We start from the raw sequence: 57,671 nt of genomic DNA, 5'->3' as shown, positions 1-57,671 counted from the left end.
TACTTTCAATAGGAACTTACTACCCAATAGATTTTAACTAGCTACGCCAGTACTATTTCCATTATCCTTAGATTAACAAATTTAGATGTTGTGGTGCATCTAAGGTATTGTTAGCTTTGAACTTTTGGTTGTTGAAAAGCGTAAATATCTTGAATAACTTGTACCCAACCGTTAGCCACAGATTCGAGAATGCGATCGCCTTTTTCTTTAGTTGCGGTTGTAGCGTCACCAATGACTCCACTTTTACTGATATCCCGCGTCACCCAAGCCACAGGTAACTTGCCCTCCCAACTCAGTAAACTACTTTCTTTTTGTTCTGGTGGATACTCTGCAACAGCTTTTTCTAACTGCACTTGTTCTGGCAACAGCGACAACATAATGCTAGTTTCGGCATCTCCGGCGTGCATTCCTAGCGCTGCTTCTTTCGGTGTCAATAATTCTTTAGTAATATTAGGCACGCGCCAAGTGAACAGCGGAAATACTAAAAAGTCATCATACTGAACGTGCAAATCCCGCGCCGCCATTTGCATGACTTGGGGTTGTCCGCCGTGGGAGTTCATTAACACCAATTTTCTAAAGCCAGCACGGTAGATACTTTCTCCCACCTCCATAATGATTGCCGTCAGAGTTGCTGTGCTGAGGGTAATCGTACCGGGAAAGTGCCAGTGTTCATTAGATTTGCCATAATAGAGGGTTGGTAAAGCATAAGCCGGAATGCTGGTATCAAGCTTTTCCAATGCTTTGCCCAGCACCCCCACACCAATAGCAGCATCTACAATTAATGGCAGATGGGGGCCATGTTGTTCAATTGCCCCTACTGGTTGGATGATGACCACATTTTCCTTATTTGGCATTGCCTGAATGTCAGTCCAACTAAGGTAGGGGAAAAACCGTTGTGGGGGAATAAAGCTGTGCATATTAGTGAAATATTTATATTTTAGGGCATGGGGGATTGGGGATTGGGGATTGGGGATTGGGCATTCAAAAAACTTTTTTAGTCCCTATTCCCCAGTCCCTGAATATGAAGACTCTCCAAACATCCGGATATTACCAGATTTAGCAAAGCATAATAACGAAATAACAAGCTGTGACAGGGATGTAACTCAATGGTTGAAGAAAACGGATCGATTCGTACACTATCAGTTGATATTGGCGGTAGTGGCGTTAAGGCGATGGTTTTGGATATTACGGGAAATCCGATAACCGAAAGAGCGCGTTTAGATACACCCCAACCTGCGACACCAGAGGTTGTAATTAATGCAATTGTTGTGTTGGCGGCGGCTCAAGGTGAATTTCATCGCGTTTCGGTAGGTTTTCCTGGTGTGGTGCGGTGTGGAGTCACTGAAACAGCAGTAAACTTGCATCCAGATTGGATTGGCTTTGATTTGGAAACAGCATTATTAAAGCGCTTAAACAAGCCTGTACGGGTGATTAATGATGCAGACATGCAAGGGCTTGGGGCGATCGCAGGTAAAGGTGTAGAATTGGTGATTACTTTGGGTACGGGCTTTGGTTCGGCTTTATTTGTGGATGGTAAGCTGGTGCCGAATATGGAAATGGGACATCATCCATTTCGCAAAGGAGAGACTTTTGAGCAACAACTAGGACGCGCAGAGTTAGAAAAAATTGGCGACAAAAGATGGAACAAGCGTTTAGAAAAGGCGATCGCATCTTTGCAACATCTGTTTAATTATGATTACCTATATATTGGTGGTGGTGAAGCTGTAAGAGTGAATCTTCAGTTACCTTTAAATGTAAAACTTATCCCCAATATCACTGGTTTATTAGGCGGTATTGCTTTGTGGCGAGATGAGAAAAGGTAAAAAGTTTGGCCACATTCACAACTGAGTATCCTAAGTACAGTGTTTGATTAATCCCTGTCAAATTCTCTTTGGAAAGGCTCTCCATAGCTTTGCGTTGAATTTTTAACCCTCAATTGACGATAAATTAACGCAAAGCTGTAATCACAAGTAAAGTTGTTAAAAACAGATAATACTGCGGCAAGCAGCATGTATCCATCAAGATAATATTGATTGATAAAAAGTTTATAATCCCCTCCAAGGGGGGACAAATTGTTGGGAATCAAGAGTTTATCATTGTTGCCAAATACTACATTAATGAACGTCCAAAAAATTAACTCTAGAAATCCAGTAGTATTTTGGCTTGCAGGATAAACATGATAAAGGCAGCATCAGCATACCAAGCGTGAGCCAAAGATGACTAGACAAATTTCTTTGATAGCATTCCCATGCGATCCTATAGTATGTTATTGTCTAAACCGTTGATTTAGATGAGATATCTTACAAGTTCATAGCTTGATAAATGATAAAAAAAGCACAAAGGCTAATGATATTAGTCTGATTAGACGGAATAGGAGGTAAGAAAATATGACATATAGCAGAATTGAGAATTTAGGAGTCAGAATTAGGAAGTAAAACAAGGTTTCTACGTGCTTTTGAGACAAATCGTGGTGTAGTTCACTATCCTTTAAATCTGCTGTATGTGAAAAAATTACTACAGGAATTTTTAATTGAACAGTGTGCAGCATCCCGGACAGCAATACTGTTGTTTGTTAAAAGAAATATTGGTTTAACTAAAATGAACGACAATGACTGAAATTGGCCTGATGATGACGGGGGTTTTAACAGCAAGACAAGCATCTGGGCCTAATTTGCCAGAACAGCAATTATTTCAGATGGAAAATGACATCAACCAGTCAACGCAGAGTCAGTTAGAGATAACTGCTCAAGTCACACCACCTGAATTCATGCAGACAGATGCAACTTCGCACGCTTCTGTCAGAGCAGGAGCGCTAGAGAAAGAACATGCACTTCAAAAAATCAACAAAAAGAATCAGTTCCTAGCTTCTCCTGATTTAGCACAGCCTAAAAAGTATTCTCAATCCATAGGGAAAAACCGTGCAAAGTCTGAGGGAAAATTTGACAAATATAGTACTCAAGCTTTACCAACTCTCTATTTCGGTAGCTCTGGTGTTGCTGTCAGAGCTTTACAACGGCTTTTAGTATCTAACGGATATACCGTTAGAGTCGATGGAATCTTTGGGGCGCTGACGGAAACTGCTGTCAAAGCATTTCAAAACCAGCGGAACTTAGCAGTGGATGGAGTCGTTGGTCAACGAACCTGGCGGGCGTTAACAATTTAGTCATTTGTCGTTGGTCATTTGTCCTTAGGTCATAGAAAATAACAAGTGATAAATGACCCAGGTAATAGAGAATTGCTATCACTAATGTCCTGAGTCAATAAAAAATGACTAATGACAAGTGACAAGTGACTAACGGTACTTATGCTGCTCCAATAACTGTTGCGCTCTTGGCTTGTAAATTAAATAGAATAAAGCTTCTATATAGCGCAACAAATCTTCTCGATTTTCCTTGGAAGTAAAGTTCCAAAAGCCATAAATCCGTGCTAATGATAACAGCTTGGTGGTGTGAATTTTCCAAGTATATGTACTGTAAACTCGGTCAATGGCTCGCTGAGAAATTTCATCCCAATACTGAGAATTTTGGTCGCATTTAGTGACAAAATCAACAATTTTTGCTGCTGTCTCTTCTAAATTTGTTGGGTTAATGTAAAAGCCATTAACCTTATTCTGAATAATTTCTAGCGGCCCACCAAACTGTGTAGCAAAAGTTGGTAATCCTGAAACCATCGCTTCTAAAATTGTTAAACCAAAAGCTTCAAATAAAGCTGGTTGCACAAAAATTCCGTGGTGATCGGCAATTACTCGGTAAATTTCACCAGAATCAGTTTTAGATAGCCGCACACCCAACCAGCGAATCTTTCCGTGGAGATTGTATTCGTCAATTATGTGGTAAAGTTTGACAATTTCATCTCGTTCTTCGTTGTCTTCGGATTCTTCTACACGCAACTTACCCGCTACCAAAATTAAGTTGCAATGCTCTTGTAATTCTTTGCTTTGACCAAAGCATTCGGCTAAACCTGTGAGGTTTTTGATGCGGTCAAGACGCGCCATTGAAAACAGAGGACGCTTGTTAGGATCGTCGAGTTTGCCAAAGATTTGGCTGGGGTCTTCTAAGGTAAAGAGTGTTTCTGCAAGGCGCTGGCGATCGCTTTCTACTCGGTCTTGAGTCCGCGTGTAGGGAAAATAGTAATTTTCGTTGACTCCAGGCGGTACGACATTAAATTTAGGACTGAATAACTCAATCCCATTAGTCACATGGTACAACTCCGGCATGGTGAAGCATTTATAAGATTCATACTGTCCCACACTATCGGGTGTTCCCACAATTTCTTGGTAGGTGCTGCTAATCACAAAATTGGCAGCATTCATCGCAATTAAGTCAGCTGTAAATTGCAACGAAAAATGATATTTATCTTCTAAATCTTGCCAGTAAAGGTTACTAAACAAGTATTTAGATTTTTCCAAAGCATGGGCAACATTACATTGCGTGACTTTCATCCGCCGTGCCAACAAAAATGCCACTAAATTCCCATCGGTATAGTTACCAACTATTAAGTCAGGTCTACCATGAAATTCTGCCCGCAGTTCTCTTTCCGAGTCAACGGCGAAAGTTTCGAGATAAGGCCAAAACTCAAACCGGGAAATCCAGTTTTGAGTCATGTTAGGATTAAAATCCCGCAGAGGTACTCGCAAAATCCAGGCATTTTCTGTGCCGTGAACTTTTTCTAGTCGCTGATTACAAAGGGTACCATCACTATTAGGAATCAAGCGGGTGAGAATAATCACTTTTGGCTGGACGTTCAATCCTTCTAAGCCAGCTAGCGAAACATCTTCTTGCAGCTGTTTTTCTAGACTTTTTGCCTGGTCAAGGACGTAAACCACCTGACCACCAGTATCGGGACGCCCCAAAACGCCCTCTTGACCGAACCATCCGTGAGCTGACACAAGGACGATTCTAAAAATCATCGGAACGCGAGAAATAAAGGCTTCTAGGGTCTGAGGATCGGGAGAATCAATCAATTCATCGAGAATATTTAGAGTTTCTCGCACGCGTCCTGCGGTATTACCCCAACCCGGTTCAAAACCCATTGTTTGCAATTGGAACCGGAATTGTTCATAGGGTTCATCATCAGGGCGATCGGTAACAAAACTTATAGCTTTCTTCACTTGATCGGAAAGTTGCTGCTGGGATTGAATGCGATCGTTTACCAGCAATTGGACACCGTTATATTGGTGCAAGCGCAAGAAATTCAATAAGCTTTCCAGCAATTGTTTTGAGTCTTGAAATATTTTGCTGGATAGATAGCGGTTGAGAAATTGTACCCCCTTACCAATATTCTTCGGGTCGCGGATGACTGGGGTGTAGTCATAAAATGGGCCGAAGTCCAATTCTAGCAGGTCGCCCTCGTGAGGATGATATTTGTTCACCAGGCGATCGCGCAAATCGAGTAAGTCCTGCACCGTCATCGGCTCAATGCTCAAGTCTGATGTTAACCAATAAACTTCTTGACTGGCAATTTTAGAACGGATGATGAAACAGAAGTTTGAGTCCTCCTGAATAATTTCCTGAGTATAGTAAATGAGTTTAGCTAAGTCAGATGTAGTGTAAAATGCCTCAGGTTTCTGGTACTTGGAACAATATTCTGCATATACATTCAGTATGTCATTTCGCAGCAAGTACTTCTTTTCTTGTTGGCGTAATTCACTAATGAACGAACGCAAATCATTTTTTTCTTCACTATCTAAGACTGCTTGCAGCAATTCAGACATGGCAACTCCAGTGGATGACGATGTTTGCATTGTTAACCTTTAAGGCAAGACTAGTAAGCCTCTACCTTTTGTTTAACTGCGTAGAAACACAAAACGACACAGATAAACCATATTTACCTGTGTATCTACGAGTATCTACTTTTCAGCAGCACTGAAATTATGTTCTACTTTACTTAAAGTATCTATGACTAAGTATTTTTGGCTCTCACTAAAGGAATACAATCGTTATTTCTTTTGATAGAGGTTGTTAAATAACTGATACAATCATTAGCAAACGAACTCTTACTATAATTCGCAATTCGTAATAAATTGCCTCTGAGTTGTCAATTCTGGGATTGCTATAACTATCTTCCTCAAACTGCTGAAACAAAAGTTATTTTTTTACCTTCAACCTTAATCATTGAGTTGAACTTAAATAAATTAAAGTCAACTTTTGATTTAAGTTCAACTAATGTTAATTCAGCTTAGCTATAATTTCAGCATCAAGATTTTTAAATCAGGTCGATTGATATGGCTGACAATACACATAACTTAACATCTTCTGACCACAGTGTAGGCAACATTATGATTATTTCTTTGCTTGCCTTCTGTGGGTTGACTCTTATCATTCTTCTAGGCATCTTCTAACGTTGAACGTCCTTTACAAAACCCAATTCTTGAAGTTTAAATTCCCGATTTCTCTGAGAAGTCGGGAATCTCATATTTTAAATAGAATAGTTTTTTAGCTGTAATACCAATTCTGTATGAAGATGCGCCATATATCGAACCGCCAAGGACGCCTTCGCGCAGCGTCTCGTTAGAGAAGAACGCTAAGAAAGAAACAAATAACAAATCCAATAAATTTGGCGCAGCCTCACAAAGAAATGGTATAAGTTCTAGCAACAATGCGATCAAAGCTTCAATTAGTTCGCCAAATGCCAAGAATGTTCTGCACTATTTTCTTGACGCGAATTGTCAGTTAGCAAAGTTTGCCTGAGTATTAATTTGATGCGATCGATTTCAATGATGAATTGAATTTGTTGAATCAGGCGGTTGATGGACACAAGAATTTTCCAAAAACTTTAAAATTACCTGATTGTAAGCTAATGAGCATTTAAGTTGCATAAAACCAGGGCTGGAGCCGCTTACTACAAGCGAATCACTCTGGAAAAATGAATGACGATTAGCTTACTTAAGCAAGTAAATTTGCTTATATACATATAATTACTTATAAGCTAAATTAATGTATATCTTGGTTCAGTTTTGTTGACGTTTTAAGTCTATAAAGATGATAAGGGCGAACGATGGGACTCGAACCCACGAATGGTGGTACCACAAACCACTGCCTTAACCACTTGGCTACGCTCGCCATTCGACAATTTGAATTATAGCAATTTTTTGAAAAGCGAGCAAGAGTTTTTGTTCAAGGAACGGATGAATTGCATTTAGAGTCTCTGGAATCTAACATTTATAATGACTTTCACTTGGCAAACATGAAACAGTTAACCATCATCGCGTATACTGGAGCAGCAGCAGGACTCGCCGCCTTAGGTGTGACAATGGCGAAGACTAATCCCAGTGAGGTTGCATATGAAGAGTATGCAGTGCAACGGCTGGCAAGCTACTTAAAAACCGATGTATGTAAAAAAACTACGAATTTTATAGAAAATTTAATCCGTTTTAATTGTGAGAAGTTAGTAGATCAGGCTAATCCGCAAATGCAGGGAATTATTAATAGAACTACAGAAAGGCAAAATTATATTTTTTTTAGTGTTTACCGTACAAATTTACAAATCAGTTCTTGGATACCTTCTTACAAGTTTGAAACGGTGGGTGCTTTCGATCAATTTTATACTTACACTGCGGAAGAGCAATAAGGCAATAAGGCAATAGGCAATAAGGCAAGAGAAAGAACATATATGTTGTAAGCTTTTTAGTTATCGATAATAGTTATGGCGATCGCTAGTTCCTCGTGAGGTAGAATCTGGGGACTGGGGACTGGGGACTGGGGACTGGGGACAATGAGAATAACTCTTCAGTCAACAGTCAATAGTTAACACTCCCAATACCCAATCTCCCACGTAAAATATTAAAACTAATCACTGAAAGTTTAAGCTTGCCTATGTCATCTGCATATCTATTGGTATCTCACGGAAGTCGCGATCCGCGCCCAGAAATTGCTATGCAGGAACTTGCAAGGCTGGTATGTCAGCAATTGCACAAAAATCACAACCAAGCAAATAGCGAATATCTGGTAGGTATAGCTGCTTTAGAAATGAGTCAAAAGCCTTTACACAAGCAGATTAAAGAATTTGCTGAGACTGCTTTTGATTTTCACAAAGTGTCTGAAAATGCAAATCACCTCAAGATTCTACCGCTATTTCTGCTGCCGGGAGTACATGTAATGACAGATATTCCCGCCGAAGTAACCCTGGCACAACAGGCGATTGGTGAAGATATCATGATTGAATTGCAACCATACTTAGGTTCTCACCCAGGTTTGAAGAAATTGCTCTCAAAGCAAATTGCTAACATAAAAGCAGAAGCATGGATTCTGTTAGCTCATGGTAGCCGTCGCCCTGATTCTCAAAAACCAGTCGAAGCAATGGCGACGAGTTTAGGAGCGATGGTTGCTTATTGGTCTGTACCTGGGAGTTTAGAATTACGGGTGAAAGAGTTGGTTGCTGCTGGTTATAGGGAAATTGCAATTTTGCCATATTTTTTATTCGCAGGTGGAATAACCGATGCGATCGCAGCCTCAGTAGAAACGCTAAAATTACAATTTTCGGCAGTAACTTTCCACTTGGCAGAACCTCTAGGAGCAAGTGCAGAATTAGCCGATTTAATTTGGGATCTAACAAACAAATGAACCCCACAGTCACAGAGAGGAACAAATATTTGGGAAAAGTTTATTTAGTAGGTGCGGGGCCAGGAGATCCAGGACTAATAACTCTCAAGGCAAAAGGTTTACTAGAATGTGCAGATGTAGTTATCTATGATGCTTTGGTGAGTTCAGCAATTCTAGCAATGATTAATCCTCAAGCAGAGCAAATTAACGCTGGTAAGCGCAGAGGAAAACATTCGCTGTTACAAGACGAAACCACTCAACTGCTGATTGATAAAGCCCAGGATCATGCAATAGTAGTGCGACTAAAGGGTGGCGACCCCTTTATTTTTGGTCGTGGTGGCGAAGAAATGGCAGAATTAGTCAATGCTGGAATTCCAGTAGAGGTTGTGCCTGGTATCACTTCGGGAATTGCCGCCGCTGCTTATGCAGGTATACCATTGACGCATCGGCTATATAGTTCATCAGTAACATTTGTGACGGGGCATGAGGCAGCGGGTAAATATAAACCCTTAGTTAATTGGAGTGCGATCGCCCACGGTTCCGAAACTGTTGTGATTTATATGGGAATTCACAATTTGCCATACATTGTGGAAGAATTAACTAAGGCTGGGATGATTTTAGAAACCCCCATTGCTTTGGTGCGCTGGGGTACGCGCCCAGAACAAGAAGAATTAATTGGGACATTAGAGACAATTGTCCAGCAAGTCGAGGAAACAGGATTTGGTGCGCCAGCGATCGCAGTAATTGGACAAGTCGTGAAGATGCACGAAATCTTGTCTGGTTGTCGTCCAGTTTGATGATTGGTGCAAAGCTTATTTATAGCAGGCAAGAGGCTTAAAAAACAATTGCGTTTTTAATATCATCAATCAATTCATCAATTCTGGATTTAGTTGTATTCCAAGAACATACAAAACGGACTCCTCCCACACCGATAAATGTATAAAATTGCCATTTTTTAGCTTTTAAACTATGAATAACTTGTTCGGGTAATTTGACAAATACTGCATTGGCTTCTCTAGGAAACATCAAGTCAACGCCTTCTATATTTAATAGCTGATTTTCTAAATATTCAGCACATTGGTTGGCATGTCTAGCATTTTTTAGCCAAGCACCAGTTTCTAATAAACCCAACCAAGGAGCAGAGATAAACCGCATTTTTGAGGCTAGTTGACCTGCTTGCTTACACCGATAATCAAAATCCTCTGCTAGTGCCTTATTGAAGAAAATAATTGCTTCACCTAATGCCATTCCATTCTTAGTACCACAGAAACACAACACATCCACGCCAGATTTCCAAGTAATCTCAGCAGGACTTTTATTTATCGCGGCAACTGCATTGGCAAAACGAGCGCCATCCATGTGAATCTTTAAGTTATATTTTTTCGCAACTTCTTTAATTTGTAGAAGTTCTTCAATAGAATATAAAGTTCCTAATTCAGTTGATTGTGTAATGCTAATAACTTTAGGTTTGGGATAATGAATATCATTACGCCGAGTGACAACTGCCTCTATAGCTTGTGATGTTAACTTGCCATTTTTACCTTGAGCAAGTAGCAGTTTAGAACCATTAGAAGCAAATTCTGGTGCGCCACATTCATCTGTTTCGATGTGCGCTGTTTCATGACAAATAACACTATGATATGACTGGCAAAGTGCAGCTAAAGATAAAGAATTTGCTGCTGTACCATTAAAGGCAAAAAATATTTCACAGTCAATTTCAAAGAGTTCCCGAAAATAATCTGCGGCTTTTTGAGTCCATTCATCATTTCCATAGGCAGGAACGCTACCCTGATTAGCCCTAATCATATATTCCAGGGCTTCTGGACATATACCAGAGGAATTATCACTTGCAAATTGTTCTGAGTGGGTAGTCATTATCTCTCAGTTGATTTTTATCAGTATTTTTTCCAATGTTAGTGAATAATTTTGCCACCTGCCAACTTAAGATTTTTGATTATACAAGGGTGCTGTTAGCGGATAGCTATGGTTGAGCCAGTGCTTGATGCCTCAGTTGAATCATTGCTTTGCTGATGTGATGTCCCGAGGAAACTGGAGTCTGGGTTTGTCGTTACTGAGATATTCAATTACTTTGGGGCGTTCAATTACTACGGTGTCTTCGTCAACCCGACGTTGAGGTATTTTGCGATGTTAAACTTTTTAACTGAATATTGTGCTAAAAAAATAAAGTTTGCTAATTAGAATGTTAATCATACAGCGATCGTCTACTACACAATCCCCTATCAATAACTATGACATCACTATTGGGCATATTTGTCCTTTGTGATTTGTCAGGCAATTTTCGATTTTGCGAAAAGTTTGAGCGGAGGTTTCCTCTGAACAAAGCTTTTGAAGACGGATTTAAGATTTTCGATGGACTAACGGATCAATCCGCTTGCTCTGTACAATCAAGGGATCATTAGTAATTTGTCCTCTCTTACAAAGTTCTGTTCGCTGGATACCGCCGCTCAGACTTTGCGCTTTGTCATTTATCCATCGTCCGTTATCATTTGTCAATTAGCAATAACTAATGACTAATGATCAATAGCTAATGACTAATGACCAATAACTAATGACTCATGACCAATAACTAATGACTAATGACTAATGAGCAATGACTGAACCATTAATTGAACTCAAAAGTGTTTCTAAATCTTTTGGTAGCCATAAAGTTCTAGATAACGTAGATTTGACAATTTACCGGGGAGAAGCACTAGGAATTATTGGGCCATCGGGGACTGGTAAATCGACAATTTTACGAGTGATAGCGGGGTTACTAGCTCCTGATGAAGGAGAAATTTATGTTCAAGGAGTGCGACGAGAGGGTTTGATTGAGGATGGCGGCGAGTCGGTTGGTATTGGTATGGTGTTTCAACAAGCAGCATTATTTGATTCGCTGACGGTGGAGGAGAATGTGGGATTTTTACTTTATCAAAATTCAAAGTTACCGCGATCGCGCATTCGAGATCTGGTAAAAGAAAAATTGGAAATGGTAGGCTTGGCAGGAATAAGCGACCTTTACCCAGCCGAACTTTCCGGGGGAATGCGAAAACGAGTCAGTTTTGCCCGTGCGATTATGGCTAACCCTGATAATCCAAAAGAAGGAGCAGAAGTTTTACTCTACGATGAACCAACAGCCGGACTCGATCCCATTGCTTCAACAGTAATAGAAGATTTAATCCGCAGTTTGCAATGTACACATGGAGTCTGTAGCACTTATGCTGTTGTTACCCACCAAGATAGTACTATACGCCGTACAACTGATAGACTTATATTTCTCTATGAAGGTAGAGTACAGTGGCAGGGCACAGTTAGTGAAATATACAGCACAGAACATCCTTTGATCAAACAATTTATTAGTGGAAGTGTCAAAGGACCGATTCAGGTCGTCGGTTAAAAAGTTAGGAGTTAAAAGTTAAAACTTAAGAGTGAAATTCAACTCCTGACTCTTAACACCTAAGCCTTAACTCCTAACTCTTAACTTATAACTAATTATTGGATGGAGGGAAAAATGCGAGGTTTAATGACAAGCCGCTTCGCGTCTGGGCGAACATTTAGAGAAGGTTCTGTGGGATTGTTATTCCTGCTAGGGCTAGGAGTATTTGGAATACTCTTCCTGTGGATAAATAGATTAAATGCTACTAGCGGTACATACAAAGCTATTATCGAATTTGCTAACGCTGGAGGAATGCAAAAGGGAACGCCAGTTCGCTATCGTGGCGTTAAAGTAGGAAATATTTCCCAGATAAAACCAGGAGCAAATGTCATCGATGTCGAGATTCAAATTGTCCAAAGAGACCTGATTATTCCCCGCGATGTAGTGATAGAAGCTAATCAAAGCGGACTAATTAGCGAAAGTATTATTGACATCACACCAAAAACAACTCTTCCTGCTGGGGTTGCGATCGCGAAACCTTTAGAGAAAAATTGTAATTCGAGCCTGATAATTTGTAATGGCTCTCGGTTAACAGGTCAGGTTGGTATCAGTGTTGATGAACTAATCCGTAGCTCAACTGAACTAACTAATGTATACAACAATCCAAAATTTTATAAAAATGTCAATGGAGTTTTGGAAGCCACGACAGTCGCAGCAAGCAGTTTCACAGATTTAAGTCAGGATTTAAAAGCTTTGACAAAAAGCTTGCGGCAACAATTAAATGCATTTTCAGCTACTGCTAATTCAGTGCAGCGGGCAACTAACGAACTTAATGTATCCGCGACTGAAACAGTAAATCAATTCGGCAACACTGCAATTCAAGCGAATCGATTGCTAAACAACCTAGATAATTTGTTGACAACAAATCGTTCTTCACTGGTTGGTGCGCTGAACAATATTACCGAAACCAGCAATCAATTACGTGTTACGGTTAGTAGCCTATCACCAGCTGTCAATCGCTTGACTAAAGGAGAATTACTAAACAATTTAGAAGCCCTATCTAACAATGCGGCACAAGCTTCAGCTAATTTACGTGATGCTTCTAAAACCTTAAACGATCCAAAGAATATTGTGGTATTGCAACAAACTTTAGATTCAGCACGGGTCACTTTTGAAAATACGCAAAAAATTACATCTGATTTGGATGAATTGACAGGCGATCCTACGTTCCGACAAAATCTTCGGCAACTCGTAAATGGTCTAAGTAGTTTAGTATCTTCTACACAACAGATGCAACAGCAAGTCCAGGTTGCTACTACTCTAGATTCGGTAAAAACTGCTGTGAACAAACCAAATAATATAATTCGTCCGCCAGTAGTAATTCAAGAGCAAATGTCTGATAAAAAACCGCTTTTGAAGTTGACTTTACCAAACATAGAATCTCAGAAAAATCCTAACGTTTATGCAATTAACGAACCTCCAAATCTTCAGACTAGCACTACGAACCCTGAATTAATCCCTAATCAGTCTATCCCTAATTCATCCCAAGAAAACCTCTTGAAACAACTGCGAGAATATAGCAAGCAACGCGAAGAATTGAAGACAGAAAAATAAGCAACTATAGCAATAGTCATTGCTCATTTTAAAATAACTAATGGCTCATTGCGAAAGTGATTCCTCTGTCAACAATTCTGATGGTGGTTCAGCTGCAACTACATTCTCGGAATCACCAGGTTTAGAAAAACCCTCTGCTGCATCTTTAATAAAACCAGCTACAGGTACGGCAATTACCAAACCTAAAACTCCACCAATATTGGTGCCGATAAGCAGAGCAATTAATACCCATATTGGTCGAATGCCAGTAAATTTACCTAAAAGACGAGGTGCGATCGCCTGATCGATTAACTGGTCAATTACCACAGCTAGCACAAAAACTTTCACTGCTAACCAAAAGTTATGTGAGGCTATGATTAAAGTTATTACAACAAGACTAACGACATCACCAAAGGGAATTAAACTCAACAGCCCAACCCCCAAACCAAATAGTAAAGCAAACTGGACTTGAAAAATAAAAAATACTAGTGTTTCTGAAACTCCCATCAACAAAGCTAAAGTCCCCTGACCAATCAAGTAATTTTGGAAGTTTTGCTGAATCGACTGGCTGACTTTATGAGCAAAATTTCCAGGTAATCTATTAAATAATCCTTCCCAAATTCTCGGCCCATCTAACAATAGATAAAAAGCCAGCACTACAATAATTAGTGCCTCAGATATATTATCAATTGTATCAATAATAATGCTTAAAAGTTTGTCTGAAATAAACTCTAATTCATGGGGCAATTGCTCAGTAAATTGTGTTAATAATTGTCTGAAATTTACATTTAATTTATGGCTAGAAAACCACTGACTTAAAATCTCTAGTTTTTCTTCGCTAGAATCAATCCATTGAGGAAGGACTTTAGCCATCTCATTAAATTGCTCTAAAACAATAGGTAATAAAATAATACCCAAAGCTACAAAAATTACTGATGCTATTATAAAAACTAAAGCTACTGCATAGGTGCGTTTAACACCTTGCCGTTGAAGAATGGCAACAGGGAAGTTTAAAATGAATGCCAGTAAAGTAGCTAATAAAAGAATTGTCACTACAGGTTGCAAACTTTGAAAAAGCCAGAATGCTAGCCAAATATTGAGAAAAACTAAAGGAAATAGCAGCGTCAAAATTAACCATCTAAGTAGTTGATTGAGCGAAAAATTCATATTTAATCAATTTGGTAAAACAACAAAATCTTTCCCGACTCTCCTCAACCGTTAGTCCAATCCTAACTTTCAGTAAAAGCTAAAAATTGCTCATCATTTATTCTTCCTGCTTGATAGAGAGTATTAGTAATTTCCGAAATAGTTAAAACTGCGTGACCGCGATAACCATTTTGCTGTAACCTATCTTTCACACCTTGTTCGTGGTCAATAAATACTACAATGTCATTAACATTTAATCCTGCTGATTCTAACTTTTCTGCTCCTTCCATCACACTTTTACCACTGATGAGAATATCATCAACTACGACAACTGTTTCGCCAGAATGAAAATTACCCTCAATTACTCTTCGAGTTCCGTGGGCTTTTACTTCTTTGCGAGGAAAAATCATCGGACAATTAAGGCGTAAAGCCAAACCAGTTGCAGTTGGTAAAGAGCCATAGGGAATACCAGCTAACCTATCAAAATTGAGATGCTTCAAAATCTCCTCGTAAGCAGTCAGAACTTGATTGAAAACTTGGGGATTGGAAATAATTTTGCGTAAATCGATATAGTAAGGAAATACGGCTCCCGATGCTTGGACAAAGTTACCAAACATAATGCAATCAATGTCATAAAGTTGTAAAATCAAATCCTGTTGGGGATGCTGATTTAGCAAACAAACATCAGGAAACCACACAGAACAAGTAGAATTTTCATGAATAATTTCAGTTTTTATTTGATTAATTTCTGCGCGTAAAGATTGAATTTCCTCAGATAATTCTGGGCTTCCCAACATATCTTGAGGAACAGGAATCAGCAAACCATCACCGTTAGTATTCAAGCCTACTTCTAAAATTTGCCTCAGGTTTGTCTCCTCTGCCCAAATACTACGCGCCATGATAATTCTTTCAGGAGCAACTGCTCGAATAAGTGCCAAAACTTCAGAGTTTGTAGTTCCCACTTCCAAACCCAATTGTTCTGGGGTTCCCCAATTTTTGGATTCTTTTACTATTTGCAAATAAAGAGGTGATTCCTTTGTTGGATACTGCTGTAAAGCTTCTGCGCCTGGATTAGAAGTACAGCATAAAATAAACACTGCTTTATCAGGATAGACCAAAAAAGGTACTACATGATCTTGTCCTGTATAGGGACTAAGAGTGATTGCATCTACTTGCCATTGTGTAAACACAGTACGAGCAAAAATGCTACTTGTATTTAAGTCACTGTGTTTGGCATCTAAAATAATTGGGATGTGAGATGGAATAGCTGCTAAAGTTTTGTGCAGTAGTTCTAAACCTGGAATACCTAACGCTTCATAAAAGCCAAGTGTCGGTTTATAAGCACAAACAAAATCAGACGTTTCAGAAATAATGAACTGTAACCACTCCCATAAACCAGCAATGATATCTTCAGATTCATAACGAGTAGGCATCATCTCTGGATTAGGATCGAGTCCTACAAATAATAAGCTTTGATTTTGCAAAATTTGTTGATTCAATTTATCAAAAAAGTTCATATTTTTCGGTTTTAAAAAAGGATAAATTATTTAAATGACAAACATAATACTTTTTACCATCATGTAATAAAGATACAGAAAATTCGTAGAAAATTATATATTTAGCAATTTGTAATTTTATTTATTGTAAAAGTTAAACTCCTAACTCCTCACTCACAACTATCTAAATTCCTGCAAACCATTCGTAACCTTGATCCTCCCAATAGCCTTTAAAAGGCGATAAATAACTTGTTAGTGTAATTTGAGTCACCCATTTACTTTGCTTGTAACCCAGTTTAATTGGTGAAGCTAAACGCAAAGGCGCACCATTTTCTACTGGCAAAGTCTCACCATTTTTTTGATAAGCTAACAAAGTTTGGGGATGTAACGCTGAAGCGATATCCCAACTTTCATAGTAGCCATCAGCTGATTTAAAGTAAGCATATTGGATATTTGGCTTAGGTTGAGCAAGGGCAATAATTTCTTGCAAACGTACACCACCCCATTGAACGATCGCAGCCCAACCTTCCACACAAATATGGCGAATAATCATAGAAGTCAGCGGTAAACCTTGAATTTCTCTCATGCTGAGGTTAAGAGGATTGTTAACCTCACCATCAACAATTAAACGATATTTTTCTAAATCAATAATTGGATTATATCTAAAGCTATTAACTATTAATGCTTCTGGTTCAATTTCACTTAAAGAAAATTCTGGTACAAGCTTTTGCGGTTGAAATATTAACTTTTCTACCTTCTGATTAAGTGGTTCAGAAATTTTACCGACAACATCTTCAAATATAGGTGTTCCACAGCCACCAATAAAAAAACTTACGCCGGAAACTCCAGATATTTGTAAAAATTTGCGGCGTGATAATTGCGGAGGTTTGACGCGAAATAAGTTCATACTTCAAAAGTTAATATTTGTCATTTGTCCTTGGTCTTTTGCAAATGATTAATGAACAATAACCAATGACAATCTTTACAAAAAGTATTGCAATAACTCAGTACATTAGCTTGTACAGAATTTTAGCCTGATTTGGTACTAGTTTTTTACAAAGTTCCAATAACAAGCAGTGGCGCGAAGAATTACTACAACTTCCGCTATGTTCCTCTAAAAGGAGGATTCAAGTATTGAATATGACTTGTACAATATCTTTTATGCTGATGGCAGTTGAATATTTTTGACGAATAAGCTTTGTAAGCGGTGGATTTGAGCGCCTATTTGGTACAGTAAATCGCCTTTGCCTAATAGATAAGCTGCTGCTGTTTGTTTTCCTCCCAAGACAATAGCTGAGTCTGCTTCACTGGCGGTACGCAGAGCAACTCGTCCTGGTAAGTTTGAGCGAATTATTGGTGTAACAACTTTGGCTTCTGGGCGTTGAGTGGCAATAATTAGATGAATTCCAGCGGCTCGTGCCATTGCTCCGAGTCGTTTAATACTTTGTTCTAGTGATATGCGGATTTCTTTTTCTGCCATAAAGTCGGCATATTCATCAAAAATGCAGACAATACGAGGTAAAATCTGAGTGGAGCGTTGGTTGTAAGTACTTAAATCGGCACACCCAGCTTTTTCAAAGTGATGGTAACGCGATTCCATCTCTGCGACTAATCCATCCATCAGTTCGATCGCGCGATCGCTATCTTTAACAACTGGTGAATATAACCAAGGCATTTTCTCAAACTCTGGAAATGTGACTCGCTTGGGGTCAACTAGGGCTATTTTCAGATGTTGCGGAGAGTGACGATTCAGGAGACTGAGAAGGAGCGATCGTAAAAATTCACTCTTCCCACTACCAGTTGTACCACCAACTAAAAAATGACAAGTATTCGCATCAGATAAATCAGCTTCTATCAACTCTCCTTCGATACTCACCCCAATCGCAATTTTTACAGGTATCGTTGGAGGTAAAAATTGCGGCTGAATATACTTTTCAAAACTCGCAATTTGCCGATCTGGACGAGGTAAATCAACACTTACATAACCAGCTTGTGGCGCAATTAACGGCGGATTTGCTAACCCCATCTGCACTTGTAAATCCGCTGACAACTTCAAAAGCGCATTAACTTTCACGCCTAGATGTGGTTTGAGTTTCACTCGAATAAAAGCCGGCCCAACAGCAGCACCGTGATAATCTACACTAATACCAAATGATTGCAAAGTAGTAACCAACTCTTCACCAATCGCATCAGCATTAACAGAATTTGTTCTTGTGGGGTGGGCATCTTGCCCGCCATTCTTCTTATCTTTAGATGGTAAACTAGACGAAACAAAAAAATTTTGACATTTCTGCTGCTGCGGACAAATTTCACACAGATAAGGCTGAGTTGTTGGCGGTGGCGAATTGGGATGAGGTGGTTCCCAAGTCAGCCATTGCTGCATCTGGTGTAATTTATAGGGAATCAATTGATGCACTGTATTTTCTAACTGTTCCCAAGAATATTGATACTCTTTAAACTCTGGCAAAACACAATAAACTGCCGAATCAACTGCTACTTTTTTCTGATGCCAAAGCATATAACTATAAAGAGCAACTTGAGCCAATTGTGCTGATGGGTCTACTGGCTGATAAGTTTTAAATTCAAGCACACACAAACGCTTAACTTCAAAATTATAGACCAAGCAATCAAATTCACCTCCTACCCTTTGCTGTGTGCCATCAGGTAATTGAAAATAATGCTCAAGCTTACGTTCTTGAGAAACAAAAGTGTTGCGAATAACTGCTTCTGCACTACAATAACGTCGATTAACAACAAGTAATTCTGCAAAGCGTCGGATTAATCCTTGTAATCCTTGCCAAACTTTGTACAGTGGTTGTGCTGCACTTGCATCTTGTTCAATAGCTTTTTCTAGATAAGTAGAAAATTTAATTTCATAAAAAAGCTGTTGCAGAAGAGAGGCAATTTCGTCTATGTTTAATTGAGATGTACTAGTTTTGAATATTTCTGTAAATCTTGATTCGCTAACAGCTAATTTAATAAAAATATCAGCCAAATTATGAAAACTATTACCAATACCAATTTGATTATTTTGTGGTGTAAATAAAGTATTACCGCCAAATTTTTGATGTAAATAAAATAGCCGAGGACATTCAAACGCAACTCTGACTTTAGTAGCTGTTAAAGATGTATTTTTTGAATCATCAGGCATAATATTAAAAATATTAGTTACAAAATTAGGGCTAGAAATTTCTAATAAACGGCGATGAACAGTAGCCAAATAAACTGTATCCATTGCTGCATAATGTAGCTGCTTCTCACTCAAAGGACGCTTTCCCCAGTCACTTCTACCTTCTTCTGAATCGACATGAGAAAATTGGCAAAGTTCGGCTGCTAAAGTTTTCAGCTTTAAATTCGATGTTTGTAACTTTTTGAGGGTAATCTTTCTTGCTAACTTCAGGGTACAGGTAATATTTTGTGCTGATTTTTCACCCAAGTACTTTAAATCAAAACTTGCATTATGAAATACCTTCTCAATTTGCGAATTAACCATAATTTGCTGAATAAACAATGCAATCAAATCAGGTTTATTCAACACATCGAAAACATAAGCAAAATGTCCTGTAGAATCTGTGGGTTCTGCTAATATCTGAATTAATGATAGTTTGGGATATGGAGTATTCCAGTTAGCTACTTCTGTATCTAGCCATAGCACTTTAGCCAAGGCGAATTTTGCAATTTGTGTCTGTATTTCAGCAGCTTGTGTTAGGTAGTGCATTGGCTAAAATTTAATCAACAGCTATCTATGAGCTATTAAACAAATTAATTGGTCTTGTAGTTTGGCTTTCGTGTCAATAATTTTCACTTTTCTTTCCTGACATAATAGATCAATTAAATGCCGAGTATCAGTTTCTTCAACAAAAGTAAATCGACTACTAGCCTCCTTAATTAAACTTGGTACTCCCATAAATATTTGAGTTTTTACTAAATTTAATAAAAAATCTTTGACTTCTCGCAAATCTTTAGTTCTCGGATCTGGAGCGGGTTTTTGCTTAGTAACAATTCCTAAATTTTGCAATAAAGTACATTGTTCCAAAATTTTCGACTCCCGAATTAAAGATTGTAATACTGGTAAAGATATTACTTTACCAGCAACAACTAATTCCTGAGCCTGTGCAGAATTAACTAAGCTATGGTATGTCACTAAGTAGTGAACTGAAGCAAGATTTGGTTTAATGTGAATATGCTTAGTGCCAGTGAAAATCTGACTATAGATTTTATATCCAGCGAGTTTTGCATTTCCTACACTTCCAATTCTAATGAGATATAAGCTTTGACACAGATTTTGTTGAATAGTTTTTTGACAAGCATTCATCACATTAAAAAAACTTCTCATATTACCATCTTCTGTCCAGACTATTCCTATATTTTCTCGTTTAGATGGCAGTTGATAACTTAGTGAATAGCTTGCAAAAGTACCGTTGATAAGCTTAGATTTAATTGCCTGTACTTCTAATGCTTCTAAAGCTTCTTGCACCATTTTGATGAGATCGGGTGCTGCTAAAAGAGATATTTTATCTATCTTACTCTGAACTTTTTTATATTCTTGCTGCCACAGTAATTGAAATTCAGCTTGTTCTTTTTCTTGTTCAGTAAGTAGAGGCTTTTTATCCGGTATGTTAGGGTGATCAATCAATGAAAGTTTATATTCTTGATACTCTAATCTGCCAAGAACAAACGCATTTCTTGGCATAGTTTTACCGCCAGGAAAGTTTTCCTCTAACAATTGTCTATTCAAAGGAAAAATAGGTAAATCAGGTTTAGGATTAGCTTCTTGATGTAGAGGTTGTAACCTGTAAGCCCAAAGTGCTTCTGCTTGAGTGAAATCAATGGATTTTAGTGATATCAATCGCTCTATTCTGGCTTTGTCTGACTGTTGAATGTAACGGTAACTTTGCTTCCAACCATTGGTAACTATACTGATAATAATGAGAAAATTTTTCAGATTTTCGCTGTGGATAGTAGTATTAATATTAAATAAAGCTTGAGGATTAGAAGGCCAACTTGGCAGTGTTTCAACTTGGTCAAAGCATAAAACAATCGGTTGAGTTGCAGTAGATATTTTACCAAAATTAGCTAAAATATTCTTTGCTGCGTCTTCTGCATCAATGCAGTGTCTAAGTCTCAAAGCTTGCATAGATTCTTCGCTTAAATTATCTCCTCTTAACCATTCACAGGCTAAAGGGTACAGTTCTGGATCTGTGAGATCGTGTAACACTCCAAAAAAAACATCAGGATTGTAGATACCTGCTTTTAAATAGGTCTTTTTGAGATGATTAATAAATTTTTGGCGATCGCCTAATAATAATTGCCAAAAGCTATCATTAAAAAGCTGCTTTTTCAGATTGGTTTTTGTGAAAACAGATAAATTTTTCAGCCACAGTATTAACTGAGACTCTTCCTGTCCTTCTGGTACTTGAATTAAACTATCAACTGTATTCCTTAGCAGATGACGCCACATATAATCGTTATCAACCCAAGGTCCTATATAAGCAAAAAAGGCTTTTGAGTTAAAGGTGCGTTTTAGTCTACTTAAAAGATAGCTTTTGCCAGAACCAGCATCACCTACAAGTAAAACAGTACGACTACGATTATCTCTAGCTACTAAATCAAGAAATCCTTCAATTTCTGTTATTGCCTCTTGATGAATTGACTCGACCACAGACTCTAATTCTTGATTTTGACCCCAAAAATTACCCGTCTTCAAATTTACTAGGTCAAACGGGTTAACCTCGCGTTTAATAATGTCGTTGATAGATGCCATAATTAATTCGGATAATTGAGCAAACTTAATGTTGAGGAAAAAAGTGTCTGTATTGTTAGTTCACAGTGATAAAGAAAAGCGAACCACCCACCTTTTGTAAAATTCCAGCATCAATTTGTTCTGGAGTGTAGGGTGTCGGATCTAATAGAGAACTCAAATCAATTTGATCGCTCCCTTGCAAACGATATAAAGCTTTATCTAATTCATCCCGTGACAATGGCGGTTGTAATTTCTCCCGCAGATTGAAAATAGGCAAATAATTGTCAGTACCCAATTCTCGGTCTAATTTCTCAATAATTTGTAAAATTTCTTCATCACTGATTTGTTTATCAGCGGTATTGACGCTAGGTAGCGCAGTAGAAACTTCCTCTGGCTTCATGCGCAGAGTTTTTCGTAAAAAGCGTAGGTAATTACCTAGAAGTTCTAAGCTAATGGCAGGTTGAACACCTTTGTTAGGGTTATAGTCATCCCGTAAATACTCAATTGCTCTTTTAGTCAGCCAAACTTCAGCTTTAGATTTTTTAATTCCTTTCTCAACTTCAATCAAACCACGATCGCTCAACACCTGTAATATCTCATCTCGTTCCGCAGCTTTTTTGGCTGAAGTGATTTTGCTGGGAGCGATTTTACCGGAAGCTTTAGCGATTTGCTCTAGTACCTTGAGTTCTTTGTCTGCAATGGGTACTTGGGCTGGATCTTTGAGTACCGCTTGACCAGGCGGTAAAATTTTAACTGTGGTAATCTCGCGGGTATAGTCTACCAGTTCGCGATCGCCCAATGCTTTACAAATTTTATTTCTCTCGGTTTTAAAACTATCAAAGGCCTTAAGTTCTGCTCGATAATCATTAAATCCCAATAACTTTAAGACAAACTTTAACTCTTCAGTTTCCATGCTGGTAGTTTTACCTGTATAATCAGCAATACTGTAGCTCGAAGATAAAAAATTTACACAAGTTTTATCGTAGCTATAATTAGTGCGAATGACTACAGGTTGTTAAAGAATGTATTACAACCAGCATCTAGCTAAATAGTTGTTGTGGGCTAAGCTTTGTGTAGTAGCGACTTCTAGTGAGCCAATCCTTTCAAAACTTGATACTCCGCAGACTCCACAATTGGATAAAATTTTCCCACTGCTTGGACGAACTTTGCTTCAATAGCTTCTAACTCTTGTTCGGGTATAGCGTCCAAGTGTTCAAAAGTTTCCCAACGAATAACGAAAATAACTTCTGAGGGGTCGTTGGGGTTGAGCCAAACCTCTTTACCCAGAAAACCAGGATACTCAGCTAGTGCTGTTGTCCAAATTTCTGCATCTTTCTGGATAAAATTTTCCTGTAAATCAGGGGCAACTTTAAACTTGAGGAGTTCTATAACCACATCCATTGATGCCTGTATTCGCTAATTTGCCAGAATAGAGTTGTAGGCTAGAGTAACTACGCTTTTAGCATAGCTCGATCGCGTACACTCAGGAGCTAAGGTCGGGTGTTTGAAATAAATTTAAGAGGATACGGAGTATGGACAGCAACAACTGGTTGCAACAACTAATGATGATGGGTATTGGCACAACGTCTATAGTGGCAGAAAAATTGCGGCAAGTCAGTGATGATTTGGTCAAGGATGGTAAACTCAATCCTGAACAAGCCAAAGCAGTTATAGATGATATTGCCCAGCAGTTAAAGTCGGAGCAAGGAAACTGGGACGTCCAGATGCAACGGCAGATGCGAAATATGATGCAGGATTTGGGGGTGGCTCGTCAGTCGGAAGTGGACGAACTTCGGGGTAGAATTGATCGTTTAGAGCGTCAAGTGCGGGATTTAGAAAATAAGCTTTGGCGCTAGGTAGCCGTTTCTGATTTAAACTAAATGTGTTCTGTTGGTAATGTTTTGACCAGGCTACCTAAGTAGGGAGAACTGAATTTTGAAAGCAATTTTCCTGAGTGTGGCGTTCATAGCGGTGTGTGTTGTGCTTTTGGTTGTGGGGCAAGTAGGCAGTAAACAGAATACTGCCATTGCTGACCAATTAACCTCAACGCCGCCAGCGCCCACAATTTTAACTGAAAACAATATCTTAATTGCGAGTGATACTATGTCTGATGCCAATGCCGTCACTACCTCCTCTGGATTGAAGTACGTTGAGATAAAAGAGGGAACTGGGGCGACTCCTGAACGTGGACAAACGGTAGAGGTTCACTATACCGGCACTTTAGAAGATGGTACTAAGTTTGATAGTTCACGCGATCGCGGTCAACCTTTCAAATTTAAAATCGGCGTCGGACAAGTAATCAAAGGTTGGGACGAAGGACTTAGCACAATGAAAGTAGGCGGTCGTCGTAACTTAATCATCCCGCCAGAGTTAGGTTATGGCCCGCGTGGTGCAGGTGGCGTAATTCCACCCAACGCTACGTTGCTGTTTGATGTGGAATTGCTAGGAGTTAAGTAGAAATTGGGCATAGGGCATGGAGATAAATAGCAATACTCCATGCTTTATTTAAATCATTTTATTAAAAACTATTTGGTCAAACTAAGTTTTTGAACCAGGTAAATAATTATTGTTGGAACCTTGCAAATAATTATTACTAGAACCAGGTAAATAGTTATTTTGTCGAGCTAGATTCTTAAACTTTGTAAACTGTGGATCGAATAAAAGCTTAATAGTACCTGTTGGGCCATTACGGTGTTTAGCTACAATTACTTCTGCAATTCCACGATCGGGACTATCAGAATTATAATAGTCATCGCGGTATAACATGATTACTAAATCTGCGTCTTGTTCAATACTTCCACTTTCACGTAAATCTGACAACATTGGGCGTTTATTAGTACGAGATTCTACACCTCGACTCAATTGAGATAAAGCAATAACTGGTACAGCTAATTCACGCGCTAAACCTTTAAGTTGACGCGTAATTTTTGATAATTCTTGTACGCGATTATCGCCTGCTCCTTCCATTAATTGTAAGTAATCTATTACAACTAATCCTAATTCAGTTCCCTGTTCTGCTTGCAGTCGCCTTGCTTGACTACGAATTTGTGTAACTGTAATATTCGGCGTATCGTCAATATAAATTGGTATCTCGGAAAGGACACCAATAGCACGGCTTAAAGGTTCCCATTGTGTTTGGCTAAGGCGTCCACTCCGCAGATAACCACTTTCAATTTGTGCCTCACTAGCTAAGAGACGTTGTGTCAGCTGTTCTTTAGACATTTCCAAACTAAAAACAGCAACTGGTAATTTATAAGAAGCGGCAATATTATGAGCAAGGTTTAAGCAGAAGGCCGTTTTTCCCATTGCAGGCCTAGCAGCGACAATAATCAAATCGGAACGTTGAAAGCCACTGGTCAGGGCGTCTAAATCGTAAAATCCGCAGGGAATTCCAGGTAAGGCGATGCCTTGATTTCTATCTTCAATATCCTGGAAATTATTAATTAGAGTATCAGCAATATGAACTAAACCTGATTGGGGACGTTCTTGAGTAACGCCAAAAACTTTCTGTTCTGCTTGGTCTAAAACAACTGGTAATTCGGTTTCTGTTTCGTAACCGAGATGCACAATTTCATTGCCAGCTTTAATTAATTGTCGCCGCAGGTATTTTTCCATCACTAACCCTGCTAAGGCGTCAATGTTCACAGCTGAAACTGTACGGTCTACCAAAGTTGCTAATTTATTTCGGCCACCAATGCGAGTCAGTAGATCGTGGTCAGTCAGCCAACTTGTAACAGAGAGCAAGTCTGTGGGTTTGCCTTGTGCGTGGAGCCTGACTGCTGCTTGATAAATATCTTTGTGAGCGCTGATATAAAAGGCTTCGGCAACGAAGCGATCGCTAACTCGACTAATCGCCTCTGGATCTAGCAAAATACCCCCCAAAATCGCTTCTTCCGCCTCAATATTTTGGGGTGGTAAGCGATCGCTACCATCGCCTTTAAAACTCAGTTCTTCAGCCATAAAACGATTTTAGTTTTGAGATGAAAGCTAGTTGGGAGTTAGGAGTACAGACGCGACGCCAGTCGCTACAACGGGGAGGCAGCCGTGTGGGCGGGTTTCCCGACTTTAACGGACTGCCCTGGGAAAATACGCAAGGCGCTGGCTTATTAACCGCGTCTCTACAACAGTTAGGTGTTAGGAGTTATTTATTGTCCCCATCTCCCTCATCCCCCGCTTAACTTAACTAGCCACGACTTGAATATCAATTTGCGCTGTTACTTCCGAAAACAGCTTGATTTCAGCTTGATAAGTGCCAAGATGGTTAATATCGGGAATGGTGATACCACGGCGATCTACTTCTTGACCGGTGGCTGCCTTAATTGCGTCTGCAACATCTTGAGCAGTAATTGTACCGAAAATAGCTTCGTTTTCACCAACTTGCTTGGGAATTGTCAAGCTGCCAACTTTTTCTAGAGATTCCTTTTGCTCAACAGCTTGTTGCTTGAGTTCTAATTGCCGTTGACGTTCTTGTTCCCGACGGCGTTCTACTTGCTTGAGAATACCAGGAGTGGCATGGGTAGCCAATTTCTGAGGAATCAGATAATTACGAGCGTAGCCAGGAGCTACTTCCACTAAGTCGCCAGATTTGCCCAGCTTGCTGATATCCTTATTTAAAACTAACTGCACGCGCTTCGCCATCGTTTTTCGTTTTTCCTGTAAGATATGATTAATTTGGGTTTCGCCAGAATAGTTCACAATGTCAATGCTGTATTTCCAGCGGCTTTGCCAATACCCTAAAGCTTACAGATCCTAGCGAAACGCAGGGGGCGATCGCAACTATTCGCCTTAGAAAGTTGAAGAAATGGGGCATAGGGATGAGGGAGCAGGGGAAGCAGGGGGAGTAAGAATAACTAATGCCCAATGACGCCACTTGCTTCAAGTCGGCAAAGCCGCCCAACGCAGTGGCTCCCCAATGCCCAATGCCCAATAACTAAAAGTTATCTCTCATTTCCCTGATACGTGCAAAGGTTTGGACTGCATTGTTCCTGTTAACAGCTGATTGTAATGATGGGTGATCCCAACGTAAAAAGGGATTGGTGCGCTTCTCGACTCCCAGTAGTGAGGGTATGGTAGCTTCTCCTCGATTCCGATAAGCTTGGACTTGCTCGAAGTACTTTTGTAAGTCGGTGTTGTCGCCGTCTAGATTTAAAGCAAATTTCAGATTTCTGAGGGTGTATTCGTGGGCGCACCAGACGCGTGTATCATCGGGTAATGAGCGAATTTTGCTTAAAGAATCCACCATTTGTGTGGGTGTTCCTTCAAATAACTTACCGCAACCTCCAGAAAATAAGGTATCGCCACAAAACAATTCGCCTGTCTCACCAGGTTTTTCGGGAGGAAAGTAGTAAACAATGTGAGCGCGGGTGTGTCCGGGAACAAAGATGATTTGAGCTATGCGGTCTGCAAACTGCACGCGATCGCCTTCTTGCAAAAATACCCGTTGTCCGGGAATTCTACCACGATCTTCGCCTCCCCCATAAACTATGAGTTGCGGAAATTGTTCCATTAACCGCTTGTTACCACCAACGTGATCGTTATGATGGTGTGTATTGAAAATTGCTACCAACTCAGCTTTTAGTTCTGCCAGTTTCTTTAATACTGGTTGAGCCTCCGCTGGATCGACAACAGCGGCGATGTTTTGTTTGGAGTCGTGTAACAAAAATATATAGTTGTCTGAGAGTGCTTCCAGACGGATTACCTGCATTACCTCTGTCTCCCTTACAACATAAATGTTTAGTATTGAGTAGCAATCCTACATTTAAGTAAGTAATAATACTACTTATACAAGCTATATCAAGTATTTATACTTGATTCATGATAGCTCTAGTACAATTTTAACTATGATAATATACAACCGTACTTTTACGGTAATTATACTTAAATAAAGCCAACTTCAGATGAATTAATCAGTAAAATTTCTCTGGGAAAATCTACAAATTCAAAGTTAGATTTAACTGATTATTTTTGGTTGTTAAAATTAATAAATTGTCAATTTTAACTTTAAATTTTGCCAATTCGTATTCTAATTGTATTTAGCTATAACGACATTTAGAGTAAAGTTCCCTGAGATAATTTCCAGAAAATGAATAACAAGTAATAATCATAATTTAGTGAAATTATGCCAACAGAAACTAGAGGCTTTATTACAATTTTAACTGGGCTTTATCCTTTTCAAGATTGTATTCATTTCTTAGCTGCGGTTAGAAAGTTTCATCAGGAACCAATAATTATTTTAATTGACCAAGTTCCACCAGTTCTCTATCCTTTGCTCAAGGCTTTCAAAAATGTAATTTTAAAGCCTGTCCCTACGAATAAAAATACTGTTTTAGCATCACGGCAAGCAAAGCTGGCTCTCTATGCTGCCTCGGAATTTGATAGAACTATTTACCTAGATTCAGATATTTGCTTGCTTTCCGATATCAATGACGTATTTGAGTATATGGATGAATATGATTTCTTATTAACTGAAGATGTGCAACCTTCTATTGTTAAAGCAACAAATTTATTGCGTGGCAAACAAGAAGAACTTTTGCCGCATGTTTTACCAATTTTACAATCTGTAGGATTACCTTTGCAAGCAGATAGCGTGCAATATAATGGCGGTTTTATCGCTTTTCGTAAAGCAGAAATCAACAAGGTATTTTTTGATAAATTTCAATATTATTTTGAGATTGTCAAAAATAATCAAGATAAATTGCTTTTAAAAGACCAAGGGGCTTTTGCTTCAGCGATCGCATCTGTCCGCCCTCATATGAAAATATTACCGCCTACCTATAATTATCTCAGTAAATGGCAGGATGCTTATAAAGTTGAAGATCAAATTAAAGTCCTTCACTGTACCTATCCTTACCGCCCCCAGTATGCTAAAAATATTACCCGTTCCTTATACACAAGGATTTTTGATAGATTGGCTAAAGTATTTTTACCGAATCAAGTTACAAATCCCTGGCGTACTAAATAAAAATTAGTAAAAAAATAGTGAAAAAATTTTCAAAGATATCCCTGTTGGTTTCAGATTTATCGAGTGCAGCTATTTTACGTGCATACTTGATAGCAACAGCCCTAATAAATTTAGGATATGAAGTTGAAATTATGGGGTTTTTATTTGGAAATAATTTATATCGAAATTTACCACCAAACTTAAAAGTTTACAATTTACCAGGTAAAAATTTTCCTGATTTTTTTGGACAAGTCCACGAATTTTTACCCAAAATTACAGGAGATATAATTTATGCTATCAAACCCCAAACAGCGAGTTTTGGAGTTGCCATACTCAAGAAAATATTCAGTAAAAAGCCATTAATTTTAGATATAGATGATTGGGAAATGAGTTGGCATGGCGGCGATGATTGGCGTTATCATCCTGAACCCAAACAATTAATAAGAGACTTGTTAAAATCAGACGGCGCACTGAGAAATCCTCATCATCCTTTGTATGTTAAATGGATGGAAGGTTTGATAAATCAGGCTGATGCTGTGACAGTGCATACTAAATTTTTGCAGCAGCGGTTTGGCGGTGCATTTGTTCCCAATGGCAAAGATACTTCTTTATTCGATCCGGCTCAATATGATGCTGAATCAAGTAGAAACCGTTATGGTTTATCCGAATATCGAGTTTTAATGTTTCCTGGTGCGCCAAGACCTTATAAAGGATTAGAAGATGTTCTCACCGCCCTTGATAAAATTAATCAGCCGGACTTGAGATTGGTGATTGTAGGTGGTAGTCCTTATGATGATTACGATCGCCAGCTTCAACAACAATGGGGACGTTGGATTATCAAATTACCAAAGTATCCAGCTGATGTTATGCCTGATTTAGTAGCAGCTGCTCACATTGTAGTTGTTCCCCAGCGAAATACTCCAGAAACTCGCGCACAATTTCCTCTGAAGTTGACAGATGGAATGGCAATGGCTAAACCTATATTATCAACGCGTGTTGGAGATATTCCCGAAATTGTAGCTGATACTGGTTATTTAGTTGAGCCTGCTTGTCCCGAACAACTTGCTGAAAAAATTCAATTTATTTTTCACAATTTAGAGTCAGCAAACCAGCAAGGTATTAAGGCAAGACAAAGATGTGTGGAACACTATAGTATAGAGGCTATGGCTTCTACACTCAAGTCAGTAATTGCCCAGTTGTGAATCATATTAATCAAAATACCCCATGTCTACCAGAAAACTACTACTAAGATTCGCAAAACCGTATCCAGGTTTGATTCTGCTGACAATATTGTTAGGATTTTCTGGAGCTTTATTTAATGGTATTAGCACAGCTTTAATTGTGCCGATTGTTTTAAAAATTGTTGGGCAAGAAGTAGATTTAACTACGGCGCCTCCCATCCTCAGCAAGATGATATCTCCGTTTGATAATGCTCCAGAAAATTATCGTATAGGGATAATGGCTGGGGCAATTATATTCACAATTATTTTAAAAAATTTAGCTACTTATGCTAGCGCATTAGCATCAAGTTCTCTCACTCGCAAGCTAACAGCGGATATGCGAGAAACGGGATTAAAACTATTACTAGAAATTGATATAGATTATTATGCCAAAACCAAGGTTGGTGATTTAATCAACCGCCTGGGTGGAGAAATTGGACGTGCTGCCAGCGCTGTAGGTAGTACTGTCAAAATAGTGATTTTGGGAATCACAATTTTAGTTTTTGTGGGTTTATTACTCTCTATTTCTTGGCAGTTGACTATTGCGGCTACGCTTTTATTATCGTTAGTGACTTTAGTAAATCAGTATACTATTTCTCGTTCTAAAATCTTTGGGAAGATGCTGAGTGAAATGTCGAAAGCATATTCAATTTCTGTGCTAGAGACTTTGAACGGGATTCGGTTAGTTAAGGCTACAGGAAATGAAGAAAAAGAATATCAACGGATTAAAAAATTAATCCGCGATCGCGAAAAAGCAGATTTCCAATCTCAGGTTAATTCAGAAGCAATCACACCCATAGGTGAGGTAATGGGTATTACAGCTTTGCTGCTGATTGTAATTTTGAGTAAAACCTTTTTTGCTAATGAAGTTTCTTCACTTTCTACCGTACTTTTGACATATTTATTAGTGTTGTTGCGAGTTTTGCCATTACTTTCTCAGTTAAATACTATTCGCAGCAACTTTGCCAGTACCGCCGCTAGTGTGGATGTGGCAAATGAATTTTTAAGTTTGGATGATAAGCCATTCATGGGCAACGGTAAGCTTACCTACACAAAATTACAAGAGGGAGTATCTTTTAATTCTTTGTGCTTTGCTTATCCTGGTCATGAAAAGTTAGTTCTCAAAGATGTAAATTTATATTTACCGCGTGGCACAACTTTAGCATTAGTAGGCGGTTCTGGTGCTGGAAAATCGACGGTAGCAGATCTTTTGCCGAGATTTTACGATCCCATCGCTGGTGCTATTACCATTGACGGCATCGATTTACGGCAATTTGATGTGGTATCCCTGCGTAGGCGCATGGGAATTGTTAGTCAAGATACCTTTCTGTTTAATGATTCAGTAAAAAATAACATCGCCTATGGGTGCCCTGAGGCGACAGATGATGAAATTATGACAGCCACCAAGCGGGCGAATGCTTATGAATTTATTAGCAAATTGCCTCAGGGATTTGACACATTAATTGGCGATCGCGGCGTGATGTTATCTGGGGGACAAAGGCAAAGATTAGCGATCGCCCGTGCATTAGTGCAAAATCCCGAAATTTTGATTTTAGATGAAGCCACCAGCGCTTTAGACACCGTTTCCGAACGTTTAGTGCAAGCTGCACTCGATGAACTCAGCCGCGATCGTACCACGTTAGTAATTGCTCACCGCCTTTCCACAGTCCAAAAAGCCGATCAAATTGCCGTATTAGATCAAGGACGAGTAGTAGAAGTGGGAACCCATGAACAACTTTTACAAAAAGGTGGTTATTACTCACGCCTCTATTCAATGCAATTTGCCGAACGTCCTGAAACTGTTACCAAACAAAATCAAAGCTTACTCCGCATCTCTCACGAAATTCGGACACAATTGAACTCAATGATTGGATTTTTGCGTTTGTTACTTGATGATTTGGTAGATGATGCCGAAGAACGGCAAGAATTAATTGAAGATTCTTACAAATCAGCTTGGAGAATTCTCAATACCATTGATATTTTTGATGATGTTATTAACTCGCAAATCAGAGGGCAAATTCTTTCAATTTCTGACCAGAATCAAAATGTTATCAGTAGCCATTATCAAAATTTTAATCAAATATCAGCCGAATTTCGGACTTCTCTGAATCTCATTCTTAGCTCTCTCCGCTCTTTATCTGATAATTTAATTTATAGCCTCGAAGAACAAATTCAATTTCTCTCTGAAAGTTACGAATCTGCCATATATCTAATTAATAACTTAGAAAAATTTGAGGATAGTATTAACGCCTAAAATTATGAAAAATACTAATAACAAAAAACACTATATTTACTTCATTGGTGATGAATTACCCCAGCCAGAGGCTCATTTAGTGCAATCTACAAACGCTGCTAATGCTGCTGCTAACTTGGGTTACTCCACAGTTTTGGTATACTTCGACAAGAAAGTAAATCCCAAAAACCTAGTTAATCTGGCGCGTCCTTTTCAACCTAAAAAAACACCAACAGAACTTATTAAGTATTACAACCTCCATGACAAATTAAAAGTTGCGCCCTTACCCATGCCTTGGCCAATTGACCATTTTCCCAGCAAATTCACAGATTCTAACACCATTGCCTGCAAATATTATTTACCGTTTCATATACTTCCAACTACCAAAATCGTCCATAGTCGCAACTGGAATTTTGTCAAAGCTGCCATTAAAAATGGTGTTCCAGCCATTTACGAACATCACCATCACGAAGAAAAGCCATTCGACCCAGAAATAGTCAACAATCCGCTGTTACAAATTGCCGTCACAGTTGTAGAAACTATCCGGGAAAGCATGATTAAAAATGGTATGCCACCAGAAAAAGTAATTAGGCTACACAACGGTTTTAATCGCTTATTCATGGAAAGACAACCAGAAAAAGCAGCAGAATGGCGTCAAAAGCTCTTGCGAGATGAAAGTCAAAAATTGGTAGTTTATGCAGGAGCCATACAGCAATTTAAAGGTATTGATGTATTAATTGATGTAGCTCAAGAAATGCCAAATGTGCAATTTGTCTGTGCAGGTGGTAAGCCAATAGAAGTCGAACATTATCAGCAATTAATCCAAGAAAAACAGGTTCACAACATTAAATTTTTGGGCTATATCCTACATCACGAATTAGCATCTTTGCTACAAGCAGCCGATGTTTTAGCTCACCCCCATTGTTCAGGAAAAGCTGCAACTTTCACATCTCCCTTAAAATTGTTTGACTACTTCGCCTCTGGAACTCCCATTGTCGCCACAGAAATTCCATCATTAACTGAATTTCAAAATACCCAAGCCATAGCTGCTTGGTGTGAACCAGATAACCCCAACAAATTCGCCGAAAGTTTGAAGCGAGTCTTAGAAACTCATCCCCGAAAAATAGAAGGTTATCCAGATAGCATCGAATTTGTCAAACAATTTTCTTGGGAAAATCGAGCTGCAAAAATCCTCAGTTACGTTGATGAATCTCTACTTCCCCCACTACAAAAAACCACATAAACTCCTCATTCTCTCTGCGCCTCTGCGTGAATTAAAAAATCCTTATTTTCAAATAAAAAACACCATGAAAACAGTAGGAATGATTAGCAGCTATCGAGGGTTAGAAACTAGAGCCGATTGGCTTTGGCAACAAACCCCGCATCAATTTGGAATTTGGGGCAATATGCAAATGCAAGCAATAGCAGCAAAACCTGATTTTCTGCTAATGTATCAATTTGATTTTCCCCAACCAGCACCGAAACAATCTTGGTTAGATAGCTTACGCAAACGCCAGCAAAAATCAGTCGTCAATGTTGATTCTCTACTGCGTGGTGTTTCCAAAGAACGGATTATTTATTTACTAAGAGAACCGCCTTTAGACGAAGTTTTAGAAATAACTACACAGAATTATCAAGAAGCCCAGAAATATTGTGGCTACATTTCTGGGCCTGATGATTTTGCCCCTACTCCAGATTATATGCCTGCTATTTGGTATCATTCAAATACATTTCAAGATTTGAATGAAATGCCACCTCCCCAAAAAGTTGCCCCATGTAGTTGGATTACTTCAGGAATTAACCGTACAGCCAATCATCGCCAACGTTTAGACTTTTTACAATCCCTACAATCGAGTGGTATTAAGTTTGATTTGTATGGGCGCAATTTACCACAATGGGCGAACAAATCGGGAGAATTGGGTAATAAATGGTATGGCATGGCGCCATACTATTACAATTTAGCAATTGAAAACTATGCTGATAATAATTGGTATGTAAGTGAGAAACTTTGGGATAGTTTGCTTGCTTGGTGTTTGCCAATTTATTATGGTGGCCCAGCTGCTGATAAATTATTGCCACCGGGGAGTTTTTTAAGATTGCCCAGTTTAGATGAAAAAGGCATTGCTTACATCCAAGAAGTCACAGCAACACCTGATGCTTGGTATCAGGCTAAAGATGCGATCGCTGAAGCACGTCAAATCATCTTACACAAACTAAATCTGCTTAACTGGTTGTCAGACTTTGTTGTTCAACACTCATAAATTATGAATGGTATTTGTACCCTAGCCAATGATTATGTTTTCGATCAACTGGTGGCTTTACTCAACAGTATTGATGTAATTTTGGGTAAAGAAACTCCAGTTTGTATCTATCCTTTTGACGATCGCACACAGCGAATTGCTGAGGAAATAGCTAAACGTCCTAATGTATTTATTTACGACGATCGCGAATCAATTGAGCGCTGGGATCAATTTATGCTCTCAGCAGCACCAGAACGATTGAATCGCAGTAAATTCCGTCTTTATGGCGCTCATCGTCGTTTTTGTGCTTTTGATGGGCCTTTCGATAAATTTATTTATTTAGATGCAGACACCTTGGTGATGAATTCACTTGATTCGGTGTTTGAAAAACTAGATACTCATGATTTTGTGGTCTATGATTTCCAATTCAAAGACGTTAGTAAAATCTACAATGTTAATTCTCCAAAATTGCTAGAAGTTTTTGAACAAAAACGTATTGATTCAGAAATATTTTGTTCTGGCTTTTATGGTTCAAAACGGGGGATATTTGATTCAACGCAAAGAAATTGGCTGATATCCAATTTACAAAACGGTGAAGCAGAGATTTTGTATGAAGGTGCTGGCGAACAGCCACTGATTAATTACATGGTGATGAGGTCTAAGCTTTCTACTTATAACTTTGCTCGCGAACTACCAGATAACCTAAAAACAGGATGTTCTGCAACCTCAAAACACTTTGAAGAACGAGAATATATTTTATATGACAAAAGCAATCGGCTAACTTACATTCATTATATTGGTATTCCTCCTAATCTCACCCAAGCGGTCTGTGCTGGAGAAAATATTGACTTTGCTTATCGAGATTTATTTCTTCATTATCGTTATTTACACGAACCGGAAAAGCGTCCAGTATTTACAACTCCTCCAAAGAATTATAATGACGCTCCCACACCAAATTTATTCACAAGAGCTTTGCAAAAACTTAAGTTAATCAAGCAAGGATAATTTATGAGCAGGGGAATTTATATTGTTGCTAATGACCGGGTAATCGATAATGCGATCGCTTTACTCAATAGTATTCGTTACTATGACCCAGAAGTAACAATTTATCTCATACCTTTTAATGAAAATTATCACAAGGTAGCAGAGCAACTTGCTACCTTACACAATGTGCAAATTTTCCCAGATTTAGAATTAATTGAGAAATTTACCCAACGCATCGGTGAAATTTTTGATCGAGATTTTCTCGCCTTACCAAATAAAATGCGTAAATTGGTGGCGTGGTTTGGCCCTTTAGATGAGTTTATTTATATTGATACAGATATTGTCGTTTTTGAAAAAATTGCTGACAATTTAGACAAACTTGCAGAAATCGATTTCTTCTGTTGTGATTATCACTACGCCAATGACAAGCTGCGAAATGTTTTTTCGCCATTGGTGAAAGAACAGCAAATCTTTTCAGATGCTCAACTTGAAGATGTTTTCAACAGCGGTTTTTGGGCTTCTAAAAAAGGAACAATTACCGAACAACAGATGGATGAAACTTTGCGCGAATGTGCAGCGCATCGGGAATATTTTGATTTTTCCGAAGGAGTGACAGACCAACCAATTTTAAATTATTTAGTTCTCAAGCTAATTGCCAAACGTGGTAATCTCGTCAAAATTCCTGGAGGTGGACCTGGTAGTTGGGCGGGTTCGCGAAATTTCCAACAGCAAGATTACGCGCTCTATGACCGAGGACAACGACTAAAATATCTGCATTGGGCTGGGACACGGATTAAAGCTGGTAGTCCTTATTGGGAATTGTGGGAACACTATCGTTATCTTCACGAAGGTAAATTTGCCTTTATTCCAAAATTAACTCGCCGTTTGTTTCCCTTTGTCGCTACTCGCACTTAATATTAGGAGTACCCCCAATGATTGATGGTATTTATACCCTAGCCAATGATGTAGTATACGACCAACTAGTTGCTTTGCTCAACAGTATAGAAGCTAATGCAGGTAGAAAAATTCCTGTTTGTGTCATTCCATACAATGAGCGACTAGACAAAGTGAAGGCAGAGATAGCAACTAGAGATAATGTCACCTTATTTGATGATTATGCTTCAATAGCCCGCTGGGAAGAATTTGGTACTCGTATCTGGAAAGCTCATCCAAGAGCATTAAAACTCTGGAGAGAATATGGCTTATCTGAGAATTTTCGTATAGAAAGACATAGAAAACTTTGTTGTCTAGATGGGCCATTTGACAAGTTTATCTTCTTTGATGGAGATACCCTCCTGATGAAACCACTAGATGATGTTTATGAGAAATTAGATCGATATGATTGGATTACGAATGACTTTCAATATAAATCAGATTTGAAGTACATTTTTGATTGGACAGAAGATAAACTCCAAGGAATTTTTACCCAAGAAAATATTAGCGATCGCATTTTTTGTTCTGGTTGGTTTGCTTCTAAAAAGAATATTTTTGATGATGCTACTTTAGCAAATCTCTTAGCAAGTTTAGAAGCAGGTGAAGCCGATGCCCTAGCATGGGCAGATTCCGACCAAACAGTTCTTAATTATTTAGTTTTAAAAAGTGGAATTTCTTACTATAACTACGCCAATTATGAAGGTGCTACGGGTTGCCATTGGGCTTCTAAATTTAATGTTGTAGATAATATTCTTTACGCCCAAGAAACACCCATAACATATCTCCACTATATGAGTGTATCTTCGTCAGATTTTACGCGCCTTTGTGCAGGTGAAGACGTTGATATTCCTTACCGCGACGTTTTCTTATATTATCGCTATTTAAAATCACCTGAAAAACGCCCTCAAACCTTTACGCGCCCCAGCCAATTAACACTTTTACAAAAATCTACTACCAGTTTTATTCAGCAAAAAATCAACAATCTTAAGCTAAACTACCGCAATTTCAAAGATAGAATTACTAAATCTTGAAACAAGGACTTTTGCGCTTCGTGCTGACGCATCGCGGCACAATTGTTTTTACATTGTCCATAAATGAATTTATTGGCTCTGTATCCCTTTTGTCTTCAGTCAGCTGTAGACCTTGTATCACAGCGTACACCTGAATCTAAGCCACAGCGATATCTGTTTCTACGTCTAAGGACATAAGTTTGTTTAATGTTGACATATTAATGAGATATTAAATTGAAAAACTAATTCAGGTAGAAACTTATGGCAACCGAGCAAGAGCTTCAATCTCTTTTTAATACCTTAGATCGCGACCAAGATGGCAAAGTTTCCATTAATGATCTTTTTTTAAGTCCTGGCTTAAGTGCAATCGTCTCATCAGAAACAAATACCAGTAGCCCACAGGAGTTACTAGTACAGTATGATTCAGACGAAGACGGTAGTATTACCTTTGAAGAGTTAAAGGAAGCAGTTAAGAAAGCAAGTAATTTAACCTAGCAGTCAAAAAACCCCATACCCAATACCCAAAATCCCTCTCTAGCCCGCGCTAAGAGGGATTTGCTCTAGGTCATTGGTGACTCGCTAGCCCTTCAGGATGACCTTGGAGGTGAAACTACAAAAATTTTTAAGGGCGCGAAGCTTTGCGCCCCTACCTTGTACTTCAATAGAACGGGGAATGCTATAAGCCTTCTACATCATCCTTCGGCATCTAAATCTAGAGATTGCATTCCTTCGCGTTCGACAAAGGTGAGCATACTTCCCAACTGTAACCACACTAATAAACAAGTCAGCAGACTAATTGGTAAACCAACTCCTAAAGCTAGCAAGGTAGGAAAACCAAATATTTCTAAGCCTGAAGACATAAATAAACAAACACCAGCAGTTATGCCGAGAAATGGCACGAATAATTGTTTCAATGAAGAACGCGGTTTACCATTTTCTGTAGGTTCGCTCGACCATTTCTCTACAATTACTTTCAATGTCCCAGATAATGCGATACCAGATGTTAAGGCTGCGAGAAAGCCAACAAGTAACAGAAAATAAGGTGGTTGCAAGGGGAAATAGTACATGGAAACTCCTGGTTGAGATTAAAAAGAAGAATTCAGAATTCAGGAATTTGAATTTTGAATTTTGAATTTTGAATTCCCCACAGGGGTTGACTGGTTTCCAACAAAAGACCCAAGGAATGTAGCTTTTGGTAAAATTGCAGCTGCGCCTTCTCTGGATAGTTCTGTTAAAATCCCGATCGCTACATTTAATATACGATTCGGTTTTAAGTCGTCTTTAACCAGGTTCCACAATCGTTGGACTTCTTCGGTATGCAGGCGGTCATCTTCAGTAAGAGCAATGACCAACTGTCGCCGGAGAAATTTGCCTTCTTCGGACATCAAATATTGGAATCCCATCTGGGCTGTGGGTACGACATCAAAGTTGCCATCAGTACGAGCGATTTCGATTAAATTTTCTAACCGCTGCCACTGGAATTTACCATCTTTAAATAGCACGTTCAATAGTCGTCGCCGCAATGCTGGCGATTCTCCCGTCAGCAATCGCCGTGCTATATATGGATAACCCACCTCAACGATTTTAAAATTCGGGTTGAGGCTCAGGGCAATACCTTCTTGAGTTACCAGTGAACGAATAATTAAAGCAAACTTCGCCGGCACTCGGAAAGGATATTCATACATCAGTTCCGAAAATTCATCGGTGATAGTTTTGAAGTTAAAATCACTGACGTTTTTACCGATGGCGTTTCCCAATACTGCTTCTAATGCAGGTACAATCGGGCAAATATTTGTGTCTGGAGTCAAAAAGCCCAATTTTACAAAGTCTTCGGCTAAATCAATGTAGTCTTTATTCACCAAATGCACTAGCGCATCTACTAGCGTTTCTTTGGTGGTTTCTTCCAACTGATCCATCATCCCAAAGTCTATGTAAGCCATCCGACCATCGGGCATGGCAAACAAGTTACCTGGATGGGGGTCTGCATGGAAGAAGCCGTGTTCTAACAACTGTTGCAAACCTGAGGTAACACCAATTTGAATGATGGCTTCTGGGTCTAAACCTGCTTCCCGGATGCGTTGGGTGTCTGTTAGCTTGAAGCCGTTAATCCATTCCAGAGTCAAAACGTGGGTATTGGTGTAACGCCAGAAAATGCTGGGAACTTTTACCTGCGGGTCGTTGTGGAAGTTGATAGCAAATTTTTCGGCGTTGCGACCTTCATTAATATAGTCAATTTCTTCAAACAACTTGGTGCCAAACTCGTCCACAATTAAAGTCAGGTCGTGACCGAGATTCAGCGGTAACCAAGGAGCTAGCCAACTCGCCGCCCAGCGCATCAAATATAAGTCGCGTGTGAGAACAGGGCGTAAGTTGGGGCGTTGCACTTTGACTGCGACTTCTTCCCCAGTGATTAAACGACCACGGTAGACTTGACCCAAGCTAGCCGCAGCTACCGGCGTCGCTGACAGTTCGCTAAAACTTTCCGGAATCGGACGGTCTAGTTCAGTTTCGATAATTTGGTAAGCGATCGCACTATCGAATGGTGGTAACTGGTCTTGCAACTTCACCAGTTCTTCTAAAAAATCTTTGCGTATCAGGTCTGGTCTGGTGGAAAGGGCTTGACCAACTTTAATAAAAGTCGGGCCCAGACCTGTGAGCAGTTTTCGCAGCTGAATAGCTCGTTTTACCTTGTTTTGCTCAACTTGATCTCGCCATTCATCCAACTTTATACTGAGTATAAATCCTGCAAAAGACCAGAGAATTCTCAGCAATCGCCCCCAGGCTAACCAGGGACGGTAACGGTAGTAGCGAGCGATCGCTTCTGCATTGTAGCCTTTTAGCTGAGCAGGTTGATACTGACCCACGGCTTTATTTGCCTCTTCAACTCGGAAATTTACACTTTTGTTACCTTTTCTCCTGACCCGCAAGTTACTTGCATGTACAGAATTAAGATAGTCTTTTATCTAAAACAATTAGAACTTTATCCTTTTCGGATACTGTTCGAGGCAAATTCAGCCTATATTACTGCTTAGATTTGTTTATCTTTTTCTTAATTATACTTTATAAAACTACAACTACTTATCAATCTCTCAGATGATTTTATCTTTTCTTAACTATTCTTTATAAAAATATAAATACTTATCTATATATACAAATTTGAGAACGATCCCAAGGCTTAGTAACTATATTTACTAACAGTTACAGATGGTGACAGTACTATTACAGTCTAAGATTTCATCATTTTAAAATTCAGGTAGCTTCAGCCAAGCTTTTAGCTTTCCCAGAATACTTTTTCGATGATGGTCTTCTAAAACACTCATCCACAGTGAAGTTGATAAAACACTGCCACAAATTATTGCGGTAGTTAGAATTACAGCCCATTCTGAAGTTATTCCTAACAGCAACAGACTTTTCTTGGCTAACCAAGACAAGCCCAAACAGCATACCAGGACACTAGCCCATAAACCAACTACCTGACGTAAATAGATGCCAAAGTTAAGATGCAAACGCACCATTGGTCTGTAGACTCCATACCAATTGTTTGTCAGTATCTGTGCAAACATTGTTGCTATTGCTACCCCAAATAACCCCAAAGGTTTAATCAAAACCCATGTAAATACTAAATTCAGAACACCTGAAGTTAAAGACCAAGGTGCATACTTTTCATCTTCTGTGGCTCGTGAACTTGTTATCAAAATCACATGTTGCGTTTCTAGGGTGACGATAATACAAAAAATCAACAAGACATCAAGACCAACAAAGTTACCCTTACCCAACCACAGTTTGATAAAATCCCCACCTGCCATAATCAAAAAGGCAACTCCCGCAGCCACAATGGACAATCCTATGCGTGCATTCCGTAAAGTCATTCGGTGAATATCTGCTAAATTTCCGGCTTGCCATGCTTGACTAATAAAAACTGCGGAAGAACCTGCAAAAGCAATAGCCGCTTGAGAAATATTAGCTATCAAATTATAAGTAGCTTGATAACTGGGAATATTTTGAGAACCCTTAAAAAGAGCAATAAAATAAGTATCTGTGCGTAAAATTAAAAACGCTCCTAAGTCAGTTAACCACCAGTATAAAGAAGGCTTAAATAGTGCTTTAGCATATTGAATATTCCAATTTCCTTGAAAAAGCAATAAATTCGGAAAACGCCAGCGAATAATTGTGATAAATACTAAACGCTGGAATAAACCAGCAACTACAGAAATTGTTGCTAACGCTAATAATCCACCTCCTAACATAACTGCAACCATGTTGCTAAGTATAATTAAAAAATAGGTTAAGACTGCAATCAAACTATCCCAACCAACATACCCCATACCCGCCAGTAAGCAGTCAAAGTAAGATAACCAAACAGCGATCGCGTAACCAGCGCACATCAATGTCCAAGCCCAAAGTACTTGCTCTTGAGAAATCTCATGTAACTCAATTTGACTGATTAAACCGTAACCCAAAACCCACGCTATCAAGAAAACGGCTACTGCCAACCATTGTAAAATTAACCGACCTGTAACTACTAAATCTCCAATATTTTGCTGAGTTTCATCTGTTAATTCTACTTCTGGATCGAAACCGCTTTTTCCTTTTGCCAACGCTATATGCCGCGTCAAAGTTGGCGTAATTCCTAAAGATAACAGCCATAAAAAAGATTGGCTATTACCTAGTAAATACCATAGTCCTAGTTCCTCTTTTCCCATAAATCGGAAGAGAGTCGGAGTCAAAACTAAGCCTGAAACAATTATCGACACCCGACTTAGCCAAGAAACACTCACTGCAAAAGCAATACGCCGAGAAATTGACATATAAATAATTGGGAATGGGGAGTGGGCAATGGGGAAAGTATTAACTGCTTTTTGCCTTGTGAATTCTGTGCCTAGAGTGATTAGTTAACAAGAAAGAATTCAGAAGTCAGACGATTTTGGATCTTATATTTTGGATTAACTCCTCTAATTAAACATTTTTAGGATAGATTTTCTCTGATTGAATAATTGTTTGTAAAATGACATTGCGGTAGGATAATGCAATAGTGTCCCAGCTAAAACGTGAAGCATTTATAATTGCTTTTTTCTGCCAATCTCCACTCAAGACTTTGGCAATAGCAGCAGCATAATTTTCTATATCTGTGACATCGCATAAAATTCCAGCATCTCCAACCATATAGCGACGCATTTCATCGTCTGTGGTAACTATTGGTAAACCACTAGCCATTGCTTCTAAATAAGAAAGCGCACATGGTTCATTAATCGAAGGTAAAGTGAATGCATTTACACTGCGATAAACTTTGGGCATTTGATTACTGGGAAAGATTTTGATGGCAAAGCGATCGCTTCCCAACAACCGATCGCCTAAGGATTGAAAGTATGCTCGATCTATGCCATCTCCACAAATGAGAAGACTAACTTTTGGTAACGAAGCTACAGCCTTGATTGCGAGTTCAACTCGCTTGTGACTGTGACGATTGAGAGAAGCTACACACAAAACTAGAGGTTTGTTTAAACCCAAGTCTATATGTTCTCCTTGTGGTGTAAAGCGATTGGTATCTACACCGTTAGGAATGATAGTAGTAGGTTGAGAAGGTCGTAAAGTTCGCGCAAAATTAGCCATAGCTTGGGAAAAAACTACGAGATGATCGGGACGAAATCGTAAATTACGTGCAAGCGATCGCCCTTCACCTAACAATCCAGTATGTTCGGTATAAATAATTGGTGTACCAATCAGAGTACGGACAAAAGCTGCCATCGCTAAGCCTCCGTAATCATTGCAGGGAAAAATTAGATCGGCAGGGTGTGTGAGTAGCCTGAATGCACAAGGTAAAAAACTTGTCAAGTGTTCGATGGCAATATCAGAATGGGTAAAAAAACGTTTCAAAAGGGAAGCGATCGCTAAATTATTCAGAATCTGACGTGCCTTTGTGCGTCCGATACCACCAGCTGGATAGTAAAACTGACTACAGCGATCGCCAGCTAATAATTCCACATCAAAGTAAGTGCTGAGGCGATCGGCAAGTTCTATGGCAAAAATCTCAGAGCCACCACTCCAGTTAACTCCCGCACTCGGATGCACTAAAACCACTCGATAGGATCGTTGATGTCGTGCTGTCATCTGGGCATAATTATCAGTATCAATCAAGCGCTGAATCATAAAAAGTTCATTTAAATACAGAGTTATCCCTACTCCCCAGTCCCCAAATTAAGATTTGGCCGATCCCAATTCCAAGTAGCAACTGCAAACAGAGTCCACCAATAGAAAAAGAACGTTGTGTGACTCCAAATATTCTCAGTAATCATGCCGACAACCACAGCTGCAAGGATAGCTAACAATACCCGACACAAATCTCGCTGAGCTTTAGTAGAAAAAGTGCGCCCAAGTAACTCAATTAAATGTGTAGCTTGAATACCAACAAAGAATAAAAAAGCTAAAAGCCCAAGGATTCCGCCTTCTGCTAACGCCCGGACATAATCATTGTGGGCGTAGTTATTGTAAATAGTTAAATAGCGGCTAGTCGCTAGACCATAACCTAAAACAGGCGACTGCTCCCAAGCCTGTATGAGTAAAGACCACTGAGCAAGCCGCCAATTAAAACTATTACCGTCTCCATGTGACAACAAAATTGCCCGCGATATATCTAAATCTGGATTTAACAACGGTGTTTGAGTTAAGGAAGTCAGGCGTTGTTGTCCAAACTCGCTACTACCAAATAACGCTATAACTAGCGCAAATAAAAATGCTCCACCAATCAGATTAATCAGGCTCAATCTTGGCGCAATCAAAACCAAAATTAAAGTACCTAGCATCATCAAGCTAAACAAAGTTTTAGTATTCACATAGAACAAGCCGAGTACAACAAGCAATATTAGCCAAGGCCAACGGCGCTGGGACTGATTAAGTTTCCAATAAGTCAAACCAATGAACAGCAACAAAAAAGTCGCAAAGGTATTAGCCAGACCAAGTGTGCCATTAATTCGAGAAATCTCTCCAGAGATTGGGTCTTTAGTAGCTTGGAGTACGCTTGGTAGTAGCGAAGTGGGAACAAGCATCTGCATTGTTGCTGCTGTCAGGGGTAAGATGAGAGCGAAAAATAATGCAGAAATAATCTTTTGCGGATGTAGTCGGTCTTGCAGTTGCATCACCAGTAAGTAGACCATCAGCCAAGAAAAAAGACGCACCCACTCACGGATGCTGTCTATGAAAGCAGCAGCATCTAACCCCTGTTCTTCCAAAGGTATGAGTATGACTCCTAAGCCCTGGAGAGCTACCCAAATTACAAAGAACCACCAAAACTTATCAGTACGTACTATCCGGCCAGTTAGTAATGAGACTGCGACATAAAGTAAAGTTAGGACATCCACACCAATGGCGAATAGAGAAGGGATTTGCTGAGCAGAGAAAGGATCGAGGGCACTACGCAAGATTAACAGTCCCAGTACGGTTTGCTCGAATCTGGCAAAGAACAAGAAAACTACCCCTATTGCGCTCACCACCAACCCCAGATAAACAGGCGCAAATGCTGTGAGTACCCCAATTCCCACACCTGCTAGCCCAATCTTCGGTATCATGGAGCGTTGATTAGTCAATATCTTCATACCATTTCACAAAATACCTGATACAGATATATAGATATCGGTAGGGGCGTACAGGTGTACGCCCTTACAGCCGATTTACATAGCAGATTTGAAGTTGATGAAGTAGACAACCATTCAAAGCCACGAAGAAAGCGTATTTTGCTTCTGAATTCTGCTGTATATCATCACTTCGACCTCGAACCGTTTGCAGAATTGACGGTATCCCTTGAAGGAGTTGAATGTTTCAAAGGACGTGATAAATAGCGGTAAGACTTTTCAGTTTGAGCTGTCATCCCATTGACTACGACTCCGAGAATTGGTATTCGATTTTGTGTAAGTTCTGATACTGCTTTCTTCAGGAAATCTTTAAGGGTAAAGCTGGGACGGGTAATCAGCAAAATACCATTGGTATAGCGTCCTAAGGTAGCTGCATCAGCGCTGACACTCAGCGGTGGAGTATCTATGATTACAAAATCATAATTTGCTGTAGCATCTGCTATTAGCGACTTCATCGCCTTAGACTCTAGTAACTGTGAGGGGCGTGGGTGTAGTTCACCACAAGTCAGCACCGAAAGATTTTCACTATCTCTAATTTGCACAGTGTCTATTAACGATCGCTGTTTAGCGATCGCATCGCTAATTCCCGGTTTGGCTGGTAAGTTAAACAACTTGTGCTGCATCGGACGATGTAAGTCGGCATCTATAATTAAAGTTCGCCGAGATAACATTGCACAAACAGCCGCTAAGTGCGAGACTACTACTGATTTCCCTTCCCCAGATTTAGTACTAGTAATCACAATACTCCGCAATTTTTTAGAACTGCGAAACTCTAGGGTCTTGAGCAACATCCGATAAGGTTCGACCAAAGCAATATCGTTTAAAAATCCTTCTGCTGATTCCAGGTTGAGGGCTTTGGTAGGTAGGGATGGTAATGTTCCTAACGTAGGAATTTTTGTCAGTATTTCCTCTGTTTCGGAAGTATCATGTATGGTATTATCGGTGGCTTCTAGAAGCAACACCACACCAACAGCTAAGACACTTCCCACCACAATAGCTAGTGCCAATACTAGATAAGGTTTGGGATAGCTGGGAGAAGTGGGTGGTTTAGCCTCTTCGATAATTCGCATATTGCCAACTAATTGGGCCTCAGCAATCCGCGCTTCTTCGAGTTTGCTTTGTAACAAGTTTAAGGATGCGGCTGCTTCTTCTCGTTGGCGAGTAAGTATAGTCAGAGGTTGTTGTTGCATTGGCAGTTGTGCTAAACGAGCCTGGAGATTAGCTCTTAAAGACTGAACGACTTTGAGCTTATTTTCCACTGCCAAGCGTTCAATCTCATTCCCAATCAGTTCCGCAGTCAGATCCTGACTCAGAGGATCGGATGCCACATGATTTGCAGAAATAGCTCGAGATCCAGGGGAAAGACTAGCTAATTCCCGATTGTACAAGGCATTCAGAGCTTGTTGCTGTTGCAGGAGCAATATCAAACTTGGATGGTTTTCTGTGAAACGTAACCGCGTAGTAGCTATCTGCGTTTGTAAATCTGCCAACTTAGCGCGTAACTTCTGGAGTTGTTCATCTTGACCACCCCGTATGGATGCATAAGCATTGCCAAGGGTTCTAGTAGTAGTAATTTCCCGTAGGGATGCATCACGCGATCGCGTTTCTTGGAGTTGGATAGCTAAAGTCCCCTCCTCATCTTCTAGAGTGGCTAAACTATCAACTAAACTTTTGCTTTGGTCGGCAAAAGAGATCAGACCAGTGGCTTGTTTATATTTGTTTTCCACAGCCTCTGCTTGTTGCAACCGCTGACGGGCCAAAGGAACCTCTGTTTCCAAAAATTTCCTGACATTTGCAGCTTCTTTGCGGATTTGTTCGGCACTTTCGTCAACCAATGTTTGGGAAACAGCATTGACGAGTTTAGCAGCGAGAATTGGGTCTTGGGCTTGATAGCTGATAGCCAAGATATTCGTCGCTGGGACAATTTTGACTCGCAAACCTTTACTGAATTTCTTAGTTGTCAACTTCCTTGGAGAAGCAGGAAAAACCTTAGCCAGCGATCGCTCCAAGATAGGTACTGATTTGACTAATTCTGCTTGCTCAGCCAATGGACTAGGGCCGCCAGGTACACCCACAGCTACCTGTGTTAAGTCACGTCCCAACTCAGAAACACTCACCCGTTTATCATCCAATATCAATCGTGCTGATGCTTGATACAAACTTGGAGCCAAAACTAAATAAGCTACCGCTCCACCAATTACAGCAACAAACGTCGCCAAAGCCGGCCAACTTCGTCGCTTCAAAACCACTACCAAGGATGAAATGCTTTTCTCCATTACATATACCTTTGTGTAATTGGGCATAGGGCATAGGCCATTGGGAATGCTGAGTTAGTAGTTAAGGCAATTTCCCTCATCCCCGCGTCCCGCTGTCTCCCCCTCCCCGTGTCCCCGCGTCACTCATCACCCTTGACAAATTACTAGGCTCCGATACCCCTACTGGCTCAGGCGAATTCAGAATTGTTGTGTATAGTTTTAAGGTTTCAGAAGTAATGCGATCCCAACCATAGTTCAGCTGTACGTGTCTTTGTGCATTTTGAGCCATTACCGCCATTTCAGTCAGATGATTAATCGCCCAGTCTAGGGAATTTATACAAGAGTCTAGGTTTCCAGATCTAAAAAGCATCCCCCGATTACCATCAATCAATTGCTGGTGGGGCGGAATGTTACTTGCTAGGACTGGTATACCTTCCTGCATCGCCTCTAACATTGCCAAAGGTAGTCCCTCCACCTCAGAAGGAAGGACGAATAACCCCGCCCCCCGCACAATTTCCCAAAGACGAGTTCTTTGGAGTTCACCCGCAAATACGATATCTCGATGATTGGCAACCTTTTCTAATAGCTTGGCACTGAAGGATTTAGTATCGCTGACACCTCCAGCCAGAACTAGTTTCCATCCAGCTGGTTTCAATGCACAAAAAGCATCAATGAGCAAGTCAGGACGCTTTTCTGGTACGAGTCTGCCTAAAAACAGAATGTAGCGCCCTGGTGTCAAACCCAAAGAAGTAGCGTAGGAAAATTTGGGGTCTGAGGCACCGTAGCTTGCGGGAGCGCTAGGGATGTAGACTGTCTCTCGATTATAGGTTTCTAGAAAGTAGGATTTAAGGTCTTTTGACACTACAACTAGCCCTTGGGCAAAGCGCACAGCTGCTTTTTCGCCCAAAAGAATTAGCTGACTAGAAAAATTACCCCACTTGGCGCGTTGCCAGTCTAAGCCGTGACAGGTAACTACAACCTTTGTAGAATTAGCAATTCTGGGTAAACAACTAAATAGAGATGGGCCTAAAGCCTGAAAATGAACAATATCATATTGCTGACCACATGCAGCGATCGCTCCTAGTGCCGAGGTCACAAAAGCATCAACCCCACGCAAACCCCAACTGGGTAAAGAGATGACTCGCACACCCCAAAAGTCATAATGGTCAAACCAAGGATAATTGATGTTAGAAGATCGAGCGAATAAATCAACACAATGTCCTTGTTCGATTATGCGAGGATACACTTCTGCACAATAATGCTCAATTCCTCCTTGTTTGGGAGGTAAACCTTTCACACCAATGACGGCTATTTTCATGACAATCAGTTATTTTCTCAAAAATGTTTGCTCAAGTCCTAACAATTTGAAAAATGATTGCAATATATTGCAACATATGGATTTTTGAAACCCAAATACACCAAGGCGATCCTCAATCCAAAATCCAAAATGCTATCATCAACTAACCGAATGGCCTGCTAACTTCCAACGACTTAGCATTTTGCTGTAGACATCTTCGATAACAGTACGAGCGCTATAAGGTTGTGCAGTTGCCACACAGGAGGTAGTCGGATAATTTTCAGGATGCAGTATTACTTGGCGTAAGGCATCTGCCACAGACTCTGGTGTACGTTGTTGACAAACAACACCATTGTCAGCAGCTAACAATTTTGGAGTTTCACCACATCTAGTGGTGACTACTGGTGTCCCACTAGCCAGTGCTTCCAAAACTACCAAAGGTAGACCTTCGTAAGCACTGCATAAGACAAAAACATCGCATATCCGATGTAAGTTTGCCAGTTCCTCTATACCAATTGCCCCGAACATTGTCACCCGACCAGATAATCCCAAGCGAGCAATTTCCCTATGTATTTCTGTTGCTAACTCTCCATCACCTACTATCAGTAAATGAGTCTGTGGTTGATTTAGAGCCGCGAACCCACGGACTAACAGGAGCGGATCTTTTTGCGGATGCAAACGACCCGCAAATAAAATAAAACGTGTTTCTTCATTCAAACTCAACTTGATAGCTAGTTCGCGCCGAGAAGCTTGCCGTTGTAAATGACTTAAAGGATAAAAAATTTCCCCATCAAAGGAATTTTTGATGTATGCAACGCGATTTTGCAAGTCAGGATAGCGCTGTTGATAAAATTGAGTTGCATCAGAATTGCATGAAAGAATTTGACTAAATTGGCGAACTAGTAAACTTTCCAAAGCAAAATACGCAGCAGGAAATCTTCGCCACAGAATCGCCTTTTTTTCACCGACAGCTTGCATCTGTGTGTGAATATCATTATGGATAAACAAAGTTTTTTCTCCCTGCCAATTCCAAGCTGCTAAGCTTGGTTCTAGCCGATGAAAGTGCATAAAATCTGAAGACAAAGAACGTCCTAAAAGGGCAGCCGTATACTTGAGTGTGGTGGGAATCAGGCTTCTGACATTATCATTTTTCAAGGAAAACAAAGGTAAAAAACTAATTTCTCTATCTGCGATTTCTGCTGCTTGCCATTTTTGATTAGGCTGAAATTTATCATCTCCTGTTCCTACAAGCCGCACCTCAAATTCTCTGGGTGCATATTTAATAAAAATTTTGATTAACGTCTGAATTCCTCCAATACTGCTGTTCCAAGGATTAAATTGATAAAAAATTGTCAGAACTGGTTTACGCATGAAGTCAACCCAACATAACTTACATGTAAACACTCAGATATATTTCCACATTCAATAATGTGAATTAGAGTAGCAAAATAGCTCTCAAACCTTTGTACAATAACCTTTGTTAGCTGATCCCCACAGATGCTTGAACGTCGTCAAACATCTAAATTTCCAAGAGGTTCGGCTTAACCCAATCGACTATGTTCCCCGTTGGGGTTGACGAAAAGGGCTTGTAGTCAGATATCGCACGTTTTACAGCCAAAAAAGCTAATTTATCGAGAATTTTCTCAATATAATATCTCAATTGACACTAGATGTGCATTTTGAATTTAGGAATTATTTCTAAATAAACCTTTCAGCTTTGATTCGTTAAACTCACGTTCAACAAAGACAGAGGTAATCTTTGTTGTATCTACATCAGAACTTTATTACCTCTTCAATTTGTTGTATTCCTAAAGGTAGATACTTTAATTGGAAAATAAAATTGTATCAATAATAACTATGAAATAAAATTTTGCAGCCAGATTATCTTGAAAATAGGGACTGGGGACTTGGGGCTGGGAAAGGAATATTTTCCTGCTGTAATTGTGTTATTTGTTACATTAGTGTTGAGCTTGAAAAAAAAAGTAGGGAATGCCTACAGATACGATTAATCTAAAATCTCAAATCCCAAATGGTATTAGCTATTCGGTAATTAATAATTTTTCTAAAAACATTACGAATTACCAAATAGCTACTGCTAATTAGACTTTTTTTGTTACCATCTGATACTACTTAGATTTAGCCTCCAAGTTTTCTAAACGGCTTCTCAATTCCTGATTTTGTTGTTTGAGTTGGTCGAATTCCTCACGTAATTGGCGCAGTGTTTTTTCGGAACCAATATTATTTTGCACCTTGGAAATTTCTTCTTCAGCATAGCGACGCACACGCCCATCAGATGTTTGGTCAGCTAGCGATCGCAAAATTCCAATTGCTTTGGATGTTTCCATTTGTCCTAATGCTGTGGCTACCGACACTTGCGTTAAAAAGAAGGTTTCTTTGGCTAGTTCTGTTAATCTTTCTAAAATCCGTTCCAAATTAACCGGAGTTTGACCAACAGAAATCTGTCCTAAAGCGCGAATTGCAGCTAAACGCAAAGGTTGTGGTATACCAAGTTTCGTGTATTCTATCAGCAGATTTAAAGCTGCTTGGGAGGTTTTGAATTCAGCTAAACCCGCAACTGCACCACTCCGCACGACTTCATTCCAACCCGCCTTTTCTTCTAAAACGGATTTCAGCAGCTTTAATACCTTGTCTTCCTTGGGCTTTTCTTCCAAGTTAGCAGAAGCGATCGCTCCCACCGCACGACAGGCTGCGGCTTCAACATAGTAGCTGGGATCGCCTTTCTGTAGCAGATCTTTGACAGCCTTATAGCTTTCGTTGGTTTTGATTTGAGTAAGTGCTTCCACTACAGCACGCCGCACGTAAGGGTCTCGATCTTTCAAACCCACAACTAAGCCATCAAATGCTTGGTCTAAATTAATTTGTGTTAGTTGTTTCGCCACTTGCAGGCGCACACCCCAAAATGGGTCATTTTTTAATGCCAAAGACAGTGCTTTGGTTGCTTCTAACCCACCTTTTTTTGCTAAAGCTTCTGCTGCATAGATGCGCGAAATTGGGTCGGGATCGAATTCTAACTGCGCTTTTAATTCTGGTAGCGCATACTCCAAAGATACTGTTTTTAGATAATTATTCCCAACATCAAAACTGATATATTGGGGTTTATTTTCTAGGGGAAAGTAGAAACTTTGTTCGCGTTCATTCACGCGCACTGTGAAAGTTTTCAGTTGTGAGTTAGGAGTTTGGAGTTTGGAATTATTTTTAACTCCTAACTCCTCACTCCTCATTTCTTGTTGTTGGGTATAGCCAAAACCAATAGGAATTTTTAAATCAAACAAATCTTTACTGGCTTTTTTACCTTCAGCTGCTTGGGTTTGAGTGACTGTAATTTTTGCCAAATTAGCATCTCCATCCCAAGAGTAAGCTATGTTAAATTCGGGATGACCACCACGATAAACATACTGGTCGAAGAGGAACAAAAGATTACGTCCAGTTGCTTTTTCAATTGCTCTGAGTAAGTCTATTGTTTCTACAGTTTTGTGGGCATTATCTTGGATAAATATTTGGATTGCCTGCCAAAACAAATCATCTCCCAATTGGGCACGAATCATGTGATAGACACAAGATCCTTTTTCGTAGATGTGGCGATCGAAAAGTTCAATCGGTTCCCGGTAAACATGTGTGACCATCGGTCTGCGGTAGCGGCTGCTATCTTCACTGAGGTAGCGACGAGCCTCTAATAAACGATAGTAAGCTGCTTCTTGGAGACTATATTCATGTTCTGTCCACATCACCTCAGAGTAAGAAGCCATCCCTTCCTTAATCCAAGCATGAGACCAATGCTTAATTACCACCAGATCGCCAAACCATTGGTGCGCGAGTTCGTGGACGACCAAACCCTCAGTATTGCGATTATCTAAGGCCGCCCGTTCATCCAGCAAGCATTTATCTGTTAACAGGGTTGTGGAAGTGTTTTCCATTCCCCCAAAGATAAAGTCATCGACACAAACTTGGGCGTATTTGGGAAAAGCATAGGGGTAGCCATACTTTTGGCTCAAAAATTCGATCATCCGAGGAGTTTTGCCCATGCTGCGTTTAGCATCTTCCTCCCGTCCCTTTTCTACGTAGTAGGTGACTGGCTTTCCCTTCCATTCATCGCGGATTTCCGCAAAATCACCTACTGCCAAAGTCATCAAGTAATTAGGATGAACTTGTTGTTGTGACCAGTGGTAGATTTTGTAATCACCATCTTCTGTGGTGCTAATTAGTTCGCCGTTGGAAATCGCCACTAGAGGGTTGGGGACACGAACCCGAATTTCCGAAGTCGAAAGTTGTCCTGGATAATCAAAGCAGGGGAACCAAAAACGAGAGTCTTCGTCTTCTCCTTGAGTCCAGACTTGAGTAGGCTTGTTTGGGTAATGCTTGTCTGGTTGAATAAAGTAAATACCGCGTTGTGGTTTAGTCACCGAATAGGCGATCGCAATCAGCAAGCATTTACCAATCTCAGTGCCTTGAGAAAGTTGAATCGCAAGCTGTTCGCCATCGTAGTCAAAATTTTGTGACACCTCGTCTACTTGCACAGACTCGATATTTAGGTTGACAGCATCCAAAGTCAAACGGTCAATGCCATTACGAATTGGCAATAGGCGAATGCTACAACTGCCCTGACAGCTTTGTCCAGGAATATCTAAGCTCAAATCTAGAAAAATATGCTCTACTTGCCCAGGACGGTCGGGGCTGTAGTGGGGTCTTGCTCCTGGTAACTCAAAAGGTTTGTGTCCATTATTATCTGTATCAAAATAAGACTGCGACATTGATGCTTACTGACCTTGTAATCCTGAAAAGTCTGGCTTGGCTGGATGTTGTTAAGCAAAATAGCGGTGTAGTAAATGTTTTTCCCAAATCAATAGGGCAATATCGGCGTGACGACTGCCTTTCGGGATTCGGCGATTAAAATAAATCTCAGCCGAATTTCCTTTATGTCGCCTACCGATCCTTGGACTTTTGTCCATATTGCCTCCGCATTCACTTTTCTTGATGTTTTGCACTTTTTTGTCATCAAGTCAAGAGTCTCTTGCACCTCGATAAATTTTCATTAAGTACAAATACTCCTCATTATTCTTATAACTTAGGATAGCTTGTCGGTGTTAATTGGGCTATTTTGTTGGAGATGAACAGGATATCATTTGCAGATTCGCTCCTCATCTAGTTGAAGTATTTTTGAGAGTAATTTTAGACCGCTAATTTGTAGGATTACTAATTTTATCAGTAAATACCGACTGGAGTTAAGACTAAATACAGGATTGCTTCACATCGAGCAACTGGAATTACGGCTCAAACTATGACACGCTCAATGAGAAGATTCTTGAGAATAAAGCTTTTTGTCACTAAAATCTAACTTTGGCGATCGCTATTTTCCGTCAAATATCCTCAATCTGCAACTCAAGTTAACTTGTGTTAATTTTAAAGCGATCGCTAATTCTTGCATTGTCACCTTGAATTACTCAAAATTTTGCTAGATCTACTTCACAGCCTCCGGCTCTTTGATTGAGTAATATGCGACTAATGCATAACTTCATATTCAGTTTTAAACATCAGCCAGAGTGGTGAGAGTCTGGCTGATGTTTAATTAAACCTTTAGTGCTTCAATCACGCTTAGAGAAGACTGGGTAGGAACAATCTTGATGAACTGGAATTTTGACTTCTCCATGAGGATGCGATACTCAGCTTCTGTACGTTCGCACCCACCGGGACAAAGCACTAACATCTCTAGGTCAAGCATCTTGCTAAAAGAGGCTTGATTTGCTGATGGAATGACTTGCTCTACAAGTAAAAGTTTTCCATGCTCTGGCATTGCCTGATAACAACACTTAAGAATAGCGATCGCTCTTTCATCATCCCAATCATGAATAACATATTTGAGTATATAAGCATCCCCTCCTGCTGGCACAGATTCAAAAAAGTTACCTGCTATTAGTTGACAGCGGTCTAAAATTCCGGCTTGTTCAATGAGTGATTTTGCTCCTTTAATCGCCTCCGGTTGGTCAAATAAAATTCCCTTCATTTTGGGATAGGCTTTGAGGATGTCGGTTAATAACTTCCCATGTCCGCCACCAACATCTACCAAAGTTTGGACATCAGAAAAGTCGTAATCTAAAACTATCCCTGGGTTTTGAAGGATTGAACTACTAGTCATGGCCTGGTTAAAGTTTTTTCCGGCTTCTGGATTTTGAGCATAGTAATCCAAAAGATTCATCCCATACAAATGCTCAAAAGCACTCTTACCAGTTTGTATGCTGTACATTATTTCACCCCAAGCTCGATACTGTTCCTCACCATTCATAATTACTCTCGCCTTTAGGGAGTCAGGGACATCACTCCGTAAATAATTTCCCAGTGGTGTGAGCGTAAAAAAACTGGGTTCTGTTTCTGCAAAAACTCCCATACTCGCAAGTGCTCGTAAAAGTCGGTAGAGTGAACCCTCGTGAGTTGAAGTTACACTTGCCAAATCCTCAGAACTCCTAGAACCATCCTTTAACAAATCGGCTATCCCTAGCTTGGCGGCTGCATAGATGGACTGGAAGATCCAACTGCCATATCTCATTTGTAGTAACACTATTTCTGGGCAAAAATCACTTGCAAGTTGCGTTTTTGTTGATTCGGACATGACATTTAGCTGAGAATTTTGGCAATTTATATCCTATTAAATCATGCATGTCAAAAGCAACAATTTTCAGCAACTAGAAGGTTCATTTGATATAAGGACAGTTAAGACAGATAAGTAATTTTTAATAATTTTTTTGTAGGAAGACATTCATAATTTCTATTAATAATATGACATTGATAAAACTTTATTAGCTTGTAATTCTGTAATTACAAGTTAATCTGTTAAAGAACATAAACTTACACAAATATTTGTAAATAAATTAAAATATTTGAACACCTGCTGTTAAAGCAACAGCCAAGGTGGTTAGGACATTAACAGAGGAGAAAACTTAGACATCAAAAGATTTTTCACCCAGTCCCCAGTCACTAGTCCCTTGTTATAAAGCAAACTCCGCCTACTGGGTGGACTACTAATAAATCAGTCTTACGTATAATTTGGTATATAAATAAAAAAATATTACTTGTACAGCCAATCAACAACAGTTTTGAGATTTTCAGGCGTACAGCTTATCAAAGAAGGCGCTGCTGAATCCTTTTTTCATGCGTTAGTCTAAACTCCAGTAGCAATGGATGAGCGAAATTATCAATAAATCCGAAAACTCTACAATGACACTTGTATAAATCTCGGTAACAATCTCAGCAAAAGAGGATAGATAACAATAATGCCTGAAAGTAAATCAAAGTTTCTCATTCCTGCTGTTGGTGCCGCCGTAATTATAGTAGGAAGTATTGCGGCTTATACGTATTTAAAAGGCGGCCCATCAGGGGGTAGCTCAGATGCTCTGGGCAGCGCCAAAGTAGTACCTTCAACAGCGATGATGGCTACCTATATTACTACTGACCCTCAAGCCTGGGAAAAGCTACGGCAGTTTGGCACCCCAGAAGCACAAAAGTTAGTGGCCAAAAGTCTGGAAGATTTGAATAAGGAAATGTTCAGTGACAATAACATTTCTTATGAAAAAGACATCAAGCCTTGGGCTGGTGGTGTGATGATTGCTCTGCTACCACCAAATCCTGTGAAACCCGTACAGCTGAATTTGCCCCCTGGTACACGTACTCCACCCACAAATGTACAGCCAGAACCAAATATCTTGTTGGTAGTGGGAATCAAAGACAAAATCAGTGCCTTGAATTTTGCTAACAAATTGAAGTCACAAAAAGGCGTTAAATTCCAGGAATCCGACTATCAAGGCCAAAAAATTATTGAAACTACAGAAAATGGCAAACCTACTTATAGCGTTGTTTTAGATAATAGTCACTTAGTATTAGCCCCCGAAAAACAAGCTGTAGAAAAAGCAATTGACACATTTAAAGGACAGTCCTCCTTTGCCAATAAAGAAGGTGTAAGCACTATTCTCAAAGGAGTGGATGTCAAAAACAGCCTTGCCCAGATTTATGTACCAGACTATGCAGGTATGGTACAGCAATTAGCAGCAGCAAGCCCCCAGGCAACCCAGTTACCCCCGCAAACCTTGGCACAACTAAAGCAGGTGAAATCTGTGGTGGCAGGTGTTGGTGTTGATGATGCAGGAGTGCGAGTCAAAGCGATCGCTAATTTAGATCCTCAACTGATCAAATATCAATATCAATCAACTCCTGGGAATATAGTCGGGCAATTTCCCACTGATACCTTTGCTTTGGTGAGCGGAAACGGCATCAGTCGTGGTTGGGAAACAGTAGTAGAACAGTCAAAAGATTCTCCAGAATTGAAGCAAGCCCTTGAACAAGTGCGCGGACAACTGAAATTTGTCAATATTGACTTAGATAAGGATGTTTTTGGTTGGATGAACGGGGAATTCGCCTTAGCTGCCATACCATCAAATCAAGGAGTGTTAGCGAGTGTTGGTTTTGGAGGTGCTTTAGTATTTGATACCAGCGATCGCAAAACTGCCGAAGCCACGTTAACAAAATTGGATACCCTCGCCAAAACCCAACAAATCAACATCGCTAATAGAAATATCGGTGGTAAAGACGTAACTGAATGGCAAATCCCCCAACAAGGAGCTTTACTAGCACATGGTTGGTTAGACCAAGACACTGTATTTGTAGCTGTTGGGGGCCCCGTTGCTGAGGCGATCGCCAATCGCAAGAGTGAATCTCTTGATAAGAGTGAAGCTTTCAAAGCCGTTACTGGTTCTTTACAAAAACCCAACAGTGGATATTTCTACTTAGATATGGACAAAACTAAAACTTTGCCCGTAATTAATAGTCTCATCTCTGCTGAAGCCAATACCATCCTGAGTTCTATTCGTGGTTTTGGTATCACCGCAACCAGCCCCGATAAATCCACCAGTGAATTAGAGATGCTGTTAGCTCTTAAGCCTGCGAAATAGGGCATTGGAAGAGGACGCGGGGACACGGGGAATAAGAACTGGAGTTTAGACTAAAAGCGATATGAGAGAACGCAAATCAAAAGGAACTT

47 protein-coding genes and 1 tRNA gene are annotated in these 57,671 nt (G+C 39.7%); 22 read left to right on the top strand and 26 right to left on the bottom strand.

The genetic code is table 11. From position 1 onward, the window contains the following. Nucleotides 1–110: 110 nt before the first annotated feature. The gene (locus ACM0OY_RS18840) at nt 111–917 is read right to left on the bottom strand and encodes a creatininase family protein (RefSeq protein WP_414570374.1); all 807 of its coding nucleotides are present in this window, start codon (nt 915–917) and stop codon (nt 111–113) included. Nucleotides 918–1,106: 189 nt separating this feature from the next. Between ACM0OY_RS18840 and ACM0OY_RS18835 the strand changes: the two genes are divergently transcribed. After that, on the top strand, nt 1,107–1,823 hold the full coding sequence (locus tag ACM0OY_RS18835; protein ID WP_414570373.1) for an ROK family protein: 717 nt from the start codon (nt 1,107–1,109) through the stop codon (nt 1,821–1,823). A gap of 785 nt (nt 1,824–2,608) precedes the next feature. Then, a complete protein-coding gene (locus ACM0OY_RS18830; protein ID WP_414570372.1) occupies nt 2,609–3,163 on the top strand; it encodes a peptidoglycan-binding domain-containing protein in 555 nt (184 codons plus the stop codon). Nucleotides 3,164–3,292: 129 nt separating this feature from the next. Here ACM0OY_RS18830 and ACM0OY_RS18825 read toward each other — a convergent pair whose 3' ends face one another. From ACM0OY_RS18825 to ACM0OY_RS18810, 4 genes are all read right to left on the bottom strand, one after another. Then, on the bottom strand, nt 3,293–5,713 hold the full coding sequence (locus tag ACM0OY_RS18825; protein ID WP_414570398.1) for a sucrose synthase: 2,421 nt from the start codon (nt 5,711–5,713) through the stop codon (nt 3,293–3,295). Nucleotides 5,714–6,376: 663 nt separating this feature from the next. Beyond that, nucleotides 6,377–6,634 carry a hypothetical protein gene (locus ACM0OY_RS18820; protein ID WP_414570371.1) on the bottom strand — a complete coding sequence of 86 codons (258 nt, stop codon included), beginning with the start codon at nt 6,632–6,634 and terminating at the stop codon, nt 6,377–6,379. Further along, a complete protein-coding gene (locus tag ACM0OY_RS18815; protein WP_414570370.1) occupies nt 6,616–6,756 on the bottom strand; it encodes an HD domain-containing protein in 141 nt (46 codons plus the stop codon). Before ACM0OY_RS18815 ends, ACM0OY_RS18820 begins: the two co-directional genes overlap by 19 nt. A 232-nt stretch (nt 6,757–6,988) precedes the next feature. Next, a tRNA-His gene (locus ACM0OY_RS18810) sits at nt 6,989–7,061 on the bottom strand. A gap of 124 nt (nt 7,062–7,185) precedes the next feature. Between ACM0OY_RS18810 and ACM0OY_RS18805 the strand changes: the two genes are divergently transcribed. The 3 genes from ACM0OY_RS18805 to cobA all read left to right on the top strand — a co-directional run bounded on the left by ACM0OY_RS18805 (nt 7,186) and on the right by cobA (nt 9,337). After that, nucleotides 7,186–7,569 (top strand): DUF4359 domain-containing protein, encoded by a 384-nt coding sequence (locus ACM0OY_RS18805; RefSeq protein ID WP_414570369.1) that lies wholly within the window; start codon nt 7,186–7,188, stop codon nt 7,567–7,569. 245 nt (nt 7,570–7,814) lie between these two features. Further along, nucleotides 7,815–8,561, top strand: a complete 747-nt coding sequence (locus tag ACM0OY_RS18800; protein ID WP_414570368.1) for a sirohydrochlorin chelatase — start codon at nt 7,815–7,817, stop codon at nt 8,559–8,561. Further along, nucleotides 8,558–9,337, top strand: coding sequence for a uroporphyrinogen-III C-methyltransferase (cobA, locus tag ACM0OY_RS18795; RefSeq protein ID WP_414570367.1), 780 nt, complete (start codon nt 8,558–8,560; stop codon nt 9,335–9,337). Before ACM0OY_RS18800 ends, cobA begins: the two co-directional genes overlap by 4 nt. 37 nt (nt 9,338–9,374) lie before the next feature. On the opposite strand, the gene ACM0OY_RS18790 is transcribed toward cobA, so the two are convergent. Beyond that, entirely contained in the window at nt 9,375–10,415 is a 1,041-nt protein-coding gene (locus ACM0OY_RS18790; RefSeq protein ID WP_414570366.1) for a low specificity L-threonine aldolase, read from the bottom strand. Between the two features lie 736 nt (nt 10,416–11,151). On the opposite strand from ACM0OY_RS18790, the gene ACM0OY_RS18785 reads away from it, so the two are divergent. After that, complete coding sequence (locus tag ACM0OY_RS18785; RefSeq protein WP_414570365.1) at nt 11,152–11,934, top strand: ABC transporter ATP-binding protein; 783 nt, start codon at nt 11,152–11,154, stop codon at nt 11,932–11,934. Nucleotides 11,935–12,048: 114 nt separating this feature from the next. Beyond that, nucleotides 12,049–13,527 (top strand): MlaD family protein, encoded by a 1,479-nt coding sequence (locus ACM0OY_RS18780; protein ID WP_414570364.1) that lies wholly within the window; start codon nt 12,049–12,051, stop codon nt 13,525–13,527. 45 nt (nt 13,528–13,572) lie between these two features. On the opposite strand, the gene ACM0OY_RS18775 is transcribed toward ACM0OY_RS18780, so the two are convergent. From ACM0OY_RS18775 to ACM0OY_RS18745, 7 genes are all read right to left on the bottom strand, one after another. Continuing rightward, a complete protein-coding gene (locus tag ACM0OY_RS18775; RefSeq protein WP_414570363.1) occupies nt 13,573–14,673 on the bottom strand; it encodes an AI-2E family transporter in 1,101 nt (366 codons plus the stop codon). Between the two features lie 62 nt (nt 14,674–14,735). Next, nucleotides 14,736–16,169, bottom strand: a complete 1,434-nt coding sequence (locus tag ACM0OY_RS18770) for a bifunctional orotidine-5'-phosphate decarboxylase/orotate phosphoribosyltransferase (protein WP_414570362.1) — start codon at nt 16,167–16,169, stop codon at nt 14,736–14,738. Nucleotides 16,170–16,332: 163 nt separating this feature from the next. Continuing rightward, nucleotides 16,333–17,055: a molybdopterin-dependent oxidoreductase gene (locus ACM0OY_RS18765; RefSeq protein ID WP_414570361.1), complete on the bottom strand. Its 723-nt coding sequence runs from the start codon at nt 17,053–17,055 to the stop codon at nt 16,333–16,335. A gap of 252 nt (nt 17,056–17,307) precedes the next feature. After that, complete coding sequence (locus ACM0OY_RS18760) at nt 17,308–19,866, bottom strand: DNA translocase FtsK (protein ID WP_414570360.1); 2,559 nt, start codon at nt 19,864–19,866, stop codon at nt 17,308–17,310. Nucleotides 19,867–19,887: 21 nt separating this feature from the next. Next, nucleotides 19,888–21,912, bottom strand: coding sequence for an ATP-binding protein (locus ACM0OY_RS18755; RefSeq protein WP_414570359.1), 2,025 nt, complete (start codon nt 21,910–21,912; stop codon nt 19,888–19,890). Nucleotides 21,913–21,967: 55 nt separating this feature from the next. Then, on the bottom strand, nt 21,968–22,804 hold the full coding sequence (locus tag ACM0OY_RS18750) for a transcription factor RcaD (protein ID WP_414570358.1): 837 nt from the start codon (nt 22,802–22,804) through the stop codon (nt 21,968–21,970). Nucleotides 22,805–22,977: 173 nt separating this feature from the next. Beyond that, on the bottom strand, nt 22,978–23,286 hold the full coding sequence (locus tag ACM0OY_RS18745; RefSeq protein ID WP_414570357.1) for a TIGR03792 family protein: 309 nt from the start codon (nt 23,284–23,286) through the stop codon (nt 22,978–22,980). Nucleotides 23,287–23,423: 137 nt separating this feature from the next. Between ACM0OY_RS18745 and ACM0OY_RS18740 the strand changes: the two genes are divergently transcribed. Both ACM0OY_RS18740 and ACM0OY_RS18735 read left to right on the top strand, forming a co-directional pair. After that, nucleotides 23,424–23,747 (top strand): phasin family protein, encoded by a 324-nt coding sequence (locus ACM0OY_RS18740; RefSeq protein WP_414570356.1) that lies wholly within the window; start codon nt 23,424–23,426, stop codon nt 23,745–23,747. A gap of 79 nt (nt 23,748–23,826) precedes the next feature. Then, nucleotides 23,827–24,348, top strand: a complete 522-nt coding sequence (locus ACM0OY_RS18735) for an FKBP-type peptidyl-prolyl cis-trans isomerase (RefSeq protein WP_414570355.1) — start codon at nt 23,827–23,829, stop codon at nt 24,346–24,348. Between the two features lie 81 nt (nt 24,349–24,429). On the opposite strand, the gene dnaB is transcribed toward ACM0OY_RS18735, so the two are convergent. Next, nucleotides 24,430–25,851 carry a replicative DNA helicase gene (gene dnaB, locus ACM0OY_RS18730; protein ID WP_414570354.1) on the bottom strand — a complete coding sequence of 474 codons (1,422 nt, stop codon included), beginning with the start codon at nt 25,849–25,851 and terminating at the stop codon, nt 24,430–24,432. 20 nt (nt 25,852–25,871) lie between these two features. Between dnaB and ACM0OY_RS18725 the strand changes: the two genes are divergently transcribed. Continuing rightward, a complete protein-coding gene (locus ACM0OY_RS18725) occupies nt 25,872–26,069 on the top strand; it encodes a hypothetical protein (protein WP_414570353.1) in 198 nt (65 codons plus the stop codon). A gap of 1 nt (nt 26,070) precedes the next feature. Here ACM0OY_RS18725 and rplI read toward each other — a convergent pair whose 3' ends face one another. Both rplI and gloB read right to left on the bottom strand, forming a co-directional pair. After that, nucleotides 26,071–26,529, bottom strand: a complete 459-nt coding sequence (gene rplI / locus ACM0OY_RS18720) for a 50S ribosomal protein L9 (protein WP_414570397.1) — start codon at nt 26,527–26,529, stop codon at nt 26,071–26,073. Between the two features lie 292 nt (nt 26,530–26,821). After that, a complete protein-coding gene (gene gloB / locus ACM0OY_RS18715; protein WP_414570352.1) occupies nt 26,822–27,595 on the bottom strand; it encodes a hydroxyacylglutathione hydrolase in 774 nt (257 codons plus the stop codon). 414 nt (nt 27,596–28,009) lie between these two features. Here gloB and ACM0OY_RS18710 point away from each other — a divergent pair, with 414 nt between their 5' ends. The 9 genes from ACM0OY_RS18710 (at nt 28,010) to ACM0OY_RS18670 (ending at nt 37,946) form a co-directional block, all read left to right on the top strand. Next, nucleotides 28,010–28,852 carry a hypothetical protein gene (locus tag ACM0OY_RS18710; protein ID WP_414570351.1) on the top strand — a complete coding sequence of 281 codons (843 nt, stop codon included), beginning with the start codon at nt 28,010–28,012 and terminating at the stop codon, nt 28,850–28,852. 17 nt (nt 28,853–28,869) lie between these two features. Continuing rightward, nucleotides 28,870–30,033 (top strand): glycosyltransferase family 4 protein, encoded by a 1,164-nt coding sequence (locus ACM0OY_RS18705; RefSeq protein WP_414570350.1) that lies wholly within the window; start codon nt 28,870–28,872, stop codon nt 30,031–30,033. A gap of 22 nt (nt 30,034–30,055) precedes the next feature. After that, entirely contained in the window at nt 30,056–32,305 is a 2,250-nt protein-coding gene (locus ACM0OY_RS18700) for an ATP-binding cassette domain-containing protein (RefSeq protein WP_414570349.1), read from the top strand. 4 nt (nt 32,306–32,309) lie between these two features. Continuing rightward, nucleotides 32,310–33,527, top strand: a complete 1,218-nt coding sequence (locus tag ACM0OY_RS18695; protein ID WP_414570348.1) for a glycosyltransferase family 4 protein — start codon at nt 32,310–32,312, stop codon at nt 33,525–33,527. 64 nt (nt 33,528–33,591) lie between these two features. Beyond that, complete coding sequence (locus ACM0OY_RS18690; RefSeq protein ID WP_414570347.1) at nt 33,592–34,545, top strand: glycosyltransferase family 10 domain-containing protein; 954 nt, start codon at nt 33,592–33,594, stop codon at nt 34,543–34,545. A gap of 3 nt (nt 34,546–34,548) precedes the next feature. Then, entirely contained in the window at nt 34,549–35,529 is a 981-nt protein-coding gene (locus tag ACM0OY_RS18685; RefSeq protein ID WP_414570346.1) for an Npun_R2821/Npun_R2822 family protein, read from the top strand. A gap of 3 nt (nt 35,530–35,532) precedes the next feature. Next, complete coding sequence (locus ACM0OY_RS18680; RefSeq protein ID WP_414570345.1) at nt 35,533–36,423, top strand: Npun_R2821/Npun_R2822 family protein; 891 nt, start codon at nt 35,533–35,535, stop codon at nt 36,421–36,423. 17 nt (nt 36,424–36,440) lie between these two features. Next, nucleotides 36,441–37,472, top strand: a complete 1,032-nt coding sequence (locus ACM0OY_RS18675; protein WP_414570344.1) for an Npun_R2821/Npun_R2822 family protein — start codon at nt 36,441–36,443, stop codon at nt 37,470–37,472. Between the two features lie 240 nt (nt 37,473–37,712). Then, nucleotides 37,713–37,946 (top strand): EF-hand domain-containing protein, encoded by a 234-nt coding sequence (locus ACM0OY_RS18670; protein WP_414570343.1) that lies wholly within the window; start codon nt 37,713–37,715, stop codon nt 37,944–37,946. A 197-nt stretch (nt 37,947–38,143) separates the two neighbouring features. Here ACM0OY_RS18670 and ACM0OY_RS18665 read toward each other — a convergent pair whose 3' ends face one another. The 9 genes from ACM0OY_RS18665 to ACM0OY_RS18625 form a co-directional block, all read right to left on the bottom strand. Further along, nucleotides 38,144–38,518, bottom strand: a complete 375-nt coding sequence (locus ACM0OY_RS18665) for a hypothetical protein (protein WP_414570342.1) — start codon at nt 38,516–38,518, stop codon at nt 38,144–38,146. 39 nt (nt 38,519–38,557) lie between these two features. Next, the gene (locus ACM0OY_RS18660; RefSeq protein WP_414570341.1) at nt 38,558–40,315 is read right to left on the bottom strand and encodes an ABC1 kinase family protein; all 1,758 of its coding nucleotides are present in this window, start codon (nt 40,313–40,315) and stop codon (nt 38,558–38,560) included. Nucleotides 40,316–40,693: 378 nt separating this feature from the next. Next, on the bottom strand, nt 40,694–42,259 hold the full coding sequence (locus tag ACM0OY_RS18655) for a lipopolysaccharide biosynthesis protein (RefSeq protein WP_414570340.1): 1,566 nt from the start codon (nt 42,257–42,259) through the stop codon (nt 40,694–40,696). A 148-nt stretch (nt 42,260–42,407) separates the two neighbouring features. Further along, nucleotides 42,408–43,598: a glycosyltransferase gene (locus ACM0OY_RS18650; protein ID WP_414570339.1), complete on the bottom strand. Its 1,191-nt coding sequence runs from the start codon at nt 43,596–43,598 to the stop codon at nt 42,408–42,410. A 29-nt stretch (nt 43,599–43,627) separates the two neighbouring features. After that, on the bottom strand, nt 43,628–45,034 hold the full coding sequence (locus tag ACM0OY_RS18645) for an O-antigen ligase family protein (protein WP_414570396.1): 1,407 nt from the start codon (nt 45,032–45,034) through the stop codon (nt 43,628–43,630). A gap of 170 nt (nt 45,035–45,204) precedes the next feature. Continuing rightward, nucleotides 45,205–47,352 carry a GumC family protein gene (locus ACM0OY_RS18640; RefSeq protein ID WP_414570338.1) on the bottom strand — a complete coding sequence of 716 codons (2,148 nt, stop codon included), beginning with the start codon at nt 47,350–47,352 and terminating at the stop codon, nt 45,205–45,207. A 76-nt stretch (nt 47,353–47,428) separates the two neighbouring features. After that, complete coding sequence (locus tag ACM0OY_RS18635) at nt 47,429–48,649, bottom strand: glycosyltransferase family 4 protein (protein ID WP_414570337.1); 1,221 nt, start codon at nt 48,647–48,649, stop codon at nt 47,429–47,431. A 138-nt stretch (nt 48,650–48,787) separates the two neighbouring features. Then, nucleotides 48,788–49,999 (bottom strand): glycosyltransferase, encoded by a 1,212-nt coding sequence (locus ACM0OY_RS18630; RefSeq protein ID WP_414570336.1) that lies wholly within the window; start codon nt 49,997–49,999, stop codon nt 48,788–48,790. Between the two features lie 755 nt (nt 50,000–50,754). Further along, nucleotides 50,755–53,397 carry a M1 family aminopeptidase gene (locus ACM0OY_RS18625; protein WP_414570335.1) on the bottom strand — a complete coding sequence of 881 codons (2,643 nt, stop codon included), beginning with the start codon at nt 53,395–53,397 and terminating at the stop codon, nt 50,755–50,757. A 2-nt stretch (nt 53,398–53,399) separates the two neighbouring features. On the opposite strand from ACM0OY_RS18625, the gene ACM0OY_RS18620 reads away from it, so the two are divergent. Together ACM0OY_RS18620 and ACM0OY_RS18615 are read left to right on the top strand one after the other, a co-directional pair. Continuing rightward, the gene (locus tag ACM0OY_RS18620) at nt 53,400–53,537 is read left to right on the top strand and encodes a hypothetical protein (RefSeq protein WP_414570334.1); all 138 of its coding nucleotides are present in this window, start codon (nt 53,400–53,402) and stop codon (nt 53,535–53,537) included. Nucleotides 53,538–53,964: 427 nt separating this feature from the next. Further along, the gene (locus ACM0OY_RS18615) at nt 53,965–54,102 is read left to right on the top strand and encodes a hypothetical protein (RefSeq protein ID WP_414570333.1); all 138 of its coding nucleotides are present in this window, start codon (nt 53,965–53,967) and stop codon (nt 54,100–54,102) included. A 110-nt stretch (nt 54,103–54,212) separates the two neighbouring features. Here ACM0OY_RS18615 and ACM0OY_RS18610 read toward each other — a convergent pair whose 3' ends face one another. Beyond that, nucleotides 54,213–55,250 (bottom strand): methyltransferase, encoded by a 1,038-nt coding sequence (locus ACM0OY_RS18610; protein WP_414570332.1) that lies wholly within the window; start codon nt 55,248–55,250, stop codon nt 54,213–54,215. A gap of 661 nt (nt 55,251–55,911) precedes the next feature. Between ACM0OY_RS18610 and ACM0OY_RS18605 the strand changes: the two genes are divergently transcribed. Beyond that, a complete protein-coding gene (locus ACM0OY_RS18605) occupies nt 55,912–57,582 on the top strand; it encodes a DUF3352 domain-containing protein (RefSeq protein ID WP_414570331.1) in 1,671 nt (556 codons plus the stop codon). The last annotated feature ends 89 nt before the right edge of the window (nt 57,583–57,671 follow it).

It is taken from the genome of Nostoc sp. CCY 9925 (genome assembly GCF_963920935.1).
GTDB lineage: Bacteria > Cyanobacteriota > Cyanobacteriia > Cyanobacteriales > Nostocaceae > Nostoc.
Note: the sequence above shows the minus strand (reverse complement) of the source record. Positions and strands in the feature narration are given on the sequence as shown.

What these genes read in the sequence shown, in the direction of transcription:
- ACM0OY_RS18840 (WP_414570374.1), bottom strand. Translation starts at nt 917, where the DNA reads ATGCACAGCTTTATTCCCCCACAACGGTTTTTCCCCTACCTTAGTTGG.
- ACM0OY_RS18835 (WP_414570373.1), top strand. Translation starts at nt 1,107, where the DNA reads ATGGTTGAAGAAAACGGATCGATTCGTACACTATCAGTTGATATTGGC.
- ACM0OY_RS18830 (WP_414570372.1), top strand. Translation starts at nt 2,609, where the DNA reads ATGACTGAAATTGGCCTGATGATGACGGGGGTTTTAACAGCAAGACAA.
- ACM0OY_RS18825 (WP_414570398.1), bottom strand. Translation starts at nt 5,713, where the DNA reads ATGTCTGAATTGCTGCAAGCAGTCTTAGATAGTGAAGAAAAAAATGAT.
- ACM0OY_RS18805 (WP_414570369.1), top strand. Translation starts at nt 7,186, where the DNA reads ATGAAACAGTTAACCATCATCGCGTATACTGGAGCAGCAGCAGGACTC.
- ACM0OY_RS18800 (WP_414570368.1), top strand. Translation starts at nt 7,815, where the DNA reads ATGTCATCTGCATATCTATTGGTATCTCACGGAAGTCGCGATCCGCGC.
- cobA (WP_414570367.1), top strand. Translation starts at nt 8,558, where the DNA reads ATGAACCCCACAGTCACAGAGAGGAACAAATATTTGGGAAAAGTTTAT.
- ACM0OY_RS18790 (WP_414570366.1), bottom strand. Translation starts at nt 10,415, where the DNA reads ATGACTACCCACTCAGAACAATTTGCAAGTGATAATTCCTCTGGTATA.
- ACM0OY_RS18785 (WP_414570365.1), top strand. Translation starts at nt 11,152, where the DNA reads ATGACTGAACCATTAATTGAACTCAAAAGTGTTTCTAAATCTTTTGGT.
- ACM0OY_RS18780 (WP_414570364.1), top strand. Translation starts at nt 12,049, where the DNA reads ATGCGAGGTTTAATGACAAGCCGCTTCGCGTCTGGGCGAACATTTAGA.
- ACM0OY_RS18775 (WP_414570363.1), bottom strand. Translation starts at nt 14,673, where the DNA reads ATGAATTTTTCGCTCAATCAACTACTTAGATGGTTAATTTTGACGCTG.
- ACM0OY_RS18770 (WP_414570362.1), bottom strand. Translation starts at nt 16,169, where the DNA reads ATGAACTTTTTTGATAAATTGAATCAACAAATTTTGCAAAATCAAAGC.
- ACM0OY_RS18765 (WP_414570361.1), bottom strand. Translation starts at nt 17,055, where the DNA reads ATGAACTTATTTCGCGTCAAACCTCCGCAATTATCACGCCGCAAATTT.
- ACM0OY_RS18760 (WP_414570360.1), bottom strand. Translation starts at nt 19,866, where the DNA reads ATGCACTACCTAACACAAGCTGCTGAAATACAGACACAAATTGCAAAA.
- ACM0OY_RS18755 (WP_414570359.1), bottom strand. Translation starts at nt 21,912, where the DNA reads ATGGCATCTATCAACGACATTATTAAACGCGAGGTTAACCCGTTTGAC.
- ACM0OY_RS18750 (WP_414570358.1), bottom strand. Translation starts at nt 22,804, where the DNA reads ATGGAAACTGAAGAGTTAAAGTTTGTCTTAAAGTTATTGGGATTTAAT.
- ACM0OY_RS18740 (WP_414570356.1), top strand. Translation starts at nt 23,424, where the DNA reads ATGGACAGCAACAACTGGTTGCAACAACTAATGATGATGGGTATTGGC.
- dnaB (WP_414570354.1), bottom strand. Translation starts at nt 25,851, where the DNA reads ATGGCTGAAGAACTGAGTTTTAAAGGCGATGGTAGCGATCGCTTACCA.
- ACM0OY_RS18725 (WP_414570353.1), top strand. Translation starts at nt 25,872, where the DNA reads ATGAAAGCTAGTTGGGAGTTAGGAGTACAGACGCGACGCCAGTCGCTA.
- rplI (WP_414570397.1), bottom strand. Translation starts at nt 26,529, where the DNA reads ATGGCGAAGCGCGTGCAGTTAGTTTTAAATAAGGATATCAGCAAGCTG.
- gloB (WP_414570352.1), bottom strand. Translation starts at nt 27,595, where the DNA reads ATGCAGGTAATCCGTCTGGAAGCACTCTCAGACAACTATATATTTTTG.
- ACM0OY_RS18710 (WP_414570351.1), top strand. Translation starts at nt 28,010, where the DNA reads ATGCCAACAGAAACTAGAGGCTTTATTACAATTTTAACTGGGCTTTAT.
- ACM0OY_RS18700 (WP_414570349.1), top strand. Translation starts at nt 30,056, where the DNA reads ATGTCTACCAGAAAACTACTACTAAGATTCGCAAAACCGTATCCAGGT.
- ACM0OY_RS18695 (WP_414570348.1), top strand. Translation starts at nt 32,310, where the DNA reads ATGAAAAATACTAATAACAAAAAACACTATATTTACTTCATTGGTGAT.
- ACM0OY_RS18690 (WP_414570347.1), top strand. Translation starts at nt 33,592, where the DNA reads ATGAAAACAGTAGGAATGATTAGCAGCTATCGAGGGTTAGAAACTAGA.
- ACM0OY_RS18685 (WP_414570346.1), top strand. Translation starts at nt 34,549, where the DNA reads ATGAATGGTATTTGTACCCTAGCCAATGATTATGTTTTCGATCAACTG.
- ACM0OY_RS18680 (WP_414570345.1), top strand. Translation starts at nt 35,533, where the DNA reads ATGAGCAGGGGAATTTATATTGTTGCTAATGACCGGGTAATCGATAAT.
- ACM0OY_RS18675 (WP_414570344.1), top strand. Translation starts at nt 36,441, where the DNA reads ATGATTGATGGTATTTATACCCTAGCCAATGATGTAGTATACGACCAA.
- ACM0OY_RS18670 (WP_414570343.1), top strand. Translation starts at nt 37,713, where the DNA reads ATGGCAACCGAGCAAGAGCTTCAATCTCTTTTTAATACCTTAGATCGC.
- ACM0OY_RS18665 (WP_414570342.1), bottom strand. Translation starts at nt 38,518, where the DNA reads ATGTACTATTTCCCCTTGCAACCACCTTATTTTCTGTTACTTGTTGGC.
- ACM0OY_RS18655 (WP_414570340.1), bottom strand. Translation starts at nt 42,259, where the DNA reads ATGTCAATTTCTCGGCGTATTGCTTTTGCAGTGAGTGTTTCTTGGCTA.
- ACM0OY_RS18650 (WP_414570339.1), bottom strand. Translation starts at nt 43,598, where the DNA reads ATGATTCAGCGCTTGATTGATACTGATAATTATGCCCAGATGACAGCA.
- ACM0OY_RS18640 (WP_414570338.1), bottom strand. Translation starts at nt 47,352, where the DNA reads ATGGAGAAAAGCATTTCATCCTTGGTAGTGGTTTTGAAGCGACGAAGT.
- ACM0OY_RS18635 (WP_414570337.1), bottom strand. Translation starts at nt 48,649, where the DNA reads ATGAAAATAGCCGTCATTGGTGTGAAAGGTTTACCTCCCAAACAAGGA.
- ACM0OY_RS18630 (WP_414570336.1), bottom strand. Translation starts at nt 49,999, where the DNA reads ATGCGTAAACCAGTTCTGACAATTTTTTATCAATTTAATCCTTGGAAC.
- ACM0OY_RS18625 (WP_414570335.1), bottom strand. Translation starts at nt 53,397, where the DNA reads ATGTCGCAGTCTTATTTTGATACAGATAATAATGGACACAAACCTTTT.
- ACM0OY_RS18620 (WP_414570334.1), top strand. Translation starts at nt 53,400, where the DNA reads ATGCTTACTGACCTTGTAATCCTGAAAAGTCTGGCTTGGCTGGATGTT.
- ACM0OY_RS18610 (WP_414570332.1), bottom strand. Translation starts at nt 55,250, where the DNA reads ATGTCCGAATCAACAAAAACGCAACTTGCAAGTGATTTTTGCCCAGAA.
- ACM0OY_RS18605 (WP_414570331.1), top strand. Translation starts at nt 55,912, where the DNA reads ATGCCTGAAAGTAAATCAAAGTTTCTCATTCCTGCTGTTGGTGCCGCC.